The organism is Nocardioides gansuensis, from assembly GCF_003076135.1.
Classification (GTDB): Bacteria; Actinomycetota; Actinomycetes; order Propionibacteriales; family Nocardioidaceae; genus Nocardioides; species Nocardioides gansuensis.
In genome coordinates this window covers 278658-335256 of sequence record NZ_QDGZ01000004.1, presented here as the reverse complement: position 1 = coordinate 335256, position 56599 = coordinate 278658, and the positions used below count along the sequence as shown (strand labels likewise).

The following is a 56599-nucleotide window of genomic DNA, read 5'->3' as shown; positions in this document are numbered from 1 at the left end:
GGTGCCCTCCAGCTCGCCCGCGTCGGCATCCTGGTGATGGAGGCCGCGCCGGGCATGCCCGTCATCGACGAGATCTCCCCCGACCAGGTCAAGCACTACCTCGTCACCTCGGCGCTGGCGGTGGCGACGCAGGGCGTCTGAGGCTCGGCGTCAGCGGTTGAGGTACCTCGCGCGGGCGAAGCAGAACAACCCGTAGCAGCCGATGCCGACGGCGATCGCGATCAGGGCGACCTGCCCGAAGGGCTGCTCCAGCAGGGTCTGGAGCGCCTTGTCGAGGCCACCCGACTCCTTCGGCCGGTGCCTGACGGCCGCGTAGACGGTGAGCCCACCCACCAGCACGATGGCGGCGCCCTTGGCGAAGTGGCCGGCCTTGCCGAGCAGGACGTACGCCGTGCCGCTGCGGCCGGTGCGCGCCTGCGGCTCGAGGTGCTCGGCGAACTTCTCGGTCCACCCGCGGCGCACCAGGTTGAGGCCGTAGCCGGCGACGACCAGGCCGGCAGCGCCCACCAGCCACTGCCCCGCCGGGAGGTCCATCAGGCGCGCGGTCGTCGACGACCTGCCCCCGCGGGAGCCCTCGCCGACGGCCACCATCACCGCGCTCCAGCCGAGCGCGCCGTACACGACTGCCTTGAGGAGCGAGGCGGCCCGCTTGCGCCAGCGAGTGGTGTCGTCGTGCTCCTCCCGATGGCCGAAGCCGGCCTCCAGCAGCCGCCAGACCACCAGGAGCAGCATGCCGACCGCCACGGCCCAGACCAGGGCGCTGCCGAGCGGCTGCTGAGCGAGCTCGTGCAGGGCGCCCGCGCTGCTCGCGCTGGCGGACCGCTCCCCCAGCGCCAGCTGCAGCGCGAGCCAGCCGACGAGGAGGTGGACGACGCCGTAGGCGACCAGGCCGACACGGGCGCCGCGGTCGACCCAGATCGAGTCGTACGCGTCCTCGCCCGCGTCCTGGACATCCGAGCCGGTGTCTGCCATGCCTGCACTGTAAGGCGCAGGCACACCACTTAGGACAGGGTCGGCAGGTCCCGCTGGATCGCACCGAGCACGCCGTTGACGAACGTCGGCGACTCGTCGGTCGACAGCTGGCGCACCAGCGCCGTCGCCTCGCTCACCGCGACGGCGTCGGGCACGTCCTCCACGTAGAGCAGCTCGAAGGCGCCCAGCCGCAGCACGTTGCGGTCGACGGCCGGCATCCGCTCCAGCGTCCAGCCCTGGGAGTAGGACGCCAGCAGCTCGTCGATCCGCTCCCGGTGCTCGACCACGCCGCGCACCAGCACGCTGGTGTAGTCGTTGGTCGGGCCCTCGCCCTCCGCGATCGCACGGTCGAGCGCGGCCACGGGGTCCTCGGAGCGCATCTCCGAGGCATAGAGGATGTCGAGCGCCCGCTTGCGGGCCTTCCCGCGAGCCGACACCTCAGGCCTTGACGCGGCCGAGGTAGGAGGAGTCGCGGGTGTCGACCTTGACCTTCTCGCCGGAGGTGATGAAGAGCGGGACCTGGATCTGATGACCGGTCTCGAGCGTCGCGGGCTTGGTGCCGCCGGTGGAGCGGTCACCCTGGAGGCCCGGCTCGGTCTCGGCGATCAGCAGCTCGACCGAGGCCGGCAGCTCGACGAAGAGCACCCGCCCCTCGTTGGTGGCCACGATGGCCTCCTGGTTCTCGAGCATGAAGTTCTTGGCCTCGCCGACGACCTCGGGCGAGACCTCGAGCTGGTCGTAGGTCGACGTGTCCATGAAGACGTAGTTGGAGCCGTCGTTGTAGAGGTACTGCATCGTGCGCTTGTCGACGTTGGCGGTCTCGACCTTCGTGCCGGCGTTGAACGTCTTGTCGACGGTCTTGTTGGACTCGACGTTCTTGAGCTTCGTGCGCACGAACGCCGGGCCCTTGCCGGGCTTGACGTGCTGGAACTCGATCACGGTCCACAGCTGGCCCTCGATGTTGAGGACCATGCCGTTCTTGAGGTCGTTGGTGGTTGCCATGGCGCGCAGATAGCCCTTACTCGTTGCGTGGTGGGAGTCGGTGGAGTCTATCGCCGCACGAACGACGGCCGGAATCGCGCCCGAGGCAGCCTCGAGCTGGACCGGGTGATCCCCCGCGTCGGCGTGGGTACCGCCCCGGGCAGCCGATCGAGAGGAGAGCACGATGCCCGAGGCCGCCAAGCCCGACGTCGTACGGCGCGCGGAGTCGATGGTGCGGAAGGACGACAAGGGCGGGTTCCCGCCGCAGGAGCAGGACCCCCCGGGCCTCACGGGCAGGATGGACCCGATCCCCGACCACGGCGAGGAGACGTGGGTCGGTCGCGACCGGCTCACTGGTCTCAAGGCCCTGGTCACCGGCGCCGACTCCGGCATCGGCCGGGCCGTGGCGATCGCCTTCGCGCGCGAGGGTGCCGACGTGGCGATCAGCTACCTGGAGGCCGAGCAGGAGGACGCCGAGGAGACCGCGCGGCTGGTGCGCGAGGCCGGCCGCAACGCCGTGCTCGTGCCGGGCGACCTCGTGGAGCGCGAGACCTGCGAGCAGGTCGTCACCGACGCCGTGGAGGGGCTCGGCGGGCTCGACATCCTGGTCAACAACGCCGGCTTCCACTGGGCCCGCGACGGAGATGCCCTCGACGGGCTGACCCCCGAGACGGTGGAGCGCACGCTGCGCACCAACTTCGACGCGATCCTGTGGCTGTGCAAGGCGGCCGCGCCGCACCTCGGTGACGGCGCGTCGATCATCAACACCAGCTCGGTGCAGGCCTACGACCCGTCCACCCCGCTGCTGGACTACGCCGCGACGAAGGCGGCGGTCAACAACCTCACGGTCAACCTGGCGGCCGCGCTCGGGCCGCGGGGCATCCGCGTGAACGCGGTCGCCCCCGGGCCGGTGTGGACGCCGCTGCAGCCGGCGACCCGGCGGGCCCAGGACGTGGAGAAGTTCGGCGCCGAGACGCCGCTGGGCCGGGCGGCGCAGCCCTCCGAGCTGGCGGGGGCCTATGTGTTCCTGGCCTCGCCGGAGGAGGCCAGCTATGTCTCCGGCACGGTGATCGGGGTGACCGGGGGCCGCCCGGTGTTCTGAGTCGGTCCCCGGCCGCCCATCTCGATAGCGTGGCCGGATGGACACGACGACCCTGGCGGGGCTCTGCGCCGCCGTCGTCGTCGGCGCATGCCTGCACCGGGTGGCCGGCCTCGGGCTGGGCATGGTCGTCGCGCCGGTCCTGACCCTCGTCATGGGGCCGGTCGCCGGCGTGACCGTCAGCAACGGCGCTGCCATCGTGACGTCCCTGCTGGTCCTCGGCGCGATGCACGCGCACGTGGACTGGGGCCGCTTCGCCCGCCTCGTCCCGCTGATCGTGGCCGGGTCGCTCGTGGGCGCGCTCGCCGTGCGCGAGGTCGACCCCGCCTGGCTGGACGTCCTCGTCGGTGGGTCGGTGCTCGTCGCCCTCACGGCGACGCTCACGCTGAGCCGGCTCCGGGCAGGGGTGGACGGCCCCGTGAAGGGAGTGTCGGTGGGACTGGCGGCCGGCTTCATGAACACCACCTGCGGCGTCGGCGGCCCGGCCCTGACCGCCTACGCCCTCGCCACCGGGTGGGACCACCGCCGCTTCGCGGCCACCCTGCAGCCCATCCTGATCACCGCCAACCTCACCTCGCTGGTGACCAAGGCGCTCGTCGGAGCGGCGCCGGCGCCCGGCGTGCTGCCCTGGTGGGTGTGGCCGGTCGCCGCGGCGGGCGTCTGCGTCGGCGTCGGGCTCGGCACGCTGCTGGCGCGGGTGGTGAGCGTCCGGGTGGCCGCCGGGCTCACCGTGGTCGTCGCCTCGACCGGTGCGGCCGCAGCGCTCGTCCGGGGGCTGCTGGCCGTCTGAGCAGCGCCCGCGGACGGCATCCTCAAAGTCCCTGCCGGGCCGGGCACCCAGCACTACCCTCGTGCGGGAGGGCTCGAGGAGGGGGTGGGGCATGTCCGCGGACTCGCCAGAGGTCGCGCCCCAGCCCAGCGACGCCGGGCTGACCGCGACCGCACTGGCCGCGGTCCCCGACGACGCGCTGCTCGAGACGCTGTGCACGCCCCCGCCGATCGCACTCGCCGGGCTGCTCGCGCGCGACTGGGAGCGCATCGCGGCGAGGATCGCCCGGCCGGACGGCACCCACCCCACGGCGTACGCCTGGCGTGCTGCGTTCGCGCTCTACTGGCTGGGACACTCCGACCTCGCCACCGAGGAGCTGGCCCGGGCCCGGGTGGAGCACGGCGACGTACCGTCGGACCTGGCCGAGCTCCAGGCCGTGACCGCCTCCCTGGCCTGGCAGCAGGGGTATCCCGACAAGTGCCGCGCCGCGATCGCCGAGGCGCGCCGCCTGCTGGCCATTCACCCCCACGACCGAGCCCTGGCCGGCGTCTGGCACGCGGAGGCCCTGCTCGCCGCCTCGGACGGGCGGCGCAGCGACAACGCCCGCGCCTACCGCGCTGCCCGGGACTATGCCGAGCGGGCGGGGGACGTGCTGCTGCAGGTGCGCACCGAGAACAACGTCGCCAACAGCGAGGTCGAGGAGGGCCGGTACGCCGAGGCGGTGAGGCGGCTCCAGCACGCGCTCCAGCTCAATGCCGGCACACCCGACGTGAGCGGTCGTGCGCTCCTGAGGGAAACCCTCGCCTGGGCGCTCACCGGTCTGGGCCGGCTCGACGAGGCACTCGTCGAGGCCCAGAAGGCGCGCGACGGCTGGATCGCCGTCGAATCGCCGATGGTGGCCCTCGCGTGGCTGCGCGAGGGACAGATCCAGGCCCAGCGCGGCAACCTCGCCCAGGCGGCGCTGGCGTTCCGTGAGTCGGCAACGGAGGCCGAGCGCTCCAACGACCTCGACACCGTGCTCGGCGCGCGCACCGGGCTCGCCCAGGTCACCCTGGGAGAGGACCCGGCGCGCGCCCGCCGGCTGGTCGAGCGGATCCTGGACGACCGCGCCGTGCTGGGCCACGTGGCCGCGACCTCCATGGCCGGCTGGATCGCGCTCGGCGTGGGAGACGAGGCAGCCGCGAGGAGGTACGCCGCGCGGGCGCTCGCTGAGGCGAGCAGGCGCCACGACCAGGCGGCGATCGCCGACCTCCTCGAGCTAGCGGCGCTGGCCGACGGCGCCCCTGCGCAGGACCCTCGCCTGCAGGAGGCCGCGTCCATCTGGACCAGCACCGGCAACGAGGTCCGCGCGGCGGTCAACGCGGCGGTGGTGGCCAGCCTGGCCGGGCGCCCGCTCGAGGTCGGGCTGGCCCGCGAGCGCCTGCGGACGCTGGGGGTCCACGCGGACGCCTGGACCGCCGCGGGACCGCTGCGCTCGGTCGGTGCCGGGCCGCGTCACCCCGTGCAGATCCACGCCCTCGGCAGCTTCGTGGTCTACCGCGACGGCGTGCCCGTGACCTCGGCGGACTGGCCGTCCCGCAAGGCACGGGCCCTGCTCAAGCTGCTGGTGGGGGCCGGACCGGCGGGGCTGACCCGCGACCACCTCTGCGAGCTGCTGTGGCCGGGCGACCCCGCGGGCGGGAGCAAGCTGTCCGTCGCACTCTCGCAGCTGCGGTCGGTGCTCGACCCCGAGCGGAGCATCGACCCGGACGCGTTCGTCCGGGCCGACCGCCAGGCGGTCCGGCTCGACCTCGACCTCGTCTCCGTCGATGTCGAGGAGTTCCGCGCCGCGGCCGAGCAGGCGCTCGCCGCGGCGGCGGCCGGGTTGGACCGGGCCGCGGACCTGCTCACCGCGGCCGCCGCCCTCCACAGTGGGGCGTTCCTGGCCCAGGACCTCTACGAGGACTGGGCCGCCGAGCCCCGCGAGGCGATCGAGCGGCTCGGCGCGGAGGTCGTGCGCGCCCTGGTCACGCTGCTCGCCGCGGGCGAGGCCCCGGCGGCCGCGCTGCCCTGGGTCGTCCGCCTGCTCGGGCAGGACCCCTACGACGAGCCGATGCACGTCCTCCACGTGCAGCTGCTGCACCGCGCCCGGCGCCACGGCGAGGCACGGCGCGCCTACGCGTCGTACGCCGCGAGGATGGCGGAGATCGACACGCCGGTCGAGCCGTGGGAGGGCGTCGTCGCGCCCTGAGCCGAAGCCCACGCAGCGCGGGCCGCAAGGTTCCTTCAAGGGTTGCTCAGTCCCCTCCGGGCACGCTGGCGTGCGCCGGGTGGACGGGGCAGTCCCCTCTCGGGCCTGGCGACCTACGGAGGGAACGCATGAGCATCACCGCCCGCATCGGCCCGGCCCACCTGGACCCGGCGCGAGCGACCCTGCGTGCCTGGCGGGCCGCCCTCGGCCGCACGCTGCGGGCCGCCGGCTCCCTGCTCGTCCTCGCCGCGGCGGCGGTGGCGAGCGTGGCCGCGGTCCTCTTCGCGGGGACGGCAGTCGCCAGGCTCGACGGAGCCGTCGTCTGGCTGCTGATCTCGGCCGCGACCGTCGTGGCCTCGGCCCTCGGGCACCGGTGGCGCTCCCAGGACGCCGGCCCGGAGCAGTACGTCGTGCGCTGAGCGCCGCGCCTCACTCCTCCTCGACGAAGACCTCCTCGCGCTTGCGGCGCACGGCCGGCAGCGCCACCACGATCAGGGCGAGCGCCGCCAGCGCCAGCAGGCTGGCGGAGACGGGCCGGGTCAGGAAGGTCATCGGGTCGCCGTGCGAGAGCAGCAGCGCCCGGCGCAGGTGCTGCTCCAGCAGCGGGCCGAGGACGAAGCCGAGCAGCAGCGGCGCCGGCTCGCAGCCGCACCGGACGAGCACGAAGCCCACGAGGCCGAAGAACGCGATGGCGAGGACGTGGAACGGGTTCTGGTCCAGGGCGTAGGTGCCGATGCTGGCGAAGACCACGATCGAGGGGAACAGCACGGCGTAGGGCACGGTCAGCATCCGCACCCAGAGCCCGATGAGGGGCAGGTTGAGGAGCACCAGCAGCAGGTTGCCGACCCACATCGAGGCGATCAGGCCCCAGACGAGCTCCGGCTCGCGCTCCATCACCGCCGGGCCTGGGACGATGCCCTGGATGATGAACGCGCCGATCATCAGCGCCATCACCGGGTGCGCCGGGATGCCCAGGGTGAGCAGCGGGATGAACGACGTCTGCGCGGCCGCGTTGTTGGCCGACTCCGGCCCCGCGACGCCCTCGATGGCGCCGCGCCCGAAGGACCGCGGGTTGTTCGAGACCTTCTTCTCGACGGCGTAGGAGGCGTACGACGCGAGCACGTGGCCGCCACCGGGCAGCACGCCCAGGACCGACCCCACGCCGGTGCCGCGCGCGATCGGCCCGGCGATCCGCCGGAAGTCCTCCCGGCTGGGCCAGAGGTTCGTCACCTTCTCGACGATCTTCTCGCGTCGCTCGGGGTCGTGGAGGTTGCGCAGGATCTCGGCCACGCCGAACACGCCGACCGCGACCGACACGAAGTTGAGCCCGTCGTAGAGCTCGCGCTCGCCGAAGGTGAACCGCGGGGTGCCGGTGAACTGGTCCTGGCCGACGGTCGCCAGCAGGACGCCGAGCACGATCATCGCCACCGCCTTGAGCGGCGACCCGGCGGCCAGCGTGATCGACATGATCAGGCCGAGCACGACCAGGGAGAAGAACTCCGCAGACCCGAAGCCGAGCGCGACGTTGGCCAGCGCGGGCGCGGCCACCGCGAGCACGAGGGTCGCGAACGTGCCGGCGATGAACGAGCCGATGGCCGCCGCAGCGAGGGCGGGACCGGCCCGCCCGGCCCGCGCCATCTCGTGGCCGTCGATGGCCGTGACTGCCGACGACGACTCCCCCGGCAGGTTGATCAGGATCGCAGTCGTGGACCCGCCGTACTGCGCGCCGTAGTAGATGCCGGCCAGCATGATCAGCGCGGCGGTGGGGTCGTCGAAGCTGAACGTGATCGGCAGCAGCATCGCCACCGTCGCGGTGGGGCCGATGCCGGGGAGCACGCCGACCGCGGTCCCCAGCGCCACGCCGATGAGGCAGAACAGCACGTTCTGCCACTGGAGGGCCGTCGACAGGCCGAGGCCGAGGTTGCTGAGCAGGTCCATCGCTCAGCCTCCCAGCCACTCGCCGAGCAGCGCGAGGCGCAGCTGCAGGAGCACCACGAAGATGACCAGGCTCACCACGGTGAGGCCCACGGCGATGACGAGCGCACGCGCGACGGTCATCTCCTTGGCGGCGAACGGCACGATCAGTGCGGTGCCGAAGGTCGCCAGCACCAGGCCTAGCCCGTCCACAGTGAAGGCGAAGAAGACGAGCGCCGCCGTGGTCGCGACGATCGGCCGCCAGAGGACGGCGGCGAAGGCCAGGCCCTCGTCGCGACTCTCGCCGTCACTGCGTGCGGGCGTGTCGTGGTGCGACAGGTCCGGCGCGACGTAGGCCTTCACGACGATCGCGACGCCCAGGGCCACCAGGATTCCGGCCACGACGAGCGGGAAGTAGCCGGGACCCATGTTCAGCAGCGACCCGCGGTCGTAGCCCAGCGCGGCCACCGCGAAGGCGAGACCGAAGGCGGCGAGGACGAGACCGGCGATCAGGTCGGCACTCGACCGGGGGCGCAGGCCCCCGGTCGAGCGATCTGCCTCACTCGGCCTGGATCCCACTGAGGACCTCGCTCCACTTGTCGATCTCCGCCGACAGCAGCTCGGAATGCGCGTCCGGAGTGGCCTGGTCCTGCGCCACCGGCGCCGTGCCGAGGTCGGCCATCTGGTCGATCACGCCCTGGTCCTGCAGCGCCGTCTGGAGCGCAGACGTGAGCTTCTCGACGATCTCGTCGGGCGTCTCGGCGGGGACGTAGAGCCCGTGCCACACGGTGACCTCGAGGTCCGGGAGCCCGGCCTCGGCCGCCGTCGGCAGGTCGGGCAGGCTCTCGACCGGCTCGGGCGTGGTGACGGCGTAGGCCTTCACCGTGCCCTCGCTGATCTGCTGGCTGGTGTTGGTGGTCTGGTCGCACAGGAAGTCGACCTGCCCGCCCACGAGGTCCTCCATGGCGGGGCCGGTGCCGTCGTAGGGCACCTCCTGGACCTCCACCCCCATCGCCTGCTGCATCAGGACGCCGCACAGGTGCGAGGCCGAGCCGATGCCCGCGTTGGCCAGGGTGACCGTGTCGGCGTTCTCCTCGACGTAGGCGGCGAGCTCCTCGAGGGTGGTCGGCTCGAAGTCCTTGCGGGCGATCACCGTCATCGGCACCTCTGTGACCAGCCCGACCGTCTTGAAGTCCTCCTCGGGGGCGAAGTCCAGGTCCGGGTAGAGCGTCGGTGCCGTCGACATGCCGATGTGGTGCATCAGCACGGTGTAGCCGTCGGCCTCGGCCTCGGCGACCTGCCCGGCCGCGACCGTGCCACCGGCGCCCTCGACGTTCTGGACGACGAGCTCGACGCCGAGCTCCTCGGCCATCGGCTCGGTGATCAGCCGGGTGACGGTGTCGGTCGGGCCGCCGGCCGCGAACGGCACGATGATCTCGATGTTGTCCTCGGGGTAGTCGGCGGGGTCCCCTCCCCCTCCGCCACAGGCCGCGAGCAGGCTGAGCGGGGCCAGGGCCGCACCGAAGCGCAGCAGGCCGGCCCGGCGTCCGGATGTCGCCATGGGGTTCTCCGATCTGGACGATGCCGTGGGAACAGGTGTGACCTGACTCACAAGGTAGCGTCGCGCCGGACTCCCGTCATTCCCCCCGCGGCGTGTTGCGCGTACGAAGAGCGGGCGGATCCGTTCGGTGACCGGTCGGGCTAGCCGCGGGCGAGGAGCTCCAGCGCCTGCCGGTAGCCGTCGATCCCCTGCCCCGCGATCGTGGCCACGGCGTGCGGCTCGACGACCGAGGCGTGGCGGAACTCCTCGGGCCGCTGCTTCGGCTCGGAGATGTGCACCTCCACCAGGGGCGCGGTGAGCTGGGCGCAGGCGTCGAAGAGCGCGTAGGAGTAGTGCGTCCAGGCGGCCGCGTTGAGGACCACGGGGATGTTGTCGTCGGCGGCCGCGTTGAGCCAGTCCAGCAGCTCCCCCTCGTGGTTGGTCTGGCGGACCTCGACCTCCAGGCCGAGCTTCTTCCCCCAGTCCACGCAGAGGTGCGCCAGCTCGGCGTGGGTGGTGCGGCCGTAGACCTCGGGCTGCCGCCTGCCGAGGCGGCCGAGGTTGGGGCCGTTGAGCACGAGCACCTTCGTCACCGCGCGTCCCCCCGGATCGCGTCGTACGCCGCGCGGAGGTCGTCCTCCGACGGGCCGGCCAGCACCCGGGGCCGGGCGAGGTCGTCGAGCACGACGAAGCGCAGCTGCGACCCGCGCGACTTCTTGTCGACCTTCATCGCGGCGTGCAGCTCGTCGAAGCCGGCGGCGTCGTAGGTGGTCGGCAGGCCGACGCGCGCGAACGCGGCACGGTGCCGCGCGACCAGGGCGGAATCGAGGCTGCCGGCCCGCGCCGCCAGCTCCGCGACGTACACGCACCCGATCGCGACGGCCTCGCCGTGGCGGACGGTGTAGCCGCTGGACCGCTCGATCGCGTGGGCGAGAGTGTGGCCGTAGTTGAGGACCTCGCGGCCGGGATGGCCGTCACGGCCCCCGGTCTCCTTGAGGTCCTCGACGACCACGTCGATCTTGACCTGGATCGCCCGCTCCACCAGCTCGCGCAGCACCGGCGAGGTGGCGTCGAGCGTGGCGGGGTCGGTCTCCTCGACGAGGCGCAGGATCTCGGGATCGGCGATGAAGCCGCACTTGACGACCTCGCCGAGGCCGGAGACCAGCTCCTCCCGCGGCAGGGTCTCGAGCAGGGCCAGGTCGCAGAGCACCCCGGCGGGCTCGTGGAAGGAGCCCACGAGGTTCTTGCCGGCACCGGTGTTGATGCCGGTCTTGCCGCCCACCGCGGCGTCCACCATCGCGAGGACCGTCGTCGGGACGTGCACGACCCGGACCCCGCGCAGCCAGGTGGCGGCGACGAAGCCGCCGAGGTCGGTGGTGGCGCCGCCTCCGAAGGTCACGACGGCGTCCGAGCGGGTGAACCCGGACTCACCGAGCGCCTCCCAGCAGTCCGCCGCGACAGGCGCGGTCTTGGCGGCCTCCCCGTCGGGAAGGCCGAGCGCCAGCACGTCGTAGTGCTCGACGAGCGAGTCCACCACCGGCTGGACAAGCTCGCCGAGGTCGCCGGCGTAGAGCACCGCGACCCGCTGGACCGACTCCCCGAGGATGCCGGGCAGGCGGTCGGCCAGGTGGTGCCCCACCACCACGTCGTACGGCGAGGCGCCGCCGACGTGGAGGACGGTCTCGGTCGGGCGGGACTCGGTCATGCCAGGGCCTCCAGGATCTCGGCCGCCACCTCGTCGGGGCTGCGGCCGTCGGTGTCGACGACCAGGGTCGCGACCGACTCGTAGACGGGGGTGCGCTCGTCGAGGAGCACCTTGACGCGCGACCGGACGTTGCCGAGCAGCAGCGGCCGGCCGACGCCGAGGCCGACCCGCTTCACCGCGTCGGTGAGCCCGACCCGGAGGAACACGACCTCGTGTCCGGCCAGGCGGGCCCGGGTCTCCTCGGCCAGCACCGCTCCGCCCCCCAGGGCGAGGACGCCCGGGTGCGTGGCCAGGGCCTCGGCGACGGCCTCGCGCTCGAGGGCGCGGAAGTGGTCCTCGCCGTCCTCGACGAAGATGTCGGAGACCGACCGGCCGGTCCGCGCCTCGATGTCGGCGTCGGTGTCGCGCACGGGCAGCCCCCACGCATCGCCGAGCAGCCCGGCGACCGTGGTCTTGCCGGCCCCCATCGGACCGACGAGGACGACCCTCGGGCCGGTCATCGCAGGCGTCCGGTCATCGGAAGCGGAGCGTGTCGAGGTAGGACTCGGCGTTGCGACGGGTCTCGCGCACCGAGTCGCCGCCGAACTTCTCCAGCACCGCGTCGGCGAGCACCAGCGCGACCATCGCCTCGGCGACGATGCCGGCGGCCGGGACGGCGCACACGTCGGAGCGCTGGTGGTGGGCGACCGCCTCCTCGCCCGTGGCGACGTCGACCGTGCGTAGGGCCCGCGGGACGGTCGCGATCGGCTTCATCGCGGCACGCACGCGCAGGACCTCGCCCGTGGTCATGCCGCCCTCGGTGCCGCCCGCGCGACCCGACGTACGGCGCAGGCCGTCCGGCGTCGGCACGATCTCGTCGTGCGCCAGCGAGCCGGGGGTGGCCGCAAGCGCGAAGCCGTCGCCGACCTCGACGCCCTTGATGGCCTGGATGCCCATCAGCGCACCGGCGAGACGCGCGTCGAGGCGGCGGTCCCAGTGCACGTGCGACCCCAGGCCCGGGGGAAGGCCGTGCACGACGACCTCGACGACGCCACCCAGGGTGTCGCCGTCCTTGTGGGCCTGGTCGATGCGCTCGACCATCGCCTTGCTCGCGTCGGGGTCGAGGCAGCGCACCGGGTCGTCGTCGAGGCGGGCCACGTCGCCCGGCTCGGGCACGGACCCGTCGGGGGCGCGGACGCCGCCGAGCTCGACCACGTGGGAGACGACCTCGGCCCCGCAGGACTGGTGGAGGAAGTGGGACGCGACCCGGCCGAGGGCCACGCGCGCAGCGGTTTCGCGGGCGGAGGCGCGCTCGAGGATCGGGCGGGCCTCGTCGAAGTCGTACTTCTGCATGCCGACGAGGTCGGCGTGTCCCGGGCGGGGCCGGGTCAGTGCGGCGTTGCGGGCCAGGACGTCGAGCTCGGCAGGGTCGACGGGGTCGGCCGACATCACCTTCTCCCACTTGGGCCACTCGGTGTTGCCGACCTGGATGGCGACCGGGCCGCCCTGCGTCTCGCCGTGGCGGACCCCGCCGATGATCGTGACCTCGTCCTGCTCGAACTTCATCCGTGCGCCGCGGCCGTAGCCGAGGCGGCGACGCGCGAGGGCGTCGGAGATGTCGCCGGAGGTGACGCGGACGTGGGCGGGCAGGCCCTCGAGGATCGCGACCAGCGAAGGGCCGTGGGACTCGCCCGCAGTGAGCCAACGAAGCATGGCCGCAGTCTTTCACGCGGGCTCTGACGGCCCGACAGCGTCAGCCGTACGTGGACGCCCAGACCTGGGCACCGAGAGCGACGCCGGCGAGGGCGCCGACCAGCATCCACGGCCCGAAGGGAGGGTTGTAGCCCGGGCCCCTGCGCCGGAGGCGCTTGACGAGGAGCCCCCCGACGCCGCCGAGCAGGAAGCCGGCCCAGAGCCCGACGGCCAGCTGCCCCCAGCCGAGGTAGCCCAGCACGAGCCCGAGCACCCCGCTCAGGCGGACGTCGCCATAGCCCATGCCCCGCGGGTGGAGGAACCACAGCAGGAAGAAGAAGCCGCCGGCCAGCAGCCAGCCGATGCCGGCCCGCCAGATGGCAGCCGTGTCGCCCGAGAGCAGGCCGGCCGCGACGACGGCGGCGACCACCACGCCGTACGTCGGGGCGATCAGCCGCGTGGGCAGGAGATGGGTGCGCCAGTCGATCACCGCGAGCGCGACGCCGACGGGCACGACCGGGAGGGCCACGAGCAGGGGCCAGTCGAGGCCGACGACAGCGCCGACCAGGGCGCCCGCCACGGCCGCGGCGAGGGCTGTCTTCCAGGCGAGCCCGGGCAGGCGGGCGATGTCGGCGTAGGGCTCCTTGGGCCCGTACGGGTCATCTGGGGCGTCCGCCTCGATCGCGGCGGCGCCTGCGTCGAGCGACGCGTCGGGCTCGGAGTCCGGCTCAGGGAGCCGACCGACCAGGGTCGGGACCCACGCTCCGCCGAGCCCGCAGACGGCGGCCGCTGCGAGCGCCGCGACGAGCTCCTGGGTCATGGCGAGCACCCTACTCAGTGCGCACGGGCCTCGAGGGCCGCTTCGCCTGCCTCGCGCATCGCCTGGAGCGGCGCCGGCCGGCCGGTGAAGAGCTCGAACTGGAAGGCCGCCTGGTGGACCAGCAGGTCGAGGCCGCCCACCAGCGGCCGGCCTCCGGCCGAGGCGGCCAGCGGCGTCGGCCACGGGTGGTAGAGCACCTCGAAGAGCACCGGCACTGCCCCGCAGCGCGCCACCAGCTCCTCGGTCTGGGCCTCCACCGGCACGGTGCTGACCACGATGTCGGCCTGGAAGGGATGCGGCTCCCCCAGCAGGCTGACGGCGACCTCGGGGGCGGCGGGATGGCTGCGGAGCGCCGCCACCGTCTCCGCGGCCCGCTCGGGCACCCGGACGACCAGCTCGACGCGGCGTGCGCCGAGGTCGGCCAGGGCCAGCCCCGTCGAGGTGGCAGTGGCGCCGCCGCCGAGCACCACGGCCTGCTCCACGGGCACGTCCGTGCGCTCGCGGATCGCGGCGGCGGCACCCGGAATGTCGGTGTTGTCACCCTCTCGGCCCGCGTCATTCAGCACCACGGTGTTGGCGGCACCCGCCAGCCGCGCCCGCTCGGTGAGCGAGTCGACCAGGGGCACGGCCTCCCGCTTGAGCGGCATGGTCAGCGACAGGCCACGCCACGCGTCCGACAGGCCGTCGAGGAAGGCGCTCAGGCCACCTGCCGGCACCCGGTGCGCGTCGTACTGCCAGTCCAGGCCGAGCGCGGCGTAGCCCGCCCGGTGCAGCACCGGGGACAGCGAGTGGGCGATCGGGTCGCCGAGCACCGCGCACTGGCGACGGGCCGCGGTGTCCGTCATCAGCAGGCGTCGGAGGTCGTGCAGTACTCGGCGTACTCGTCCTTGTACTGGAGGAACTCGTCGTAGGTCTCGGCGAACTTGGTCTCACCGGTGGCCAGGTTGACGGTCACGTAGTAGTACCAGGGGCCCTCGGCCGGGTTGGCCGCGGCCTCGATGGCCGCGTCACCCGGCGCCTCGATCGGGGTCGGCGGCAGACCCGGGCGGGTGTAGGTGTTGTAGGGCGTGTCCTGCTGCAGCTGCTCGGTCGTCAGCGCGACGCCGAGCTCCTGGTCGAGGCCGTAGTTGACGCTGGCGTCGATCTGGAGCAAGCCGTTGGTGCCGCCCTTGTCGCCGGGCCCGTCGAGCCGGTTGTAGATGACGCGCGCGATCTTGGGCATGTCGTCGCCGCGGCCCTCGGCCTCGACGAGCGAGGCGATGACCATGAGCTCGGCGGGGGTCTTCCCCAGCTCCGCCGCCCGCTCCTCCAGGCCGGCCTCGTCGGCGGCCTGGCGCCACCGGTCGACCATCGCACTGAGGATGTCGGCCGGCTTGTCCTTGGGCCCGATCTCGTACGTCGCCGGGAAGAGGTAGCCCTCCGGGTTGCCCTCCGCGTAGTCCGGCAGGCCAAGCGCCTCCGTGTCCTCCAGCGCGGCCTCCCAGCGACCTGCGGGCCACGTCGTCTCCTCCGCCAGCAGCTCGACGACGTCCTCGACCCGCATGCCCTCGGGCACCGTGACGGTGGACTTGATCTGGTTGGCGGGGTCGAGCAGCACCTCGAGCGCGTCGGCCGCGGGCATCTCCTTCTGCAGCTCGTAGAAGCCGACCTGGATCTTGGCCGAGTCGGGCTCCGCGGCCGCGGCGTCGAGGAAGGCCTGCACCGAGGCAACGACACCCTCGGCCTTGAGGTTGCGGCCCATCTCGGCGGCGGTGTCGCCTTCCTCGACCTCGAAGGTCACCCGGCCGGTGCCGGGGCCGGGATAGTCCTCGGCGCTCTGGAAGCGGTCGGCGACCAGCTCGACGCCCTTGGTGAGCACGAAGTAGAAGCCGCCGAACAGGACGGCGAGCGCGACCACCACGGCCAGGCACCCCGACGGCGACCGGCGCTTCTTGCGCCGGCGACCGCTCTCGACCCGCGGCTCGTAGTCCAGCTCACTCATCCTCGACCTCGACGATCTCTCCGGGGGCGACTCCGGTCGCCCGCTCCGTGTCCAGCGCGTGCTGCAGGATCAGCACCGCTGCAGCCTGGTCCACCACCGCGCGTCTGCTGGCTCCCTTCCGACCCCGGTCGCGCAGCATCGACTCGGCCGAGACGGTGGTCAGGCGTTCATCACACAGCCTGACAGGCACCGGTTCAACCAGGCGCGCCAGCCGAGCGGCGAACTCGCGCACCTTCACGGCCGCCGGCCCCTCGCCGCCCGACAGCGACCGGGGCAGGCCGACCACGACCTCCACGGCCTCCAGCTCGGCGACCAGCTGGCAGAGGCGGCGTACGTCGCCCTTGCCGCGCCGCAGCGTCTCGACCGGGGTCGCCAGGAAGCCCGAGGGGTCGCTGCGCGCGACGCCGATCCGGGCGTCGCCCGGGTCGATCCCGAGCCGGACTCCCCAGCGCACGGCTAGGCCCGCCCCACCGTCACGCGCTCGCCATCCGGGCGACCTCGGCCTGGACCACGGCCAGTGCCTCGTCGAGGCGGGAGGCGTCGGTGCCGCCGCCCTGGGCGATGTCGTCCTTGCCGCCGCCCTTGCCGCCGACGATCGGACCGACTGCGCGGACCAGCTCGTTGGCGCTGATCCCGCGCGCACGGCCCTCGTCGTTGACCGCGGCGACAACACTGACCTTGCCGTCCGCGGCACCGATCACGACGACCGCGCCGGCCTGCCCCTGCGGCAGCCGGCCACGGACGTCGAGGGCGAGGGTGCGCACGTCACCGCCACCCGCGCCGTCGACGCGGTGGGCGACGAGCTTGACCCCGGCCACGTCCGTCGCCCCGGCGGCGAGCTCGCCGCCGGCAGCCAGCAGCTGGCCGACGCGGACCTTCTCGATCTCCTTCTCGGCGGTCCGCAGCTTCTCGACCAGGTCGTGGACCCGCTCGGGCAGCTGCTCGGGGCGCACCTTGAGCGCCTCGGAGAGCTGGGCGACCAGCACGTGCTCCCGGGCCAGGAACCGGTAGGCGTCGGCACCCACGAGCGCCTCCACCCGGCGTACGCCGGAGCCGATGGACGACTCCCCCAGCAGCTTGACCACGCCGAGGTGGCTCGACCGCGGGGTGTGCGTGCCGCCGCAGAGCTCGCGGGCCCAGTCGCCGACGGAGATCACCCGGACCTGGTCGCCGTACTTCTCGCCGAAGAGCGCCATCGCGCCGGACCTCACCGCCTCGGCCTGGGACATGTACTCCGCCTCGACCGCGAGGTCGGCCAGCACCAGGTCGTTGACCCGCGCCTCGACGTCGGCCATCACCGACTGGGGAACGGCGCCGGTGGCGGAGAAGTCGAAGCGGAAGCGGCCGGGCGCGTTCTCCGAGCCCGCCTGGGTCGCGGTCTCGCCAAGCGCCTCGCGGAAGGCCTTGTGCACCATGTGCGTGGCCGTGTGTGCGCGGGAGATCGAGAGCCGGCGCTCGGTGTCGACGCGGCCCTGTGCGTGGGTGCCGACGCTCACCTCGCCCTCGAGCACCCTGACCTTGTGCACGATGAGGCCGACGATGGGCGACTGCACGTCGTAGACCTCGACGACGGCGCCGGTGTCGAGCTGGATCACGCCCTGGTCGGCGAGCTGGCCGCCACCCTCGGCGTAGAACGGCGTGCGGTCGAGGACCAGCTCGACCTCCTCGCCGGCAGACGCGGTCGGTACGACGGCGCCGCCGACCACGATGCCGCGGACCGCGCCCTCGGAGACGACCTCGGTGTAGCCGGTGAACTCCACCTTCTGGCCCATCGAGTCGGCCACCTCGCGGTAGGCCCGCGCGTCCTGGTGGGTGCCCTTCTTCGCCTTGGCGTCGGCCTTCGCCCGCTCGCGCTGCTCGGCCATCAGCCGCCGGAAGCCGACCTCGTCGACGCTGAGGCCCTGCTCGGCCGCCATCTCGAGGGTGAGGTCGATCGGGAAGCCGTAGGTGTCGTGCAGGGCGAACGCCCGGTCACCCGAGAGCTGGGTGCCGCCGGACTTCTTCACCTCGCTGGTGGCGAGGTCGAAGATCTGCGTGCCCGCCTTGAGCGTCTGGCGGAACGCGTCCTCCTCGGCGTAGGCCACCGTGGAGATGCGCTCCCAGTTGGCCAGCAGGTCGGTGTAGGTCTCGGCCATCCGGTCGCGCGAGACCGGCATCAGCTCGGGGAGCGCACGGTCCTCGAAGCCGAGCAGGCGCATCGAGCGGACCGCCCGGCGGAGCAGCCGGCGCAGCACGTAGCCGCGCGCCTCGTTGCCGGGGGTGACGCCGTCGTTGATGAGCATCATCGAGCTGCGCACGTGGTCGGCGACGACACGGAGGCGCACGTCGTCGTCGTGCTGCGCGCCGTACTTCTTGCCGGTCAGCTCCTCGGCCCGCTGGATCACCGGGAACATCACGTCGATCTCGTACATGTTCGCCTTGCCCTGGAGCAGGTAGGCGACCCGCTCGAGGCCCATGCCGGTGTCGATGTTCTTCTTCGGGAGCGAGCCCGCGATGTCGAAGTCCTCCTTCGACCGCACAGCGGAGAGCTCGTCCTGCATGAAGACGAGGTTCCAGATCTCGAGGTAGCGGTCCTCGAGCTCGGTGGGCATCGCGATCCGGTCGGTGGTGGTGAACTCACCGTCGGGACCGAACTCGGGGCCACGGTCGTAGAGGATCTCCGAGCACGGACCGCCCGGGCCGGGCACGCCCATGGACCAGTAGTTCTCCTTGGGGCCGAGCTTGACGATCCGCTCGGAGGGCAGGCCGGTGACCTTCATCCAGAGGGCGAGCGCCTCGTCGTCTCCGTGCAGGATGCTCGGCCACAGCCGGGACTCCTCCAGGCCGAACCCGCCGTCCGCGACGGGCTTGGTGACCAGGTCCCAGGCCAGCTCGATGGCGCCTTCCTTGAAGTAGTCGCCGAAGGAGAAGTTGCCGCACATCTCGAAGAACGTGCCGTGGCGGGTGGTCTTGCCGACGTCCTCGATGTCGGGGGTGCGGATGCACTTCTGCACGCTGGTGGCGCGCGCGTAGGGCGGGGTCTCCTGGCCGAGGAAGTAGGGCTTGAAGGGCACCATCCCGGCGTTGACGAACAGCAGGTTGGGGTCGTCGAGCAGCAGGGGGGCGGAGGGCACGACAGTGTGGCCGGCCGCCTCGAAGTGGGCGGTGAAGCGGCGGCGTACGTCCGCGGTGTCCATCAGGGGGTGCCTTCCTTGCGTGCGGGTCGAGCGGTGAGCTGTCGGTGTCCAGTGGGCGGGAGGCCGAGCCGCTCGCGCAACTCGGTTTCCTTCTCCGCCTGCCCGGCGGCCACCTCGTCAGTGAACAGCCGCGCGCCGAGCGCGAGGGCGCGGGCGCGGTCGCGCAGGCCGTCGGCGGTGAGCGCCTCGGCAGCGCGGCGGCCCCGGACCACGGTGTAGATGCCCGCCCCGGCCCCGGCGACGAACCAGAAGCCGCGCCTCATGCTGCGCTGTCCTCCCCGCCCGGGCAGTCGGCGGGCTCGTCAGCGAGGGCGGCCCGCTGGCGGGCCTCCCACTCGCGGATCGCCTGGCGCTGGTCGGCCTTGCGCTGCTTGCGGGAGCGCTTGACCTCCTGCTTCATCTCGAAGCGGATGCGGTTGCGCTGCTCGGGCGACAGCGCACGCCGCAGGCCGTGGGCGAGGCCGGCCGCCTTGATCACGGACTCGCGGGCGACGATGTCGGCGAACAGCCGGCCGTCGATGCGTCCGGCGACGGCAGTCGCGGTCTCCTCCTCCGGCTCGCCGAGGTGGGTGATCACGAAGCTGGGCTCCGGCGCGGGGCTCGGCGACTGCGCCATATCAGGCTGCGCCGTATGGGGCTGCACGGGCGCGGGCGCCTCCGCGGCCGGCGTACGACGCACGTGGGCGGCCTCGAGGTCGGCGAGCCTGGCCTCGGCGACCCTCGTCGCGGCCTGCGCGGACTCGCTCTCCCGCCGCGCCCCGGCGGCGATGCGGGTGGCCACGAGGGCGAGCAGGAACGACACCAGCGCAATCGCGCCGACGACGGCCATCAGGACCTGCTCACTGCTCACCCGGGAGACCCTATAACCCGCACCTGAGGGCGCACCCGCCGCTCTCACTTCCCACGGATGATCCGGCGGACCCGCTCCCAGCGCTCCTTCACGGCGGCCTCGGCGCCGATCTCCTTGGGCCGGTAGTAGGCGGCGTCGGCGAGGACGTCGGGGAGGTACTGCTGCTCGGCGATGCCGAACGGCTCGTCGTGGCTGTAGGTGTAGGTCGCGCCGTGGCCGATCTTCTTCGCTCCCGCGTAGTGGGCGTCGCGCAGGTGCGCCGGCACGGAGCCGATCTTGCCGGCGCGCACGTCGGCGATGGCGGCCCCGATGGCGATGGTCACCGCGTTGGACTTGGGGGCGACGGCGAGCGCGAGGGTGGCGTGGGCGAGGGTGAGCTGGGCCTCGGGCATGCCGATCAGCTGCACCGTCTGGGCCGCGGCGACGGCGGTCGGGAGGGCGGTGGGGTCGGCCAGGCCGATGTCCTCGCTGGCCAGGATCATCAGCCGCCGGGCGATGAACCGGGGATCCTCCCCCGCCTCGATCATCCGTGCCAGGTAGTGCAGTGCGGCATCGGCGTCGGAGCCCCTGATCGACTTGATGAAGGCGCTGACCACGTCGTAGTGCTGGTCGCCCTGCCGGTCGTAGCGGACCGCCGCCCGGTCGACGGCCGTCTCGGTGGTCTCGAGGTCGATCGTGTCGAGTCCCTTGCTGGCCGCGGCGCCGGCGGCCGCCTCCAGGTAGGTGAGCGCGCGCCGCGCGTCACCCCCGGCGAGCCGGACGATGTGCTCGCGGGCCGCGTCGTCGAGGGCCACCGAGCCGGCCAGGCCACGCTCGTCGACGAGGGCCTGGTCGACGACCGCGGAGATGTCGTCGTCGGTGAGGGCCTCCAGCCGGAGCAGCAGGGACCGGGACAGCAGCGGGGAGATGACGGAGAAGAACGGGTTCTCGGTCGTCGCGGCCACCAGGGTCACCCAGCGGTTCTCCACGCCCGGCAGCAGGGCGTCCTGCTGCGCCTTGCTGAACCGGTGCACCTCGTCGACGAAGAGCACCGTCTCCTGGCCCCCGCGGGCGAGCTCGCTGCGCGCGGCGTCGATGGCCGCGCGCACCTCCTTCACGCCGGCCGACACCGCCGAGACCTCGACGAACCGCCGCTCCGTCTGCTGGCTGACGATCGAGGCGATCGTTGTCTTGCCGGTGCCGGGCGGTCCCCACAGGAGCAGAGACATGGGCTGGTCGCCCTCGATCAGCCGCCGGAGCGGCGATCCGGGCGCACGCAGCTGCTGCTGCCCCACGAGCTCGTCGAGGGTGCGAGGGCGCATGCGTACGGCGAGGGGTGCGGCCGCGTGGGACGCCGTGTCCAGCGTCCCACGACTGCCCGACTCCCCGGCGTACTCGAACAACCCTTCGGTCACCGCGTCACTCTAGTAGGTCACCCAGGCGCAACCCAGTCACGGCCTTCAGGGCTCGACGGAGCTGCGGCCCTTGATGTCGAACCAGGTGTCCGCGAAGCCAGGCTGTGTGAAGAGCTCGGTGGGCGGACCTGCCCCGGGGTCGGGGTTGCCCTGGTCATCGACACCGAGCAGCCGCGCGGTCACCGGCTTGAACGGATGTTGGCCGAGCTCGCCGGCGAAGTGGCAGGCGACCTTGTGCCGTGGGCCGATCTGGAGGAGCGGCGGCTCTTGCCTCGCGCAGATCTCCTGGGCCAGGGGGCAGCGGGTCCGGAACCGGCATCCCGAGGGTGGGTTGATCGGGCTCGGCACATCGCCCTCGAGACGGATCCGCTCCCGACGTCCCCCGATCGCTGCCTGCTTCACGTCAGGCACGGCCGACAGGAGGGCTTGCGTGTAGGGGTGATTCGCGTGCCGATAGATCCGATCCCGCTCGCCGATCTCGACGATCTTGCCGAGATACATCACCGCAATCTCGGGACAGAAGTGGCGAACCACGGCGAGGTCGTGGGCGATGAAGAGGAACGCCACGCCGAACTCGCGCTGGATGTCCTGGAGGAGGTTGACCACCTGGGCCTGGATCGACACGTCCAGTGCCGAGACTGGCTCGTCTGCCACCAGCAGCTTCGGCTGCAGGGTGAGGGCGCGAGCGATCCCGATTCGCTGCCGCTGACCGCCCGAGAACTCGTGGGGATAGCGGTTGTAGTGCTCCGGGTTCAGGCCGACGACCTCGAGGAGCTCCTGTACGCGCGACAGAATCTGCTTCTTCGGCACCAGGTTGTGGATCGCCAGTGGTGCGCCGATGATCGAGCCAACCGTATGCCGAGGATTGAGCGACGTGTAAGGATCCTGGAAAATCATCTGGATGTCGCGGCGGAAGGGCTTCAGCGCCCGCGGCTTGAGGTTGCCGATGTCCCGGCCGTCGAAGCGGATCGCACCTCCCGTGGGCTTGTAGAGGCGCGTGATCACCCGGCCGGTCGTGGACTTGCCGCACCCGGATTCGCCGACGAGGCCTAGTGCTCCTCCGACGGGCACCTGGAAGGACACGCCGTCGACGGCCTGGACGTGGCCCACAGTCCGCCGGATGAGGCCCCCGGACTTGATCGGAAAGTACATCCGCAGGTTGTCCACCTCGAGTATCGGCTCGCCAGCGGGCGTCGCAACGGTGGACGAAGTGTCTGCGCCCATCGTAGGGATGGTCTGGTCTGTCATGACGACTCCTCCACCAGCTCGGGAGCGAGATTCGGCAGGATCTCGGTGCGGAAGACCGTATCGGGGTCGGCGAGGTGGCAGCGCTTGGTGTGATCCTCGCGGTGATGGCCCGGCAGCAACTCTGGCAGCGTGGTCCTGCACAGGTCGCCGGGCACCTTGTCCCGGTGGGTGCACCGCGGGTGGAAGGGACATCCAGACGGGGGATTCAGCAGGCTCGGGGGTGTGCCGGGGATCGGCAACAATCGCCCGCTCGTCGATGCAGTGAGGTCCGGGGCGCTCGACAACAGGCCCCACGTGTAGGGCATCTCGGGGTGCGTGAGGATCTCCTTGCAGGGTCCGTACTCGACAGCACGACCCGCATACATGACCAGGACATCATCTGCCATCTCGGCCACCACGCCCAGGTCGTGAGTGATGAGGATGATTGCGGTGTTGAAGTCTCGCTGGAGGTCCTGGAGGAGGTCGAGGATCTGCGCCTGCACCGTCACGTCCAGCGCTGTCGTCGGCTCGTCGGCAATGACCAGACTCGGGTCGTTGATCAGCGCCATCGCGATCATCGCGCGCTGGCGCATGCCGCCGGAGAACTGGTGTGGATAGTCGTTGAGGCGGCGGTCGGCCTGCGGGATGCCCACGCGGTCCAGCATCTCGACGACCCGGGTGCGCGCCGCTGACTTGCTGACCTTGTGGTGGACCAGGTAGGCCTCGGCGATCTGGTTACCGATGGTGAAGTAGGGGTGCAACGACGACAGCGGGTCCTGGAAGATCATCGCGACCTCCTTGCCCCGCCGCATGCGCATCTCCTCGTCCGAGAGCGCGAGCAGGTTGTTGCCGTCGAGGCGGATCTCTCCACTGACCACGGCATTGGTGCCGCGGTGCAGTCCGAGAATCGCCGAGCTCGACACGGACTTGCCCGAGCCGGACTCGCCCACGATGCCCAACGTCTTGCCCCGCGCGAGTCCGAAGGAGAGCCCGTCGGTGGCCTTGACCACGCCGTCGACCGTGGGGAAGTGGACCTTCAGGTCGTCGACAGTAAGAAACGCTTCCATGGTGCTCCTTCCCTCAGCCCAGCCGGACCCGGGGGTCGATGAAGGCGTACGAAATGTCGACGATGATGTTGGCGAGGATGACGAAGGAGCCGGCCAGGATGACGACGCCGATGATGGTCGGGAGGTCGTAGGCCGCGCTCGCCTGCACCGTGAGCAGGCCCAGCCCCGGATAGGCGAACACCGACTCGGTGATGATCGCGCCAGCTAGGAGGGCGGCGAAGTCGAGGCCGACCATGGTGACCAGAGGGGTCAACGCCGCGCGCAGGCCGTGCTTGAACAGCACCTTGCGCCCCTGGAGTCCCTTGGCCCGGGCGGTCCTGATGTAGTCCTCGGTCATCGACTCGAGCACGAAGGCGCGGGTCATCCGGACATAGCCGGCCATGAACACCAGCGCCAGGGTGAACGAGGGCATTAGCAGGTTGAGCATCCAAGCGGCGATGCCCCCCTCCTCGATGCTGGTGTAGGCGGGATACGGCATCACCTGCCACTTCACGGCGAGGTACTTGAGGAAGAAGACCGCGATGAAGAAGGTGGGGAACGCGTAGGCCACGAGGGTGAGGCCCACGATGCCTCGGTCCATGAACGAGCCCTTGGTGACCGCGGCCAGGATGCCGAACAGAACCCCGCCGATCAGCCACATCACGAGGGCGACGACGGCCAACGAGATCGACACCGGCGCCGCGTCCTTGACGAGCTCGTTGACGGTCCTGGCGTTGAGGTGGGAGTAGCCCAGACAGGGCGCCTCGCAGTGGGTGACCACCTCTGGGGCGGCCGCGCGTAGCTCCGGGTCCGCCGGGAAGTCGCGGCCGACGACGACACCCTTGACGAAGTTGCCCCACTGCTCGTAGACCGGCTTGTCGTAGCCCAGCGCCTTGCGCGCCTGGTCGCGCTGCTGCTCGGAGCAGTTCTTGCCGCAGGCGAACCGCGCCGGGTCAACCGGCGAGGCAAAGAACAGAGCGAACGTGACCAGGGTCAGCGCGAGCAGGAGCGCCAGGCCAACGGCGCAGCGGCGGACAATGTATGCCCACATGGATCGATCACCCTCGCAGTCTCGTGGACAGCGCGCTCGGACGCGCTGGAAGAAAGATGTGGCCGGCTGGGTCTGCCGGCACCGGGTGGCTGGGCGGGCACTGGTGGTGCCCACCCAGCCGGGGTGTTGTGGTGGTGCTGGTCGGTCAGGCTGATGTCACTCGGTGACGCCGATCAGACCGATCTCCGGGTAGGACGACGACGCGGCGGTCGTGGTGAAACCGGTGATCTTCGAGCCCCACAGCCAGTTGAACTTGGAGGTGTCGAGCGGGATGTACGCAACCTCCTCACCCAGCACAACGTCGGCCTCCTGGAGGAAGCTGGTCTGCTCCTCGACCGTGGCGGAGTTGGCCGCCTGGTCGACCAGGCTCTCGAACTCGTCGCTCTCGTAGCAGCCGTAGTCCTGGCCACAGGTGGTCGGCGAGAAGTTCGGGCGGCTGTCGAAGAGCGGCGGCAGGACCGTCATCATCGACGGCCAGTCAGCGCCCCAGCCAGCCCAACTGACGTCGAAGTCGTCGTCAGGCCGCGAGATCACGTCGTAGTAGGTGTCACCCTGGCCCTCGAGCGTAACGTCGAAGCCGGCGGCGTCCCAGCCCTCCTTGATGACGGCCATCGCCTTGTCGGCGGTGGGCGACGCGGGGTAGGCGAGCTTGATCGGATACGGCATCTCCACGCCGGCCTCCTCGAGAAGCGCCTTGGCGGCCTCAGGGTCCCCGGAGTTGTCTCCGTCGAACGCGGGGTTCGGCTGGTAGCCACTGACGCTCGGGTTGACGATGCTCTCCGCAGGAGCCGCAGCCTTGTCGCCACCGAGGGCCTTCACGTAGCCGTCGAGGTCGAGCGCGACCGCGAGGGCCTGGCGCACCTTGACGTCCTTGAGCCGGTTGAAGTTGGGCGTGAGGTACTGCGTGTAAGGCGACTCAACGTTGAGGTAGCGGTCGAGCACCGGTCCCTCGAGCTGCGCGAACTGCGACGGGACCACTCGGGCCGTCGTGATCGCGTTCTGCACGTCGGGGGCGTCGGTGATCAGTCGGTCGTTGAACAGCTCGCCGGAGGTCTCTGACGGGTCGATCTGGTAGTCGATCTGGTCCGGCAGCGCCAGACGCAGGGTCTCCGGGTCGTCGGTGGCGGGGTCGTACTCGGGATTGCGAACCAGGGTCGCGCCCTTGTTCTTCTCCCAGACGCCGCCTTCGACCTTGTACGGGCCGTTGGAGAGCACCTTCCACTGGCTCTTGGCGCCCTCGTCGAACGACTCCTTGTAGGGGTCGGTCATCATCATGCCGGCGATGGCCTGCGGGAAGTCTGCCCACGGCTTGTTGAAGCGGAAGGTGATGGTCTTGCCGTCACAGCTCACCGCCTCCTCGAAGGCCTGCTGTTGTGCCGGGGTCGCCTTGTACGGGCCTGGGTAGTCCTCCACGTCGATGTAGCTGAGTGTGTAGTTCGGGCCGCCGGTGATGAGGTCGTTGGCGAAGACGCGCGAAGTGCCGTACTGGACGTCCTCACATGTGATGTCGGTGCCGTCCTCCCACTTGACGCCGTCCTTGAGCGTGAAGGACCAGACCCTTCCCTCCTCGGAGGAGGTGCCGGTGTCGGTGGCGAGGTCAGGGACGGGTGTGGTGGCTTCCTCGGGATCCTCCGACATGGGGAAGGCGAGCAGGCCCCGATAGATGAGTCGGCGATACCACGCCAGCTGCACGCCGTAGTAGATCCGCTGGGGGTCGGATGCCTCGTACGGGAAGTGCTGGAGCACCTTGAGCGTGCCACCCGCGGTGGACGTCTCGCTCTCGGGGCCTTCGTCGGTCGTGCCGTCGCCACCGCAGGCGGCCATGAGGCTGAGCCCCAGGACCGCGGCAGCACTGGCCGCGACCGACCTCCTCAGTTTGATACCCATGTGTTTCCTCCTTGGACGTGCAGCGCGCGGTGCGGCGGCACATTCGACGACGGTGTGTCGACGAAGCTCTGGATTGATTGACCGAGCAGCGGTCACTGGTGACCCTTCGGGTCGAGCGCGTCCCGCACGCCGTCACCGAGCAGGTTGAAGCTGACCACGATGACGGCGATCAGGAACGCCGGCGAGAAGAAGTAGACGAAGTCGTTCTGCGCATAGCTCAACGAGTCGCGCAGGATGTTGCCCAGCGTGGGCGTCGGCGGGTGGATGCTCACACCCAGGTAGGCCAAGGCGGCCTCGGCCGAGACGAAGGCCGGCATGATCAGGGTGAACGTGACCAGGATGGGCGCCCACAGATTGGGAAGGATCTCCCGGAAGTAGAGCCGCATCTTGGATGCGCCGAGCAGCTGGGCGGCGTGCACGAACTCGCGCTCGCGCAACGACAGCACCTGCCCTCGGACGATGCGGGCCACCCCGGTCCAGCCGAACAGCCCGAGCACCACGATCACGTACAACGCACGCGCCGGATCGCCCGCCGGAACGCCCAGGACCTCAGTGATGAAGGCGAGGGCCACGGACGAGAGTGCCAGCAACATCAGGGTCTGCGGGAAAGCGAGGGTGAGGTCGATGATCCGGCCGATGATCGCGTCGATCCAACCGCCGGAGGCGCCCGAGACGATCCCGGCGACGACGCCGATGATGACCGCAAGCAACGTGGCCGACAAGGAGATCGCCAGCGAGAAGGTGATGCCGTACCACACCCGGGACAGCACGTCGCGACCTACGCCAGGCTCCACGCCGAGCGGGTGGTCCCACGAGATCCCGCCGAAGCCCCCGAGGGGAAGGGTGTTCGCGTCCAGCAACTCGTCGTGGGTCGTGAACGGGTTGAGCACACCCGCCTGCACCAGGAACGGGGCCGCGAGCGCCGCGAGGAAGTAGAACACCACGATGACGAAGGAGACCATCGAGAGCTTGTCCTTGCGGAACCGCGCCAGCGCCAGCTGGGTCGGCGACTTGCTGGCGACCTTGCGGTCCTCGGGAGCCTCAGGCCCAAGGTCCGTGGCAATGAAGTGGCTCTCGAGCTCGGTCCCGGTCGTCATGTCCACCTCGTCGTCTGGCAGTCCAGTCTTTGCACGCGTCGGGGATCGCCCGGGCGCCGATTCGCGACTCTATGTGACGGGCACTTCCCGAACGAGCACCACCATGTAACGATCTGGACACGACTGCTTTGGTCGATATCCGGACAGAGGTGGAAATCTCAGGGAGCAGGCGGGAGATCTGCCGCCGGGAGGGCGTCCACACCGGCTTCCTTGCGCTGCTCGGCGGTGATCGGAGCGGGCGCCGCGGTGAGTGGGTCGTAGCCGCCGCCCGACTTCGGGAAGGCGATCACGTCGCGGATCGAGTCGCTGCCGGAGAGCAGCGCGCAGATCCGGTCCCAGCCGAACGCGATGCCGCCGTGCGGGGGCGCGCCGTACTTGAAGGCCTCCAGCAGGAAGCCGAACTTCTCCTCGGCCTCCTCCTCGGAGATGCCCATGAGCGCGAAGACCCGCTTCTGCACGTCCTCGCGGTGGATACGGATCGAGCCGCCGCCGATCTCGTTGCCGTTGCAGACGATGTCGTAGGCCCACGCCACCGCGTTGGCAGGGTCCTTGTCGAAGCCCTCGACGTCCTGCGGCGAGGTGAACGCGTGGTGCACCGCGGTCCACTCGCCGTGGCCGACCGTGACCTCTCCGGCGGCCGTCGCCTCCCCTGCCGGCTCGAGGAGCGGCGCGTCGACGATCCAGAGGAAGCTCCACGCGGACTCGTCGATGAGGCCGCAGCGGCGGCCGATCTCGAGCCGGGCGGCGCCGAGCAGCGCCCGGCTGGGCTTCACCGCGCCCGCGCCGAAGAAGATGCAGTCGCCCGGCCTGGCGCCGACGTGGCCGGCGATCCCGGCCCGCTCCGCGTCGGTGAGGTTCTTCGCGACCGGACCGCCCAGCTCGCCGTCCTCCTGCACCAGGATGTAGGCGAGACCCTTCGCCCCACGCTGCTTGGCCCACTCCTGCCACGCGTCGAGCTGCTTGCGCGGCTGGCTCGCTCCCCCGGGCATCACGACGGCACCGACGTACGGCGCCTGGAATACCCGGAACGTGGTGTCGGCGAAGAACTCGGTGCAGTCCACCAGCTCCAGGCCGACCCGCAGGTCGGGCTTGTCGGAGCCGTAGCGCGCCATCGCCTCGGCGTACGTCATCCGCGGCAGCGGCGTGGGGACCTCGACCCCGATCAGCCCCCACAGGGCCGTCAGGATCTCCTCGGAGAGGGCGATCACGTCGTCCTGCTCGACGAAGCTCATCTCGATGTCGAGCTGGGTGAACTCCGGCTGCCGGTCGGCGCGGAAGTCCTCGTCGCGGTAGCACCGGGCGATCTGGTAGTAGCGCTCCATGCCGGCGACCATCAGCAGCTGCTTGAACAGCTGGGGACTCTGCGGCAGGGCATACCAGCTGCCGGGCCGCAGCCGGGCGGGCACCAGGAAGTCGCGCGCGCCCTCGGGGGTGCTGCGCGTCAGCGTCGGGGTCTCGATCTCGACGAAGTCGTGGCGGTCGAGCACCTCGCGGGCGGCCTTGTTGGCCTTGCTGCGTAGGCGCAGCGCGCTGTTCGGGCCCGTACGCCGGAGGTCGAGGTAGCGGTGCTTGAGTCGCGCCTCCTCGCCGACCTCGACATGCTCGTCGATCGGGAAGGGCAGCGGGGCCGACGGCGACAGGACCTCGACGTGGTTCGCGACGACCTCGATCTCGCCGGTGGCGAGGTTGGGGTTCTCCGCGCCCTCCTTGCGGGCGACGACCTCGCCGGTCACCGCGAGGCAGTATTCGCTGCGCAGGCTGTGGGCGACCTCCTCGTCGCGGACGACCACCTGCACCACGCCGCTCGCCTCGCGGAGGTCGAGGAAGGCCACGCCCCCGTGATCGCGCCGCCGGGCCACCCATCCGGCAAGGGTGACGGTCTGGCCGACGTGCTCGGCGCGCAGGGCGCCGGCGTCGTGGGTGCGGATCACTGGTTCTCCTTCGATTCGGTGCTGGTGATGCCGGGACGCAGGTCCGCGGCCGGGGGCGTCCAGGTGGCCGGGTCTGCGTCGACCTGGTCGCCGGTGCGGATGTCCTTGACCTGGTGCCCCTCGTCCTGGACGAACCAGACGAAGGGGATGCCACGTCGCTCGGCGAAGCGGATCTGCTTGCCGAATCTGGCTGGCGCCGGGGCGACCTCGCAAGGGATCTGTCGCGCCCGCAGGGCGGAGGCGACCGCCTGGCTGGCGGGGCGCGACTCCTCGTCGGCCAGCGCGACCAGCACGGCGCTCGGCACGGACCGCGTCGCCGTCAGGCCGGTCCGGGCAAGGAGCGGCACGACCACGCGGCTGACACCCAGCGAGATGCCGACGCCGGGGTAGGTCGTGCGGCCGTCGCTCGCCAGCGCGTCGTACCGACCCCCGGAGCAGATGGAGCCGAGCGACTCGTAGCCGTCCAGGCGCGTCTCGAAGACGGTGCCGGTGTAGTAGTCGAGTCCGCGGGCGATCGACAGGTCGGCCTCCACCCGGACCCGGTCGCTCACCAGGTCGGCGCACGACCGGACGAGCTCTGCGAGCTCGTCGAGGCCGGTGTCGAGGAGCTCGTGCTCGACCCCCAGGTCGCGGACCGCCTTGACGAACGAGTCGTCCGTCGCACGGATCGTGGCGAGCTGGAGCACCCGGTCGGCGGTGTCGGGCTGGAGCCCCGACTCCTCGACGAGCATCGCCTTCACCGTCTCGACGGGCAGCTTGTCGAGCTTGTCGACGACCCGCATCACCTCGTCGGTGTCGGTGAGCCCGAGGCCCTGGTAGAAGCCCTGGATCAGCTTGCGGTTGTTGACCTGCAGGCTGAAGCCGGGCATGCCGATCGAGCTGGGGTCGGCGAGCCGCGTGAGCGCGTCGACCATGACCCGGGTGACCTCGACGTCGTGGTGGAACGGCAGCTCGTCGCGACCGACGATGTCGATGTCGGCCTGCGTGAACTCGCGGAACCGCCCCTCCTGGGGCCGCTCGCCGCGCCACGCCTTCTGCACCTGGTAGCGGCGGAACGGGAACTCCAGCTTGCCGGCGTTCTCGAGGACGTAGCGCGCGAAGGGCACGGTGAGGTCGAAGTGGAGGCCGAGGCCCGCGTGGCCCTCGGCGGACTCCTCGTGCAGCCGGCGAAGGAGGTAGACCTCCTTGGAGGTGTCGCCCTTGCGGAGCAGCTGGTCGAGCGGCTCCACGGCGCGGGTCTCGATGCCGGCAAAGCCGTGCAGCTCGAACGTGTGCCGCAGGGTGTCGACGACCTGCTGCTCGACGAACCGCTGGGCGGGGAGCAGCTCGGGGAACCCGCTGAGCGGGGTGGGCTTGGCCAATTTCTACAGTCCTCGGATGCTCTGCTTGATCGTGTGACCCGCGGAGCCCTGGTCGGCCAGGTCCAGCAGGTAGGGGTTGGTGGCGCGCTCGCGACCGATCGACGTCTGCTCGCCGTGGCCGGGCAGCACCACGATGTCGTCGGCCAGCGGGAGCACCTTCTCGGTGAGGCTGCGCAGCATGGTCGCGTGGTCGCCGCCGGGGAGGTCGGTGCGGCCGATGGACCCGGCGAAGAGCAGGTCGCCGGAGAACATCACCTCGGAGACCTCCTGTCGCACGGGGGCTCCGTCCCCGGGTGCCCCCAGGTAAGGGGTGCGGAAGGTGACCGAGCCCTCGGTGTGCCCCGGGGTGTGGTCGACGACGAAGGTGAGGCCGGCGAGCTCCAGCGACTGCGCGTCGGAGAGCTCGCGGACGTCGTCGGGCTCCGCCCACTCCGCGTCCGCACCCAGGAGCATCCCGGCGCTCTCGGGGGAGATGCCGGCCAGCGGATCGGTGAGCAGGTGCCGGTCGCGGGGGTGGATCCAGGCGGTGGCGTCGTAGGTGCCGGCCACCGGCGCCACGCACCACACGTGGTCGACGTGGCCGTGGGTCACCAGGACGGACACCGGCTTGAGACGGTGCTCGCGCACCACCTCGGCCACCCCGGCGGCGGCGTCCTTGCCCGGGTCGATGACCACGCACTCGGCGCCTGGGCCGGTGGCGACGACGTAGCAGTTGGTCCCCCAGGGTCCGGCGGGGAATCCGGCGATGAACACGTGATCAGTCCTGGCTGTCGTCGGGCGGGCGGGCTCGGGGAGTCAGCCTACCGAGGCGGTCCGTGGGGGTGACTACGATGGGCGACCATGAGCGCCGATCAGCAGTCCGAGTGGGGCCGAGTGGCCAAGGACGGCACCGTCTACGTGAAGACGACCGACGGGGAACGGGCTGTGGGACAGTACCCCGAGGGCACGCCCGAGGAGGCGCTCAAGTTCTTCACCGACCGCTTCGACGCCCTCGCCTTCGAGGTGCATCTGCTCGAGCAGCGCATCGCCGCGGGCAAGCTCGGTCCCGACGAGGCTGCCGCCTCGGTCAAGGGACTGCGTGAGCAGGTGGTGGGGGCCAACGCGGTCGGCGACCTGCAGTCGCTCGTCGCACGGCTCGACGCCACCGCTCCTCTGATCGCGCTCCAGCGCGAGGCCCGGAAGGCCGAGAAGGCGCAGCGCACGGCGGAGTCGAAGGCCGAGAAGGAGAAGATCGTCGCCGAGGCCGAGCGCCTGGCGGAGAGCAACGACTGGCGCAACGGCGCCAACCGGCTGCGCGACCTGCTGGAGCAGTGGAAGGCACTCCCCCGTCTCGACAAGGCCACCGACGACGCGTTGTGGCGCCGCTTCAGCAGCGCGCGCACGTCGTACACCCGGCGCCGCAAGGCGCACTTCGCCGAGGAGCACCAGCGTCGCGACTCCGCCCGCGTGGTCAAGGAGCGGCTGGCCGCGGAGGCCGAGGCGCTCGCCGACTCGACCGACTGGGGCGCGACCTCGGGTCGCTACCGCGACCTGATGCGCGAGTGGAAGGCAGCCGGGCCCGCGCCCCGCGATGTCGACGACCAGCTCTGGGCTCGGTTCCGTGGCGCCCAGGACCTCTTCTTCGGGGCCCGGGACGCGGCCAACGCGGAGCAGGACCGCGAGTTCGCGGCCAACGCGGAGGTCAAGGAGCAGCTGCTGGCCGAGGCCGAGGCGCTCCTGCCGGTGACCGACGTCGACGCCGCCAAGAGGGCGTTCCGCGACATCGCGGACCGCTGGGACGCCGCCGGCAAGGTGCCCCGTGACCGCATGAAGGACCTCGAGGGCCGGATGCGCAAGGTCGAGCAGGCGATCCGCGCGGTCGAGGACGACCAGTGGCGCCGCTCCGACCCGGAGAAGTCGGCACGCGCCGACGACATGATCGGCAAGCTCGAGGCCGGCATCGCCGAGACCGAGGCCAGGCTCGAGGCCGCCCGCGCCGCCGGCGACGCCAGGAAGACCAAGGAGCTCGAGGAGGCCCTCGCCAGCCGGCAGGCCTTCCTGGAGATGGCCCGCCGGGCCGCGGCAGACTTCAGCTGAACCACACCGTCTCCTGCCTGACCAAGCCGGCAGGTCGAGCGAAGTCGAGACCGTTGTCCACAGGAGACGCGTGCCCGCGTTGTGGCGTGCTCAGGTCCGGTCAACCATGAGCCATGGCCTGGGTCTACATGCTTCCTTGCAGTGATGGTTCGTTCTATGTGGCAGCACGACTGACCTGTCCGCTCGAGTTCATCAGCACAACCTGGGGCTGGGCGCTGAGTACACCCGCCGTCGATTGCCGGTCGAGCTCGTCTGGTCTCACGAGACGGAGAAGATCGATGAAGCCTTCGGGCTCGAGAAGCAGATCCAGAACTGGTCTCGCGCGAAGCGGATCGCGCTGATCGAAGGACGCTTCAAGGATCTGCCAGGACTAGCTCGCGGCCGCACGGGCTGGTCCAAGCGAGGCGTCAACTACTTCGACTGACTCCAGGTCTCGACTCCGCTCGACCACCCGACCCAGGTCTCGACTCCGCTCGACCACCCGACCCAGGTCTCGACTCCGCTCGACCCCCCGGTGGGCCTACGAGGTGACGCGATAGGCGTCGAAGACGCCGGGCACGGAGCGTACGGCGCGCAGCAGGCTGTCCAGGTGGGATGCGTCGGCCATCTCGAAGCTGAAGCGGCTCTTGGAGACGCGGTCGCGGTTGGTCGACAGGGTGGCGCTGAGGATGTTCACGTGCTGGTCGGAGAGCACCATCGTGATGTCGGAGAGCAGGCGGGCCCGGTCGAGCGCCTCGACCTGGATGTTGACCAGGAACGTCGAGGAGGACGTGGGCGCCCACTCGACGTCGAGGATCTTCTCGGGCTGGGACTGGAGGGACGAAGCGTTGGTGCAGTCACGGCGGTGCACCGAGACTCCCCCGCCCTTGGTGACGAAGCCGAGGATCGGGTCTCCCGGCACCGGGGTGCAGCACTTGGCCAGCTTGACCCAGACGTCGGCCGCACCCTTGACGATCACGCCCGAGTCGCCGGTGCCGGTCGGCTTGGCCCGGCCGCGGCGACCGGTGATGGTGACGGCCTCCGCCAGGTCCTCCGCGGCGCCCTCCTGGCCGCCGTGCACCTCGATGACGTGGCGTACGACGGCCTGGGCGCTGAGGTTGCCCTCGCCGACCGCGGCATAGAGGGCCGAGATGTCGGCGTGGTGGAAGTGCGCGGCCGCCTGGCTCAGGGTCTCGTGGGACATCAGGCGCTTGAGGGGCAGACCCTCCTTGCGCATCAGCCGGGCGATCTGGTCCTTGCCCTGCTCGATCGACTCCTCGCGGCGCTCCTTGGTGAACCACTGCCGGATCTTGTTGCGGGCCCGGGGGGACTTGACGAAGGTGAGCCAGTCACGCGACGGCCCGGCACCAGGCGCCTTGGACGTGAAGACCTCGACGACGTCGCCGTTGTCGAGCGCCGACTCCAGGGGCACCAGGCGACCGTTCACCCGGGCTCCGATGGTGTGGTGGCCAACCTCGGTGTGCACGGCGTAGGCGAAGTCGACGGGCGTCGCGCCCACCGGCAGGGCGATCACGTCGCCGCGGGGGGTGAAGACGTAGACCTGCGCCTGGTTCATCTCGAAGCGCAGCGACTCCAGGAACTCCCCCGGATCCTCGACCTCGCTCTGCCAGTCCATCAGCTGGCGCAGCCAGCCCATGTCGTCGAGGTCGCCGCGCTGCTCGGTGTCGAGCCCGTTGCGCCCGTCCTCCTTGTACTTCCAGTGCGCCGCGACGCCGTACTCCGCACGGCGGTGCTGGGCGAAGGTGCGGATCTGCAGCTCCACGGGCTTGCCCTGCGGGCCGATGACCGTCGTGTGCAGCGACTGGTACATGTTGAACTTCGGCATCGCGATGTAGTCCTTGAAGCGCCCGAGCACCGGGTTCCACCGCGAGTGCAGGACGCCGAGGACGGAGTAGCAGTCGCGGTCCTCCTCCACGAGGACACGCACGCCGACCAGGTCGTAGATGTCGGAGAACTCCCGGCCGCCGACGATCATCTTCTGGTAGATCGAGTAGTAGTGCTTCGGGCGGCCGGTGACCTTGGCCTTGATCTTGGCGTCCCTGAGGTCCTGGTCGACCTGGGCGATCACCTCGGCGAGGAACGAGTCGCGCGAGGGCGCGCGCTCGGCGACCATTCGCACGATCTCGTCGTAGATCTTGGGGTGCAGCGTGGCGAAGGCGAGATCCTCGAGCTCCCACTTCAGGGTGTTCATGCCGAGCCGGTGGGCCAGCGGGGCGTAGATGTCGAGGGTCTCGCGGGCCTTGCGCTCCTGCGTGTCGGCCTTCAGATAGCGCAGCGTGCGCATGTTGTGGAGCCGGTCGGCGAGCTTGATGACCAGGACGCGGATGTCCTTGGACATCGCCACGATCATCTTGCGGATGGTCTCGGCCTGCGCGGAGTCGCCGTACTGGACCTTGTCGAGCTTGGTGACGCCGTCGACGAGCTGGGCGACCTCGTCGCCGAAGTCGGCGCGCAGCTGGTCGAGCGTGTACGGCGTGTCCTCGACCGTGTCGTGCAGCAGGGACGCGACGAGGGTCGGCTCGGTCATGCCGATGTCGGCCAGGATGGTCGTGACCGCGAGCGGGTGGGTGATGTAGGGGTCGCCGCTCTTGCGCATCTGCGTCCCGTGCATCTTCTCGGCGACCTCGTAGGCCCGCGCGAGCAGGGCGAGGTCGGCCTTGGGATGGTTGGCGCGGACCGCACGGAAGAGCGGCTCGAGGACCGGGTTGGCGTTCGACGGCCTGGAGCCGATGCGAGCCAGGCGGGCCCGCATGCTGCGCGCGGAGACGGGGACGTCCGCGCGCGGCGGCTGCGGAGTCGTCGTCTCGTCGGTCATCCCGCCAGTCTAGGAGGAGCGGGGACCCCGCCTGCGGGCGCTCGGAGGTTGAGAGGTCAGATCGTCATCAGGGCGTGCAGTGGCAGGTCGCCCACCGTCTCGCGCCCGGGCAGGAACCCGAGCTCCATCAGCACGGCCACCCCGACGACCACACCACCGCACGCCTCGACGAGCTGGCGGGTCGCGGCCACGGTGCCGCCGGTCGCGAGCACGTCGTCGACGAGCAGCACCCGCTCCCCCGGCGCGACGGCGTCGCGGTGCAGCTCCAGGGTGGCCTCGCCGTACTCCAGGGCGTAGGACACCGCGTGCGTCTCGCCCGGCAGCTTGCCGGCCTTGCGCACGGGGACGAAGCCCGCACCCAGTGCCAGCGCCACCGGCGCGGCCAGGATGAAGCCCCGGGCCTCCATGCCGACGACCTTGTCGACGACCCCGGCACCCGACTCGTCACGGCCCATCTCGGCGAGCGCCTCGACGACCTGGCTGAAGGCCTTGTGGTCCGCGAGCAACGGGGTGATGTCCTTGAAGACGATCCCGGGCTCGGGGAAGTCCGGCACGTCGCGGACGAGCCGCTCGAGCGCGGCGCGCACCCCCTCGGCGCTCACTTCTTCTTCCCGCGCTGCGACCTCGGCTTCCGCACGGGCTGCACGCGCCCGGCGGCCCCGCTCTTCTGCAACGGCGCGTGGGCCTTGGGCACGACCCGGCCCTTCCCGACGGCCTCGGGCTTCCGCGGCGGGGCGACCGGAGCCTTGGGCGGCCGCGGGGTCGCGCCGGTGCGCGGATCGGGCGGCGGCGTGGCGTCCGCGCGGGCGCCTCCGACGTGGGCGTAGCGGTCGGCGGCGGCCTCGCGCCGGCGGGCTGCCGCGCGACGCTCGGTGAGCGCGATGTCCGGCTCGTTCTGCTTCATGTGCACCAGCAGCGGGGTCGCGATGAAGATCGAGGAGTAGGCGCCGGCGGCCATGCCGACGAACAGCGCGAGCGCAAGGTCCTTCAAGGATCCGGAGCCCAGCTGCACGGCCCCGACGTAGAGGATCGCCGCCACCGGGATGAGCGCCACCAGCGAGGTGTTGATCGAGCGCACCAGGGTCTGGTTGACCGCCAGGTTGGCGGACTCGGCGTACGTCATCTTGGTCTTGCGCAGCTCCGCGGTGTTCTCGCGCACCTTGTCGAAGACGACGACGGTGTCGTAGAGGGAGAAGCCGAGGATGGTCAGCACCCCGGTGACGGTGGCAGGGGTGACCTCGAAGCCGGAGAGGGCATAGACGCCGACGGTGATGAGTACGTCGTGGGCCAGGGCCACCATCGCGGCGACCGACATCTTCCACTCGCGGAAGTAGGCCCAGATGAAGAGCACCACGAGGACCAGGAAGACCGCGAGGCCGATCAGCGACCGCTCGGCGACCTCGCGGCCCCAGCTCGGTCCGATCTCGGTCTGGGAGATGTCGCCGGCGGAGGCTCCGGTGGTCGCCAGGAGGGCGTCGACGACCTCCTTGCTCTCGTGGTCGTTGAGCGGCTCAGTCTGGACGAGGATCGCCTCTTCGCCGGAGGTCGTGACCACCGGCGACGTGGCGCCCTCGACACCGGTGCCGGCGACGGCCTGGCGCACCTCGTCGGCCGTGTCCTGGTTGACCTGCGACGCGGGCAGGGTGACGCGGTATTCCGCACCACCGGTGAACTCGATGCCCATGTTGAAGCCCTTGGTCGTCATGCCGAGGACGGCCACGGCGACGATCAGGGCGGACGTGGCGTACCAGAGCCAGCGGCGACCGACGAAGTCGATCGAGCGGCGGCCGGTGTAGAGGTCGTTGCCGAGCCTGGAGAAGGCACCCATCAGGCCACACCTCCCGCGGGCAGCTTCTCAGGTGTCGTGTCCCTGACACCGAGCGCGTCCCGGCTGAGCCCGGACAGGGGATGGCCGGAGCTGAACAGGTGGAACCGGGCCAGCCAGGAGACCATCGGCTTGGTGAACCAGAAGAACACGACGAGGTCGATCAGCGTCGAGAGGCCGAGCGCGAAGGCGAAGCCCTTCACGACGCCCACAGCAAAGATGTAGAGCACCAGGGCCGCGAGCAGCGAGACCGCGTCGGCCGCGAGGCAGGTGTTGCGGGCGCGGACCCAGCCGGACTCCACGGCCACCTTCATCGACTTGCCCTCGCGCATCTCGTCGCGGATGCGTTCGAAGAACACGACGAACGAGTCGGCGGTGATGCCCACCGCCACGATCAGGCCGGCGATGCCGGGCAGGGAGAGCGTGAAGCCGGCTCCCTTGCTCAGCAGCACCACGAGCGCGTAGGTCAGCGCGGCGGCCACGAGGAGCGAGGCGATCACGACGAGGCCGAGGCCGCGGTAGTAGAGCAGGCAGTAGAGCATCACGAGCCCGAGGCCGATCGCGCCGGCCGTGATGCCCGCGCTCAGCTGGTTGCCGGCCAGCGACGGCCCGACCAGCTCAACCTGGGGGTCGGGCTGGAAGGAGATGGGCAGTGCACCGAAGTCGAGGCTCGTCGCGAGGCTGTTGGCCTCGGCCTCGGTGAACTCACCGGTGATCTGCGCGCGCCCGTCGGTGATGATGCCGTTCATCGTGGGCGCGGAGATGACCTGGCCGTCGAGCACGATCGCGAACTGCTTGTCGGTGTTGTAGAGCGCCCGGGAGATGCGGGCGAACTCCTTGGTGCCCTCACCGTCGAACTTGAGGTCCACGCCCCACTCGACGCTCTGCTGGTCCGGTGGCCGCGTCGACGCGCTGGACAGCTGGGTGCCCTCGATCATCGACTCCGAGAGCAGGTACTTGAGGCCGTTCTCGTCGCAGGTGACCAGCGGCTTGTCCGGGTCGTCGACCACGTCGGGGGCCTCGCCGGGGGCCGGGCAGGCGAACTTCTGGAAGGCCTGCAGCGACTTCGCATCCGGGTTGTTCATCCACTGGAGCGGGTCTTGGCCGTCCTGGGACGGCGCGTCGCTCGGCGAGGGGCTCGGCGAGGGGCTCGGCGACGGGGTCGGCGACTCCGAGCCCGTCTCGTCGGCCGCCCAGGCCAGCGGGGCGCGCTGCTTCGACGACTTCTGCTTCTTCGTGCCGGGGCTGGGCGACTCGCTGGGGTTGGTCGGCGCCTGCGACTCGGTCACGGTGCCGGGCAGGCTGCCGGTGCCGGGCACCGGGCTGCCCGACTGGCTTCCCGTCGCACCGGCGACGCCGTCGGCGACCTGAGCCACGACCCGGAAGCGCAGCTGCGCCTGCCGCTTCACGGTCTCCACGAGGTCACGACGGCTCTCGCCGGGGATCTCCACCACGACGTACTGGTTGCCCTGGACCGCGACCTCGGCCTCGGCGACGCCGGAGCCGTTGACGCGGCTCTCGATGATCTTGCGGGCCTCCTCGAGCTGGGCGGCGTCCGGCTTGCCCTCGGCGACGAGGGTGATCCTGGTGCCGCCCTGGAGGTCCAGGCCGAGCTTGGGCGTCCACTGTCCGGCGAGCGCCACCAGTCCGTAGGACAGGGCCAGGCCCAGGAAGAAGACGACCAGGGTGCGCCCCGGGGTGTGCGCGCGCGCCACCTCAGTCCCCGGACTCGGCCGTGGGGGGTACGGCGTCTCCGGCGGCCTCGTCGACGGCGCCGATGGCAGCCCGGACGACCTCGACCACGACGCCCGGGGCGAGCTCGACGTGCACGCGGTCGTCACCGATCGTGGTGACCGTGCCGTAGATGCCCGAGGAGAGCATCACCCGCTGTCCGGGGCGCAGCTCGGACTGGACCCGGCGCAGCTCCTTCTGGCGTCGCGACGCGGGGCGCACCACCATCAGCCAGAAGAGCAGCGCGATGGCCACCAGGGGAAGGAACGAGACGAGCTCGGCCACGACGACTACCTCTCGATCACGCAGGACGGGACGCCGGTGGAGTGTACGCGGACACGCCTCACGGCTCGTCGAACAGGGTCGAGTCCCCGCCGGTCACCGCGGGCGGCGTCAGGCCGAGGTGGTGCCAGGCCGCGGGAGTCGCGACCCGGCCGCGTGGGGTGCGGGCCAGGAAGCCGCAGCGGACCAGGAAGGGCTCCGCGACCTCCTCGACCGTCTCGCGCTCCTCCCCCACGGCCACGGCGAGGGTCGCCACGCCCACCGGCCCGCCGCCGAAGCGCCGGCACAGCACGTCGAGCACAGCCCGGTCGAGGCGGTCGAGCCCCGACTCGTCGACCTCGAACATGTCCAGCGCGGACTGGGCGACAGGAAGGGTGACGAGGCCGTCGGCCCGCACCTGGGCGTAGTCGCGCACCCGCCGCAGGAGCCGGTTGGCGATGCGCGGCGTGCCGCGCGAGCGGGAGGCGATCTCGCTCGACCCCTCGTCGGTGAGCGGCACGCCCAGCAGGCCGGCGGACCGGTGCACGATCAGGTCGAGCTCGTGCGGCTCGTAGAACTCCAGGTGGGCGGTGAAGCCGAACCGGTCGCGCAGCGGCCCGGGCAGCAGGCCGGCCCGGGTCGTGGCACCGACCAGCGTGAAGGGCGGGATCTCCAGCGGGATCGCCGTGGCGCCCGGCCCCTTGCCGATGATGACGTCGACCCGGAAGTCCTCCATCGCCATGTAGAGCATCTCCTCGGCGGGCCGGGACATGCGGTGGATCTCGTCCACGAAGAGGACGTCGCCCTCGTTGAGGCCGGAGAGGATGGCCGCGAGGTCACCCGCGTGGGTGATCGCCGGGCCGCTCGTGAGCCGCAGTGGCACCGACATCTCGGCCGCGATGATCATGGCGAGCGTCGTCTTGCCCAGGCCGGGCGGTCCGGAGAGCAGCACGTGGTCGGGGGCCCTGCCCCGCCGGCGGGCAGCCTCGAGCACCAGGCCGAGCTGGTCGCGGACTCGCACCTGCCCGACGACCTCGTCGAGGGTGCGGGGGCGCAGCGCCGCCTCGACGGCGCGCTCCTCGACGTCGGCCTCCGCCGAGGTCAGTCGCTCCAGGTGCGCTGACTCCGCCGCGGCGTACTGCGTCTCGAGGTCATCGTGGGGCATCTCGTCACGCCCTGCTCAGCGTGCGCAGGGCCGAGCGCAGCAGGGCCGCGACGTCGGGGCTCGGGCCGGCCTGGTCGGCGACGGCCTCGACGGCCTTCTCGCCCTCCTTCGCCGACCAGCCGAGGCCGACGAGTCCCTGGAGCACCTGGTCGCGCCAGGGCGCGGCGGCGGGGACGGGCGAGGACGAGGGCGTGGAGCCGGTGGGCGCGCCGATCCGGTCCTTGAGCTCCAGGATGATCCGCTGGGCGCCCTTCTGGCCGATGCCGGGCACCCGGGTGAGCGTCTTGACGTCCTCGGACGCGATCGCGACGCGCAGCGCGTCGGGCGAGAGCACCGCCACCATCGCCTGCGCCAGCTTGGGGCCGACTCCGCTCGCCGTCTGGACGAGCTCGAAGCACGTCTTCTCGTCCTCGTCGGCGAAGCCGAACAGGGTCAGGGAGTCCTCCCGTACGACGAGGCTCGTGGGCAGCCTGACCTCCGCGCCGTCGCGCAGGCTGGCCAGGGTGTCGGGCGTGCAGAGCAGCTCGAGCCCCACCCCACCGACCTCGACGACGGCACTGGTCAGGGAGACGGCGGCGACCGTGCCGCGCACGAAGGCGATCATCGACCAGTCCTCATGGGTGTAGTCCTCGCGGGTCGGGACGCGGCGGCGACGGCGGCATCGAGGCGCGCCTGGGCGCCACCGCGCCAGATGTGGGTGATGGCCAGGGCCACGGCGTCCGAGGCATCGGCCGGGCTCGGTGGCGCGTCGAGGCGCAGGATGCGCGCGACCATCGCGCCCACCTGCGGCTTGGCGGCGCGGCCGCTGCCGGTGACGGCGGCCTTCACCTCGCTCGGCGTGTGCAGCGCGATGGGCAGCCCGCGACGCGCAGCCACCACCAGGGCGATGCCGCTGGCCTGGGCCGTGCCCATGATCGTGCTCGAGTCGGAACGGGCGAAGACCCGCTCGACCGCGACCGCGTCGGGCTCGAACTCGTCGAGCCAGGCGTCGAGGCCCTTCTCGATCGTGACGAGCCGCTGGGCCACCGGCTGGTCGGCGCTGGTGCGCAGCACGTTGACGTCGATCAGGGTGAGGGGGCGGCCGACGCTGCCCTCGACCACGCCGACCCCGCACCGGGTCAGGCCGGGGTCGATCCCGAGCACGCGCATGCCGTGACCTCTCGTCGTACGTCCGAACAGGTGTTCGCCCCACGCTAACCGGATGACCCCCGCGTCCCCCGGACGACACGCCTGCCGCCGTCGCCTCGGACGCCATTCGTACGCCATTCACCACGCCGTCACCGTGCCAACTCCTGTCGCCGCCAGAGTGCGGCCATCGCTTCGACAACACGGAGGACGCATGACCACCACCCCCACCCGCCGGCTGCTGCCGCTGGTCAGCACCGGTCCCCACGGCTCGCGCAGCCACAAGACCTGCCAGTACCGCTGTGGCAACGCCTGCGACCAGCCGGTCCCCAACTCCTCGGGCAACCCCGAGTTCCGCGACATCGCCGCCCAGGCGCTGGCCCGTCGCTCCGTGCTCAAGGCCGGCGCCGGGATCGGCGCGCTCAGCCTGGCCGGCGTGGCGGCGCCGGCCGCCGCCTCCTCCGTGACGGTCGGCTCGCTGGCCGAGGCCGCCGTCGCGGCCAAGGTGGCCCACGGCGCCGGCACCTGGGAGTTCACTCCCGTCGCGCCCAACACCGACGACCAGGTCATCGTCCCCGAGGGCTTCAAGGCCAACGTGGTGATCGCCTGGGGCGACCCGGTGGTCAAGGACGCGCCGACGTTCGACGTGAACAACCAGACGCCTGGCGCGGCCGAGAAGCAGTTCGGCTACAACGCCGACTACGTCGGAGTCCTCCCCCACCCGGACAAGGAGGACCGGGCGCTGCTCGTGACCAACCACGAGTACACCGACGAGCCGCTGATGTTCCCCACTGGCGCATACGACGACATCACCATCAAGCAGGTCGCGATGGCCTCGCACGGCATGTCCGTGGTGGAGATCAAGCGTGGCAGGACCCTCGGCTCGTGGAAGCGCGTCAAGCCGAGGGACACCACGCTCAACCGCCGCATCCACACCGGCACGAAGTTCGAGCTCGACGGCCCGGCTGCCGGGCACGACCGGCTCAAGACCAAGGCCGACAGCACCGGCACGGTCGTCTACGGCACGCTCAACAACTGCGCCGGCGGCCTCACCCCGTGGGGCACCGTCCTGTCGGGCGAGGAGAACTTCAACCAGTACTTCGACACCTCGGCCCCGCTGGACACCCGCTACCTCGACTCCTACAAGCGCTACGGCATCACCGGCACCGGCACAAGGGGCTGGAAGGACGTCGCCTCGCGCTTCGACCTGGCCCGGGAGCCGCACGAGCCGTTCCGCTTCGGGTGGATCGTCGAGATCGACCCCTACGACCCGAGGTCGACCCCGCGCAAGCACACGATGCTCGGCCGGTTCAAGCACGAGGGCGCCAACTGCACCCTCGCCGACAACGGCCAGGTCGTGGTCTACATGGGTGACGACGAGCGCGGCGACTACATCTACAAGTTCGTCTCCGCGGGCACCTTCGACGCCTCCGGCACAGAGCAGGCGCGCCAGAAGAACCTCGAGCTCCTCACCGCCGGCACGCTCTTCGTCGGGAAGTTCACGGGCGACGGCGCCGGGGATGGTGTCCACGACGGCTCGGGCGCCTGGATCCCGCTGACCAGCGACACCACGTCGTACGTCGAGGGGATGAGCGTCGCGGACGTGCTCATCGACACCCGTCTGGCCGCCGACAAGGTCGGCCCCACGCGGATGGACCGCCCCGAGGACGTCGAGGTCAACCCGGTCAACGGGAAGGTCTACGCGGCGCTGACCAACAACTCCGACCGCGGCAGGAAGTGGCCGGCCGACGAGGCCAACCCCGTCACCTCGAGCCTTGTCCGGTCCGAGCCCGGCGGCCCGCTCGTCGCCGCGACGGGCAACCGCAACGGCTACGTGCTCGAGATCAGCCCGACCGGAGGTGACCACCTGGCCGAGACGTTCAGCTGGGACCTGATGCTGGTCTGCGGCGACCCCGCCGACCCGGTCACCTACTTCGCCGGCTACCCCAAGCAGCTCGTCAGCCCGATCAGCTGCCCCGACAACCTCGCCTTCGACGCCGTCGGCAACCTGTGGATCTCCACGGACGGAGCGGTGCTCGGCTCCCACGACGGCCTCTTCCGGGTGCCGGTCGAGGGCCCCAACCGCGGCAAGGTCCAGCAGTTCCTCACCGTGCCGGTCGGCGCCGAGACCTGCGGCCCGTTCATCACCGAGGACCAGAATTCGGTCTTCATCGCCCCGCAGCACCCGGGCGAGACCGACGACGCCACGTTCGAGGCGCCGTCGAGCACCTGGCCGCACACCGACTCCTTCCCGCGACCCGGTGTGGTCGTGGTCTACAAGAAGAAGTAGCCCCGGGCCGGCCACCACCTCCGGCTGTAACGCCGGGTTAGATGCTGTAGACCCCATGGAATTTCATGGGTACTACAAGCGCTAACCCGGCGTTACAGCTCGCGATGAGAGCCGCCGGAGCCCCCTGGATCGGTCGTCAGCTGGCCCAGGGACGCCGCTGCCGGGTCACGATGTACAGCGCGAGGTCGGAGATGTCCGTGCCGAACCGCCGACACGTGTCGGCGTACTCCCGGCCCACTCGCCGGATGGCAGCCTCGCGGCCCGCTCCCATGTCGAACGCGGTGATGCGTGAGACGCCCAGCTTGAATCCGGAGACGAAGTCCTGCCGCTTCTTCTCCTCCCAGAGGACCGCGTCGGGGTCCAGGCCGGAGGGGTTGCCGGGGAGGTACTTGAGGTGACCGTCCGGCTCGAAGATGTGGCGATGGACGCGGATGTCGCACCACACCGTCCGACCGTCGGCGTGCAGGCCGAACTGGGTCTGCGGAGTGCCGATCCCGAGCTCGAGCACGAACTCGCGCGTCTGCGACTCGAGGTAGGTCTGGGCACCATCGTCGGCGTTCTCGATGCACCACCTGATCACTCGGCTCTCGGGCCAGCAGCCCATGCGCTCGAAGCACTCCACCAGAGCAGCCCGGGGGACTCCCGCGCGGAGCGCCGCGTCGCACGCGGCCAGCCCCGCAGCCCGGCCGTGCTCACGGGCCATGTCGAGCGCCGTGCGCGCCATCCCGAGCATCCGCAGGTCGTCCTTCTCGACGACCTCAGCCTCGATGAACGGCGCCCGATGGTGCTTCACGCCGGCCCGGACCGCGTCGCCATGCACTTTCGGCCGGGTCACGTGCACATGGGCGGTCCGAGGGTCCGGCGCCCCCATCTCCTGGGGGATCGCTGCGGAGTCGTGGCTGAACACGTACGCGCTCGACCTGAGGGTGAGGGCCGTGGCCCGGATGCGCAGCATCGGCCGGCCGCGGAACTCGTCCAGCGCGTCCCAGGCTTCCGCATCGGCGTACACACCCCAGCGCACCGGCACGAGTCTCTTCGCCTTCAGCAGGCGCCGCAGATCGCTGTTCGTCAACCCGGCCCTGTGGGCCTGGGCATAGGTGAGCAAGCCGTGCTGGGACGCCAACTGGGCGCGGACCGGTAGGTACATGCGAGATAGCTGCCCGCCCGCGCGGCGGCGTACTCCCGTCTCTTCGCGCCTGTGGACAACGCGGCAAGGCGTGCTGTAACGCCGGGTTAGAGCTTGTAGGGCCCATGAAATTTCATGGGTAGAACAGGCGCTAACCCGGCGTTACAGCGCACGTTCGGGGAGCCAGGGGGCGGTACGGCGCGGGGCCCGGGCGCGGCGGCGACCCGGAGCCGGGGAACCCGGGGGTGGGGCGCCGGAAGCGCTCAGGCGTCGAGCTCGGCGAGCACCTCGTCGGAGACGTCGACGTTGGTGAAGACGTTCTGCACGTCGTCGAGGTCCTCGAGGGCGTCGACGAGACGGAAGACCTTGCCGGCGGCCTCGGCGTCGACGGGGATCTCCAGGCTCGCGACGAACTCGACCTCGGCCGAGTCGTAGTCGATGCCGGCAGCCTGGAGGGCGGTGCGGACCTCGACCACGTCGGTGGCCTCGGACTGCACCTGGAAGAACTCGTCGAGGTCGTTGACCTCCTCCGCGCCCGCGTCGAGCGTGGCCTCGAGGACGTCGTCCTCGGTGACCTCGCGACCCTCCTGCGACTTGGGCACCATCACGACGCCCTTGCGGTTGAACAGCCGCGACACCGAGCCCGGGTCGGCCATCGTGCCGCCGTTGCGGGTGACGGCCGTGCGCACCTCCATGGCGGCGCGGTTCTTGTTGTCGGTGAGGCACTCGACGAGGAACGCCACGCCCTGCGGGCCGTAGACCTCGTACATGATCGTCGTGTAGTCCGACCCGCCGGCCTCGGCGCCCGAGCCGCGCTTGACGGCGCGGTCGATGTTGTCGTTGGGGACCGACGACTTCTTCGCCTTCTGGATGGCGTCGTAGAGCGTGGGGTTGCCCGCCGGGTCACCACCGCCCGTCTTCGCGGCGACCTCGATGTTCTTGATCAGCTTGGCGAACATCTTGCCGCGCTTGGCGTCGATCGCGGCCTTCTTGTGCTTGGTGGTCGCCCACTTGGAGTGGCCAGACATAAGTCCCTCTTCTGTCTTGGTGGTACGGCGTGCCGTCAGGCGCCGCGGACCAGGTCCACGAACAGCCCGTGGACCCGGGCGTCGTCGCCGACCTCGGGGTGGAAGGAGGTCGCCATCAGCGCGCCCTGGCGGACGGCCACGATCCTACCCGCGGCCTCCCCGCCCTCGACCCGAGCCAGCACCTCGACGCCGGGCCCGACCTCCTCGACCCAGGGGGCCCGGATGAAGACGCCGTGCACCGGTCCCTCGATGCCCGTCATGTGCAGGTTGCCCTCGAAGGAGTCGACCTGGCGCCCGAACGCGTTGCGCCGGACGGTGATGTCGAGGCCGCCGAGCGTCTCCTGGCCGACCGCGCCGTCGACGATGCGGTCGGCGAGCATGATCATCCCGGCGCAGGTGCCGAAGGCCGGCATCCCGCCGGCGATCCGCTCCCGGATCGGGTCCATCAGGCCGAAGATCCGCGCGAGCTTGGCCATTGTGGTCGACTCCCCGCCCGGGATCACCAGCGCGTCGCAGGTCGCGAGCTCCTCCGGCCGGCGTACGCCGATCGCCTCGCACCCGAGGCTGCGCAACGTCGCGAGATGCTCGCGGACGTCACCCTGCAGGGCGAAGACTCCGATCCTGGGCTGTCCGGTCGTGGGCACCGGAGGATCGTAGTGCGGCGGACCGGCGAGCCCCGAACGGCCACTCGAAGAGCGCGGCCACCGCCGGGTGCCGCCTGGCCTCGACGAGGGCCCAGCCCACGGCGAGCGGCACCACGACACAGGCGAGGAACACCGGCAGCGCGTCGTCGACGCCCCGCGCGGTGAGCCGGTCGGTCACGAAGATCGCCACCACCAGGTGGCTGACGTAGAAGACGATCGAGCTGCGCCCGACGTACGCCAGGGGGTCGACGCCCCGGGACACGCGCGGTGCCAGACGCCCGAGCACCAGGCGGCCGAGGACGTCGCCGGTCAGGAACCAGCCGAAGAGCCACACCAGGCGCTGCCAGTCCTCCGGGACGAGCACCGCGAGGCCCAGGGCCACCGGGGCAGCCGCGGTGCGGGCAGGGGCGGGCAGGACCATCGCGACGAGGTAGTAGACGAGGAGGAAGGCCAGGAACCACAGGTAGGTCGGCGGGTCGTAGAGGACCCGCGCCACCCACGGCCAGTCGAGGGACTCCCCCGCCTGGACGAGCCGCCACTGCAGCTGGGCGAGGTCGAGGGCCGACCAGACCAGGTAGGGCCAGAGCAGGGTGCGCAGCTTGCCGTCGACGTAGCGGCTCCGCGGCTTCCGCAGCGCAGGAGCCAGCAGCATGCCGGAGAGCAGCACCAGCATCGGCATCCGCACGGGCCCGACGACCCCGTTGACCGCGTGCACCACGGGCAGCTGGTCACCGGTGGCTCCGACCGCCTGCAGCTCTGCGTGGAAGAGGACGACCGCGAGGATGGCGGCGCCACGGAGGCGGTCCATCCAGAGCAGGCGGGGCATCCGGGCAGCCTGCTCGACCCGGTGGTCCGGAGGGCGACGACGACGCGACCGGGAGGCGAACAGGCCGGGGTCAGCGCCGCTGCCAGTGCGCGGCGACCTCGATCCGACCCTCGTCGAAGTGGGCCCGCAGCCCGTGGCGCTCGAAGCACGAGAGCACCGCGGTCAGCAGCGGGTCGCCCGGGGCGGCGTTGGCCGTGTCGCCGTGCCAGAGGTTGACCTCGAGCATGCCCTCGTCGATCGCGTGCCAGACGTCGGGCTGGGTGAACCACACGACGCCGCGCGGCTTGGGGTCGGCCGCGTCGAGGAACCGCTTGGCGACCCAGTGGTCCTCGACGCCCTGGAGCACCGGAACGTCGTGCTCCGTGCACTCGGCGAACACGGCCGCCAGCCGGTCGTGGTCGGTCACCGCCGGCCAGCCGGCGGCCTCGGCGTCGAGCTCCTTGCGGGCCGCCGCCAGCCAGGCGCGGGCGAGCACCGACGCGTCGGTGTGCGGCAGCTCGGCCGCGACGGCGGCCGACACCTCGGCGTACTGCGCCTCCGGCGAGAGCAGTCCGGCTCGCACCTGCAGGCGCGCGAAGTCGCGGAGCTCGCGCTCCGCGCGCTCGACGCGCCCCGGTGCGGGCGGGATCACCAGCCGCGCTCGGCCAGGCGATGCGGCTGGGGAATCTCGTCGACGTTGATGCCCACCATCGCCTCGCCGAGGCCGCGCGAGACCTTGGCGACCACGTCGGGGTCGTCGTAGAACGTCGTCGCCTTGACGATCGCCTCGGCGCGCTGGGCCGGGTTGCCGGACTTGAAGATGCCCGAGCCGACGAAGACGCCCTCGGCGCCCAGCTGCATCATCATCGCGGCGTCGGCCGGGGTGGCGATGCCGCCGGCGGTGAAGAGGACCACGGGCAGCTTGCCGGCCGCGGCGACCTCCTTGACCAGCTCGTAGGGAGCCTGCAGCTCCTTGGCGGCGACGTAGAGCTCGTCCTCAGGCAGGCCGTGGAGGCGGCGGAGCTCGGCACGGATGGTGCGCATATGGGTGACCGCGTTGGAGACGTCGCCGGTGCCGGCCTCGCCCTTGGAGCGGATCATCGCGGCGCCCTCGGTGATGCGGCGCAGCGCCTCACCCAGGTTGGTCGCACCGCACACGAACGGCACGGTGAACTGCCACTTGTCGATGTGGTTGGCGTAGTCGGCCGGGGTCAGCACCTCGGACTCGTCGATGTAGTCGACACCGAGCGACTGCAGGACCTGCGCCTCGGCGAAGTGGCCGATGCGGGCCTTGGCCATCACCGGGATCGAGACGGCCTCGATGATGCCGTCGATCATGTCGGGGTCGCTCATCCGGCTCACGCCACCTTGGGCCCGGATGTCGGCGGGCACGCGCTCGAGCGCCATCACGGCGACCGCGCCGGCGTCCTCGGCGATCTTCGCCTGCTCGGGGGTGACGACGTCCATGATCACGCCGCCCTTGAGCATCTCGGCCATGCCGCGCTTCACGCGCGAGGTGCCGGTGGTGGGGGTCTCAGCGGGGGTGGGTTCAGCCATGGCTCAATCGTACGGCGAGCGCACCCCGCCGCCCGCATCGGGATCAGGCCTCGGACGGCCCGCCTGCGAGGGCCTGGCTGCGCACCAGGAGCACCCGCTGCGCGACGGTGATCGTCGAGGCGATCGCGAGCGCCCAGAGGGTGACTTCGTAGAGGATCGGCAGGTCGAGCAGGTCGCCGAAGAACGTCATCGCCAGGATCGCGACGAGGCGGTCCGCACGCTCCGCGATGCCAGTCTTCGCGACGTATCCCAGGCCCTCGCCGCGCGCCCGCGCGTAGGAGGTCACCGACCCCATCACCAGGCAGACGAGGCTGAGCGCGAGATAGAGCCGGTCCTCGGCCACCCAGGCGAAGTAGAGCGCCAGCCCGCCGAAGATCGCCCCGTCGCCGATCCGGTCGAGGGTGGAGTCGAGGAAGGCGCCGAAGGTGTCCTTGCGGCCGATCTTGCGGGCCATCGCACCGTCGATCAGGTCCCCGAAGACGAACGCCGTGATGACGAGCACGCCCTCCCAGAGCAGCCCGCGCGGGAAGAAGGCGAGGGCGCCGGCGGAGACACCGAGCGTGCCCACCAGCGTCACCGCGTCCGGGCTTATGCCGAGCCGGATGAAGAGGTTGATGATCGGCGCGAGGACGACGCCCTGCCAGAAGCTCTTGAATCGGTCCAGCACGGGCGCAGGCTATCGGCTGAGGAGCGCGGCGCAGGCTTCCTCGACCGCCGTGGGCGCGCCCGCGACATGCCAGTCGACCCCTGCGGCGTGCACGACGCGCGACACTCCCCCGGCGCCGCGGATGATCGCCGCCCCGGGGAGGCGGTCCCAGTCGGGCACGGTGTGCTGGAAGAGCACGTCGCACCGGCCCTGGGCGATCGCCATGCAGTCCATGCTCCCCGAGCCCATCATCCGGAGCGTCGCGACCCCGGAGACCGCCCGCATGAAGGCGGCGCCGACCTCGCCGTCGTAGAACGGCGGGTGGAGGTATGTCGTGGCGCAGGCCCGCGCGAGCGGCACGTCACCGATCTTGGCCAGCGGGGCGCCGTTGCGCGTCGACGGCAGCCCCGGCCCCCCGACGTACGTCGTGCCGCTGCGGGGGTGGTGGACCGCGCCGAGCACGACGTCCTCCTCGTCGGCGAGCGCGAGCGCCGAGCACCACCAGTCGAGCCCGCGGTGGAAGTTGTAGGTGCCGTCAACGGGGTCGATCACCCACTGGCGGCCGCTGGTGCCGGGATGGTCGGTGCCCTCCTCCCCGACGATGGCGTCGTCGGGCCGCTCGGCGCGCAGCCGCTCGACGATGAGTCGCTCGGCGGCCTTGTCGGCGGCGGTGACCACGTCGGAGACGTGGGTCTTGGCCTCCACGTCGAGGCCCTCCGCGAGCATCGCGGCGGCGAGCGAGCCCGCCTCCCGGACCAGGTCGGCGGCCAGCTGCTCGTCTCTCACGCTGCCGAACGCTACCGGGGCCGGCCGGGAGGCTCGGGTGTGGTCAGACCAGCTCGGGCACCCGCAGGTGCGCCAGGCACAGCTCGTACTCGGCCACGTCGAGCACGTCGACGCCGGCGTCGCGCACGCCTTCCTCCCGGATCGCCCAGGCCTCGTCGCGGGCGGCCTCCATCGCCTCCCGGGTGTCGAAGGTGGTGGTGGCGCAGGCGCGCTGCAGCTCGCGGTTGACCATCAGGCTGGCACTGCAGAAGCCGGGCATCGACTCGATCCGCGGCAGGAGCGACATCCGGTAGATGTCGATGCCGCGGTGCATGTCGGTCTGGTTGGCGCGCATCCAGACGACCCGGCAGCAGGAGCCCTCGCTGGACCGGTGGTCCCGGTGCATGACGGCGATCTCCCACTCCTCGACCTGCGGCTGCCCGCCGAGCAGCTCGCCCGCGCGCTCGCGCATCGGCCGGAGGTGCAGGTCGCTGGAGCGCATCGCCTCCTCGGACTGCCAGGACGTGGTGACGATGCACTGACCGGAGTCGCGGTCGACGAGCATCGAGAGGCCGACACAGCCCTCGATGGTGAGCAGCGAGGGCATGACCTCGTCGCGGACGTAGGCGATGCCCGGGTCGATGGCCTCGGGGTTGCCCATGATGGTGGTGGAGCGAGCGAACACGACCGCCTCCGCTGGTCGGGGCAGCGCCCCAGCGGCGCCGCCGGAACTTCCACGTTCCTCCCCGGGGCCGCGGTTGGCAATGACCCTCTTGGGCAGGCGTAGGCTGGCGGGGCGGAGCCACCCCGGCTCCCCAGACGGGATCCCCCATGAGCGACAAGTCGCCGCGTCAGGGCATGACGAAAAAGTCCACCAAGTCGATCAAGGAGAAGCGCGCCGACAAGCGCGCGAAGTCCCACGAGGACACCTTCACCGACAAGATCCACCCGAAGAAGGGCTGAGCCTCACTCCCAGGCACCCGCGAGGAGGTCGCGGGTGTCGTGCAACAGCTGCGGGAGCACCTTGGTGTCGGCGGTGACGGTGATGAAGTTGGCGTCACCGGTCCACCGGGGCACGACGTGCTGGTGCAGGTGGGCGGCCAGCGAGCCGCCCGCCGCCCGCCCGAGGTTGAGCCCGATGTTGAGGGCGTCGGGGTCGCTGACGCGCCGGATGGTGGCCACCGCCTCCTGCGTCATCGTCATCAGCTCGACCGCCTCGCCCCGGGTGAGCTCCTCGAGCCCCGCGACGTGCCGGAACGGCACCACCATCAGGTGGCCCGGGTTGTAGGGGTGCAGGTTGAGCACCGCGTAGCAGAGCGCGCCCCTGGCCACGACGAGCCCGGCGCCGTCCTCGAGCCGGGGGATGCGGCAGAAGGGGCACTCGTCGGACTCGTCGTCCTCGGGCCTGCCCTCGCCGCGGATGTAGGCCATCCGGTGCGGCGTCCACAGCCGCTCGAGCGTGCCCGGCTCCCCGATCCCGTCCTGGTCCACGACGGCGGTCAGACCTGCTCGCGGCTCGCCACGGCGCTCGTGACCCGCTCGATCGCCTCGTCGAGCGGGACGCCGTTGTCCTGGCGGCCGTCGCGGTAGCGGAACGAGACGGCGCCCGCCTCCATGTCCTGATCGCCGACGATCATCATGAACGGCACCTTCTGCAGCTGCGCGTTGCGGATCTTCTTCTGCATCCGCTCGTCGGAGTCGTCCACCTCGACCCGCAGGCCGAGCGCCCGCATGCGCCGCGCCACGTCGTACAGGTAGTCCACGTGGCGCTCGGCGACCGGGATCGCCTGCACCTGGACGGGGGCGAGCCAGGGCGGGAAGGCGCCGGCGTAGTGCTCCACCAGCACGCCGTAGAACCGCTCGAGCGAGCCGAACTTCGCGGAGTGGATCATCACCGGCTGCTGCCGCGTGCCGTCGCTGGCCTGGTAGTGCAGGTCGAAGCCGGCGGGCTGGTTGAAGTCGTACTGGATGGTCGACATCTGCCATGTGCGGCCGATGGCGTCGCGGGCCTGGACCGAGATCTTGGGGCCGTAGAACGCCGCGCCGCCCGGATCCGGGACGAGCTCGAGGCCGGTCTCGGCCGCAGCGTCGGCGAGGACCTTGGTGGCGACCTCCCACTGCTCGTCCGAGCCCATGAACTTGTCCTTCGACTCGTCGCGCGTCGACAGCTCGAGGTAGAAGTCGTCGAGCCCGAAGTCGCGCAGCAGGCCGAGCACGAAGCCGAGCAGGTGCTTGACCTCGGCCGGGGCCTGCTCCGGGGTGCAGTAGGAGTGCGAGTCGTCCTGGGTCAGGCCGCGCACGCGGGTCAAGCCGTGGATCACGCCCGACTTCTCGAAGCGGTAGACGGTGCCGAACTCGAAGAGCCGCAGCGGCAGCTCGCGGTAGGACCGCCCGCGCGACCTGAAGATCAGGTTGTGCATCGGGCAGTTCATGGCCTTGAGGTAGTAGTTCGCGCCCTCCATCTCCATGGGCGGGAACATCGTGTCGGCGAAATAAGGCAGGTGGCCGCTGGTGTGGAAGAGGCCTTCCTTGGTGATGTGGGGGGTCCCGACGTACTGGAAGCCCTCCTCGATGTGGCGCTGGCGGACGTAGTCCTCCATCACCCGCTTCAGCACGCCGCCCTTGGGGTGGAAGACCGCCAGGCCGGAGCCGATCTCGTCGGGAAAGCTGAACAGGTCGAGGTCGCGGCCGAGCTTGCGGTGGTCGCGGCGCTCGGCCTCCTCGATCCGGTGGAGGTGCTCCTCGAGCGCCTCCTTGGACTCCCAGGCGGTCCCGTAGATGCGCTGGAGCTGCTTGTTCTTCTCGTCGCCACGCCAGTACGCGGCGGCGGTGCGCATCAGCTTGAACGCCGGGATGCGCTTGGTGGTCGGCAGGTGGGGGCCGCGGCACAGGTCGCTCCACGCCACGTCGCCGTTGCGGCGGACGTTGTCGTAGATCGTGAGCTCGCCGGCACCGACCTCGACGGAGGCGCCCTCTGCAATCTCCCGGGCCGCACCCTCGGCGCTGCCTGACCCCTTGAGGCCGATCAGCTCGAGCTTGTAGGGCTCGTCCTTGAGCTCGTCGATGGCGTCGGCGTCGGTGGTGACGCGGCGCTCGAAGCGCTGCCCCTCCTTGATGATCTTGCGCATCGCGGTCTCGAGCCTGGCGAGGTCCTCCGGCACGAAGGGGGTCTCGACGTCGAAGTCGTAGTAGAAGCCGTTCTCCACCGGCGGGCCGATGCCCAGCTTGGCCTCGGGGAACAGCTGCTGCACCGCCTGGGCCATCACGTGCGCGGTGGAGTGGCGCAGGATGTCGCGGCCGTCCTGGCTGCTCATCTCCACGCCCTCGACCTCATCGCCGTCGACGAGCTCGTAGGAGAGGTCCTTGAGCTGGCCGCCGACTCGGGCCGCGATGACGTCGGGGTCGTCGGCGAAGAGCTCCCAGGCCTTCGTGCCCGTCGTGGCGGTCCGCTCCTGACGCTCACCGGCGTGGATGCGGACGACCTTGATCTCGGGCACGGGTGCTCCTTCGTGAGCTGGGTGGCAGGACTGTCGGTCGATCGTATCCGTCGCCGTCGGCGACCCACACACGAGATTCACCCCGCCCGGAGCCCTGGTGGGGCGAGCCGTCGCCCGGCTCTCGCCGGCCGTTCAGCCGCGGACTCGTGCGCCTCTTGGAGCACCGCGACCACGTGCACGTCGACGTCGCCGACTGACGCCACCCGATCGGGCCATGCCGCGCTGGCCGACAGGTCAGTCATCGAGCAGTTTCGTCATCACTCCGGCGCCACCGTCGTACCGTGCAGGACAGACCCACGTCATCGGGGGCGAAGGTCGGTCGGAGGGGGAACCATGAGGGACTCAACGCTCTACACGATCGGTACCGCCCTGGGGCGCGCTCGTGACCACGAGGCAGTGGTCCACGTGCTCGTGTCCGGGCAGTGGCTCGAGGGCCTGGTGCGCGCCGTCGACGGACACGGGCTGGTCCTTGCGTCCGACACCCACGAGCACTCGATCGTCCGGATCGAGGACATCTCGGCAGTGCGGGTGCTCCGTGCCGCGCCGCCCGTTGAGTGCCTTCTGGAGGTCGAGGCTCGGCCGATGCCCGCCCCGCGCGTGACCCACGACTTCTAGCAGCGCCCCTAGCCGGTCGGAGCAGCCGGCAGCCGGATCGTGAACTCCGAACCCGGGTCGACCGTCCGGTAGCTCACGCCGCCGCCGTGGGCCTCGGCGAGGATCCTGACGATCCACAGGCCGAGGCCGACCGAGTCGGGGTGCCGATCGCTCAGCCGCAGCCGTTCGAAGAGGAAGGGCTGGTCCTCCACCGGGACCCCGGCGCCGTGGTCGCGCACCGAGATGCGGACGTCACTCCCCTCAGTCGCGGCCGAGATGACGACGGGCGGTTCCCCGTGACGCAGGGCATTGGTCGTGAGGTTCACCAGCATCTGCACGAATCTCATGCGGTCCGCACAGAGCCGCAGCACGGGATCCACGTCCACCCTGACGTCGCCCTTGCCCAGCAGCTCGAGGACATCGTTGCCGGCGTCGGCCAGCGTGAACTCGGCCAGGTCCAGGCGCAGTCTCCCGCTCGCCACCCGGTCTGCGTCCAGCAGGCTGCTCGCCAGCCCCGCGATCCGCGACGTCTGACGCGTGGCCGCGGCCAGCAGGGGGCGGAGCCCGTCGGGCAGATCCTCCTCGTCGCCCACGATCTCGAGCACACTCTGGATCGTCGTCAGCGGCGACCGGACGTCGTGGGCCAGAGTGGCGATCAGCGCCGCACGCCAGCGCTCCTCACGCTCGAGCAGCTGCACCCGGCCGCAGATGATCAGGCCCACCGAGACTGCGATGGGGATCAGCACGACCGTGGTGCTGACCAGCTGTGCCGAGGCCCCCGCCGCGACCAGGGCACCGGCGTACGCAGTCGCCGCGAGCGGGGCGTTGGCGAGGATCACGCCCCGTCGATGGTGCAGGCCCAGCCATGCGAACAGCAGCACGAAGAAGGGACCCGTTCCGGTGGCGAACCCACCGAAGGCCCAGGTGGACAGGCCCAGGACCGCCCATCCGGGCACAGCGAGGGCGGCCGTGCTGTCCGGGCCCCAGCGCTTCCACGGCAGCACGAACGCCAGCACTCCCACCACCACGTCGGCCGCCGCGATCGACCAGAGCACCCACGAGGGGCCGGGTGAGGTCGGGATCCCGACGACGGCCAGCAGGCCGGACATGAGGAACAGCACGCCGGCCTGCCGGCTCGCGCGCTCGGCTCTGGCGCCGGCCTTGCTGCCGTGGTCCGAGATGTCCACGCACCGACTCTAGTGGCGACCGGCCGGGAGCCTGGGGGCGAGCCAGAGCTCCGCGCACGGGATCTCTCCGGGTCAACGGCTGCGCGCTTGTGAGCCCGTTCACGCGTTTGTCAAGATTTTGTTGCATCTTGAGCACCCTGTTGCGTGTGACACAACACACGTTTATGGTGTTGCCATGCCCGGGCACTCGACCCACCCGAAGGGACACATGGCATGACCGCGACACCCGAGACCCCGCGACAACAAGCGCCAACCGGTCTGACAACGCCGACCAACGGCCGGACAACGATGCAGGAGACCGTCGAGGACGCGCTGAAGTCCCCCGCCGGCGACCCCATCCCTCACCCTGCGCTCGACGTCGAGCCCGCGACCCACGGGGCTGACGAGCGCGGCCTCGACAAGGTCGTCTTCGGCATCAGTGCAGCCGTCGCCCTGGTGTTTCTTGCATGGGGCATGATCAGCACCAGCTCGCTGAGCTCCGCATCGGGCGAGGCACTCGGCTGGGTGATGGGCAACGCCGGTTGGTTGTTCGTGCTCACGTCCAGCGCGTTCGTCGTCTTCGTCATCTGGCTGGCTGCCAGCCGATACGGCACGATCCCGCTCGGCCGTGACGACGAGGAGCCGGAGTTCCGCACGGTCTCCTGGATCGCGATGATGTTCAGCGCGGGCATGGGCATCGGGCTCATGTTCTACGGCGTCGCGGAGCCTGTCTCCCACCTGGTCTCCCCTCCTCCGGGCACTGGTGAGGCCGGCAATCCCG

General features: G+C 71.1%; 57 protein-coding genes (2 of these 57 only partly in view). 11 read left to right on the top strand and 46 right to left on the bottom strand.

What is annotated here, in order from left to right:
• Positions 1–141, top strand: partial view of a TetR/AcrR family transcriptional regulator gene (locus DDE18_RS11135; protein WP_116572328.1) — the final stretch only. 558 nt of this gene lie to the left of the window's left edge; only the last 141 of its 699 coding nucleotides appear in the window; its start codon lies off the left edge, out of view; its stop codon occupies positions 139–141.
• Between the two features lie 9 nt (positions 142–150).
• Here the strand turns inward: DDE18_RS11135 and DDE18_RS11130 are convergent, their stop codons facing one another.
• Genes DDE18_RS11130 through efp form a run of 3 tightly spaced genes read right to left on the bottom strand, consistent with a single transcriptional unit; the run spans position 151 to position 1974 of the window.
• Positions 151–972 carry a DUF1206 domain-containing protein gene (locus tag DDE18_RS11130; protein WP_116572327.1) on the bottom strand — a complete coding sequence of 274 codons (822 nt, stop codon included), beginning with the start codon at positions 970–972 and terminating at the stop codon, positions 151–153.
• Between the two features lie 29 nt (positions 973–1001).
• Positions 1002–1409 carry a transcription antitermination factor NusB gene (gene nusB, locus DDE18_RS11125; RefSeq protein WP_116572326.1) on the bottom strand — a complete coding sequence of 136 codons (408 nt, stop codon included), beginning with the start codon at positions 1407–1409 and terminating at the stop codon, positions 1002–1004.
• Position 1410: 1 nt separating this feature from the next.
• Positions 1411–1974 (bottom strand): elongation factor P, encoded by a 564-nt coding sequence (gene efp, locus DDE18_RS11120; RefSeq protein ID WP_116572325.1) that lies wholly within the window; start codon positions 1972–1974, stop codon positions 1411–1413.
• A 163-nt stretch (positions 1975–2137) separates the two neighbouring features.
• Between efp and DDE18_RS11115 the strand changes: the two genes are divergently transcribed.
• The 4 genes from DDE18_RS11115 to DDE18_RS11100 all read left to right on the top strand — a co-directional run bounded on the left by DDE18_RS11115 (position 2138) and on the right by DDE18_RS11100 (position 6470).
• Positions 2138–3055 carry an SDR family oxidoreductase gene (locus DDE18_RS11115; RefSeq protein WP_116572324.1) on the top strand — a complete coding sequence of 306 codons (918 nt, stop codon included), beginning with the start codon at positions 2138–2140 and terminating at the stop codon, positions 3053–3055.
• A 37-nt stretch (positions 3056–3092) separates the two neighbouring features.
• Positions 3093–3842, top strand: coding sequence for a sulfite exporter TauE/SafE family protein (locus DDE18_RS11110; RefSeq protein ID WP_116572323.1), 750 nt, complete (start codon positions 3093–3095; stop codon positions 3840–3842).
• A gap of 91 nt (positions 3843–3933) precedes the next feature.
• Positions 3934–6051 carry a BTAD domain-containing putative transcriptional regulator gene (locus DDE18_RS11105; RefSeq protein ID WP_116572322.1) on the top strand — a complete coding sequence of 706 codons (2118 nt, stop codon included), beginning with the start codon at positions 3934–3936 and terminating at the stop codon, positions 6049–6051.
• Positions 6052–6179: 128 nt separating this feature from the next.
• A complete protein-coding gene (locus DDE18_RS11100; RefSeq protein ID WP_116572321.1) occupies positions 6180–6470 on the top strand; it encodes a hypothetical protein in 291 nt (96 codons plus the stop codon).
• A gap of 10 nt (positions 6471–6480) precedes the next feature.
• On the opposite strand, the gene DDE18_RS11095 is transcribed toward DDE18_RS11100, so the two are convergent.
• The 23 genes from DDE18_RS11095 to DDE18_RS10985 all read right to left on the bottom strand — a co-directional run bounded on the left by DDE18_RS11095 (position 6481) and on the right by DDE18_RS10985 (position 31455).
• Positions 6481–7989 (bottom strand): tripartite tricarboxylate transporter permease, encoded by a 1509-nt coding sequence (locus tag DDE18_RS11095; RefSeq protein ID WP_116572320.1) that lies wholly within the window; start codon positions 7987–7989, stop codon positions 6481–6483.
• 3 nt (positions 7990–7992) lie between these two features.
• Complete coding sequence (locus DDE18_RS11090; protein WP_211754508.1) at positions 7993–8544, bottom strand: tripartite tricarboxylate transporter TctB family protein; 552 nt, start codon at positions 8542–8544, stop codon at positions 7993–7995.
• A complete protein-coding gene (locus DDE18_RS11085) occupies positions 8525–9526 on the bottom strand; it encodes a tripartite tricarboxylate transporter substrate-binding protein (RefSeq protein ID WP_116572319.1) in 1002 nt (333 codons plus the stop codon). The genes DDE18_RS11090 and DDE18_RS11085 overlap by 20 nt, the downstream gene beginning before the upstream one ends.
• Positions 9527–9666: 140 nt before the next feature.
• Positions 9667–10098, bottom strand: a complete 432-nt coding sequence (locus tag DDE18_RS11080; protein ID WP_116572318.1) for a type II 3-dehydroquinate dehydratase — start codon at positions 10096–10098, stop codon at positions 9667–9669.
• A complete protein-coding gene (gene aroB, locus DDE18_RS11075; protein WP_116572317.1) occupies positions 10095–11210 on the bottom strand; it encodes a 3-dehydroquinate synthase in 1116 nt (371 codons plus the stop codon). The genes DDE18_RS11080 and aroB overlap by 4 nt, the downstream gene beginning before the upstream one ends.
• A complete protein-coding gene (locus tag DDE18_RS11070; protein ID WP_116572316.1) occupies positions 11207–11710 on the bottom strand; it encodes a shikimate kinase in 504 nt (167 codons plus the stop codon). Before DDE18_RS11070 ends, aroB begins: the two co-directional genes overlap by 4 nt.
• Before the next feature lie 13 nt (positions 11711–11723).
• A complete protein-coding gene (gene aroC / locus DDE18_RS11065) occupies positions 11724–12902 on the bottom strand; it encodes a chorismate synthase (protein WP_116572315.1) in 1179 nt (392 codons plus the stop codon).
• A gap of 40 nt (positions 12903–12942) precedes the next feature.
• Positions 12943–13701, bottom strand: coding sequence for a prepilin peptidase (locus DDE18_RS11060; protein ID WP_116572314.1), 759 nt, complete (start codon positions 13699–13701; stop codon positions 12943–12945).
• A gap of 14 nt (positions 13702–13715) precedes the next feature.
• Positions 13716–14546, bottom strand: coding sequence for a shikimate dehydrogenase (locus DDE18_RS11055; protein ID WP_116572313.1), 831 nt, complete (start codon positions 14544–14546; stop codon positions 13716–13718).
• On the bottom strand, positions 14546–15682 hold the full coding sequence (mltG, locus tag DDE18_RS11050; protein ID WP_116572312.1) for an endolytic transglycosylase MltG: 1137 nt from the start codon (positions 15680–15682) through the stop codon (positions 14546–14548). The genes DDE18_RS11055 and mltG overlap by 1 nt, the downstream gene beginning before the upstream one ends.
• On the bottom strand, positions 15675–16136 hold the full coding sequence (gene ruvX / locus DDE18_RS11045; RefSeq protein WP_116572311.1) for a Holliday junction resolvase RuvX: 462 nt from the start codon (positions 16134–16136) through the stop codon (positions 15675–15677). Before ruvX ends, mltG begins: the two co-directional genes overlap by 8 nt.
• A gap of 19 nt (positions 16137–16155) precedes the next feature.
• Positions 16156–18858, bottom strand: coding sequence for an alanine--tRNA ligase (gene alaS, locus DDE18_RS11040; protein WP_116572310.1), 2703 nt, complete (start codon positions 18856–18858; stop codon positions 16156–16158).
• Entirely contained in the window at positions 18858–19121 is a 264-nt protein-coding gene (locus DDE18_RS11035; RefSeq protein WP_116572309.1) for a DUF6167 family protein, read from the bottom strand. The genes alaS and DDE18_RS11035 overlap by 1 nt, the downstream gene beginning before the upstream one ends.
• Positions 19118–19708, bottom strand: coding sequence for a hypothetical protein (locus DDE18_RS11030; RefSeq protein WP_116572308.1), 591 nt, complete (start codon positions 19706–19708; stop codon positions 19118–19120). The genes DDE18_RS11035 and DDE18_RS11030 overlap by 4 nt, the downstream gene beginning before the upstream one ends.
• 44 nt (positions 19709–19752) lie before the next feature.
• Positions 19753–21102 carry a replication-associated recombination protein A gene (locus DDE18_RS11025; RefSeq protein ID WP_245916603.1) on the bottom strand — a complete coding sequence of 450 codons (1350 nt, stop codon included), beginning with the start codon at positions 21100–21102 and terminating at the stop codon, positions 19753–19755.
• Positions 21103–21147: 45 nt separating this feature from the next.
• On the bottom strand, positions 21148–22326 hold the full coding sequence (locus DDE18_RS11020) for an ABC transporter ATP-binding protein (RefSeq protein ID WP_116572475.1): 1179 nt from the start codon (positions 22324–22326) through the stop codon (positions 21148–21150).
• Between the two features lie 20 nt (positions 22327–22346).
• The gene (locus DDE18_RS11015) at positions 22347–23396 is read right to left on the bottom strand and encodes an ABC transporter ATP-binding protein (RefSeq protein ID WP_116572307.1); all 1050 of its coding nucleotides are present in this window, start codon (positions 23394–23396) and stop codon (positions 22347–22349) included.
• 13 nt (positions 23397–23409) lie between these two features.
• Positions 23410–24426 (bottom strand): ABC transporter permease, encoded by a 1017-nt coding sequence (locus DDE18_RS11010; protein ID WP_116572306.1) that lies wholly within the window; start codon positions 24424–24426, stop codon positions 23410–23412.
• Positions 24427–24582: 156 nt separating this feature from the next.
• Complete coding sequence (locus DDE18_RS11005) at positions 24583–26313, bottom strand: ABC transporter substrate-binding protein (protein ID WP_116572305.1); 1731 nt, start codon at positions 26311–26313, stop codon at positions 24583–24585.
• A 92-nt stretch (positions 26314–26405) separates the two neighbouring features.
• Positions 26406–27410 (bottom strand): ABC transporter permease, encoded by a 1005-nt coding sequence (locus DDE18_RS11000; RefSeq protein WP_116572304.1) that lies wholly within the window; start codon positions 27408–27410, stop codon positions 26406–26408.
• Positions 27411–27568: 158 nt separating this feature from the next.
• Positions 27569–29341 carry an aspartate--tRNA ligase gene (aspS, locus tag DDE18_RS10995; RefSeq protein WP_116572303.1) on the bottom strand — a complete coding sequence of 591 codons (1773 nt, stop codon included), beginning with the start codon at positions 29339–29341 and terminating at the stop codon, positions 27569–27571.
• Positions 29338–30702: a histidine--tRNA ligase gene (gene hisS, locus DDE18_RS10990; RefSeq protein ID WP_116572302.1), complete on the bottom strand. Its 1365-nt coding sequence runs from the start codon at positions 30700–30702 to the stop codon at positions 29338–29340. Before hisS ends, aspS begins: the two co-directional genes overlap by 4 nt.
• A gap of 3 nt (positions 30703–30705) precedes the next feature.
• Entirely contained in the window at positions 30706–31455 is a 750-nt protein-coding gene (locus DDE18_RS10985) for an MBL fold metallo-hydrolase (RefSeq protein ID WP_116572301.1), read from the bottom strand.
• Between the two features lie 87 nt (positions 31456–31542).
• Between DDE18_RS10985 and DDE18_RS10980 the strand changes: the two genes are divergently transcribed.
• Positions 31543–32778 carry a DUF349 domain-containing protein gene (locus tag DDE18_RS10980; RefSeq protein ID WP_116572300.1) on the top strand — a complete coding sequence of 412 codons (1236 nt, stop codon included), beginning with the start codon at positions 31543–31545 and terminating at the stop codon, positions 32776–32778.
• Between the two features lie 175 nt (positions 32779–32953).
• Positions 32954–33202 carry a GIY-YIG nuclease family protein gene (locus DDE18_RS10975; protein ID WP_342748934.1) on the top strand — a complete coding sequence of 83 codons (249 nt, stop codon included), beginning with the start codon at positions 32954–32956 and terminating at the stop codon, positions 33200–33202.
• A gap of 96 nt (positions 33203–33298) precedes the next feature.
• On the opposite strand, the gene DDE18_RS10970 is transcribed toward DDE18_RS10975, so the two are convergent.
• From DDE18_RS10970 to ruvC, 8 genes are all read right to left on the bottom strand, one after another.
• The gene (locus DDE18_RS10970; protein WP_116572474.1) at positions 33299–35530 is read right to left on the bottom strand and encodes a RelA/SpoT family protein; all 2232 of its coding nucleotides are present in this window, start codon (positions 35528–35530) and stop codon (positions 33299–33301) included.
• A 119-nt stretch (positions 35531–35649) separates the two neighbouring features.
• Complete coding sequence (locus tag DDE18_RS10965) at positions 35650–36195, bottom strand: adenine phosphoribosyltransferase (RefSeq protein ID WP_116572299.1); 546 nt, start codon at positions 36193–36195, stop codon at positions 35650–35652.
• The gene (gene secF, locus DDE18_RS10960) at positions 36192–37421 is read right to left on the bottom strand and encodes a protein translocase subunit SecF (RefSeq protein ID WP_116572298.1); all 1230 of its coding nucleotides are present in this window, start codon (positions 37419–37421) and stop codon (positions 36192–36194) included. The genes DDE18_RS10965 and secF overlap by 4 nt, the downstream gene beginning before the upstream one ends.
• A complete protein-coding gene (gene secD / locus DDE18_RS10955) occupies positions 37421–39133 on the bottom strand; it encodes a protein translocase subunit SecD (protein ID WP_116572297.1) in 1713 nt (570 codons plus the stop codon). The genes secF and secD overlap by 1 nt, the downstream gene beginning before the upstream one ends.
• 1 nt (position 39134) lies before the next feature.
• Positions 39135–39434, bottom strand: coding sequence for a preprotein translocase subunit YajC (yajC, locus tag DDE18_RS10950; protein ID WP_116572296.1), 300 nt, complete (start codon positions 39432–39434; stop codon positions 39135–39137).
• A 58-nt stretch (positions 39435–39492) separates the two neighbouring features.
• The gene (ruvB, locus tag DDE18_RS10945; protein WP_116572295.1) at positions 39493–40575 is read right to left on the bottom strand and encodes a Holliday junction branch migration DNA helicase RuvB; all 1083 of its coding nucleotides are present in this window, start codon (positions 40573–40575) and stop codon (positions 39493–39495) included.
• A gap of 4 nt (positions 40576–40579) precedes the next feature.
• A complete protein-coding gene (ruvA, locus tag DDE18_RS10940; protein WP_116572294.1) occupies positions 40580–41179 on the bottom strand; it encodes a Holliday junction branch migration protein RuvA in 600 nt (199 codons plus the stop codon).
• Entirely contained in the window at positions 41176–41724 is a 549-nt protein-coding gene (ruvC, locus tag DDE18_RS10935; protein WP_116572293.1) for a crossover junction endodeoxyribonuclease RuvC, read from the bottom strand. Before ruvC ends, ruvA begins: the two co-directional genes overlap by 4 nt.
• Before the next feature lie 190 nt (positions 41725–41914).
• Between ruvC and DDE18_RS10930 the strand changes: the two genes are divergently transcribed.
• Positions 41915–43990, top strand: a complete 2076-nt coding sequence (locus tag DDE18_RS10930; RefSeq protein ID WP_116572292.1) for a PhoX family protein — start codon at positions 41915–41917, stop codon at positions 43988–43990.
• 136 nt (positions 43991–44126) lie between these two features.
• Here the strand turns inward: DDE18_RS10930 and DDE18_RS10925 are convergent, their stop codons facing one another.
• The 9 genes from DDE18_RS10925 to DDE18_RS10885 all read right to left on the bottom strand — a co-directional run bounded on the left by DDE18_RS10925 (position 44127) and on the right by DDE18_RS10885 (position 51246).
• Positions 44127–45137: a type IV toxin-antitoxin system AbiEi family antitoxin domain-containing protein gene (locus DDE18_RS10925; protein ID WP_116572291.1), complete on the bottom strand. Its 1011-nt coding sequence runs from the start codon at positions 45135–45137 to the stop codon at positions 44127–44129.
• 242 nt (positions 45138–45379) lie between these two features.
• Complete coding sequence (locus DDE18_RS10920; RefSeq protein WP_116572290.1) at positions 45380–46144, bottom strand: YebC/PmpR family DNA-binding transcriptional regulator; 765 nt, start codon at positions 46142–46144, stop codon at positions 45380–45382.
• A gap of 35 nt (positions 46145–46179) precedes the next feature.
• Positions 46180–46788 (bottom strand): pyridoxal 5'-phosphate synthase glutaminase subunit PdxT, encoded by a 609-nt coding sequence (pdxT, locus tag DDE18_RS10915; RefSeq protein WP_116572289.1) that lies wholly within the window; start codon positions 46786–46788, stop codon positions 46180–46182.
• Complete coding sequence (locus DDE18_RS10910; RefSeq protein WP_116572288.1) at positions 46739–47614, bottom strand: acyltransferase family protein; 876 nt, start codon at positions 47612–47614, stop codon at positions 46739–46741. Before DDE18_RS10910 ends, pdxT begins: the two co-directional genes overlap by 50 nt.
• 70 nt (positions 47615–47684) lie before the next feature.
• Entirely contained in the window at positions 47685–48245 is a 561-nt protein-coding gene (locus DDE18_RS10905) for a DUF6891 domain-containing protein (RefSeq protein WP_116572287.1), read from the bottom strand.
• Positions 48242–49150 carry a pyridoxal 5'-phosphate synthase lyase subunit PdxS gene (gene pdxS, locus DDE18_RS10900; RefSeq protein ID WP_116572286.1) on the bottom strand — a complete coding sequence of 303 codons (909 nt, stop codon included), beginning with the start codon at positions 49148–49150 and terminating at the stop codon, positions 48242–48244. Before pdxS ends, DDE18_RS10905 begins: the two co-directional genes overlap by 4 nt.
• A 43-nt stretch (positions 49151–49193) precedes the next feature.
• Positions 49194–49817, bottom strand: coding sequence for a phosphatidylinositol phosphate synthase (gene pgsA, locus DDE18_RS10895; RefSeq protein ID WP_116572285.1), 624 nt, complete (start codon positions 49815–49817; stop codon positions 49194–49196).
• A gap of 9 nt (positions 49818–49826) precedes the next feature.
• Positions 49827–50582 (bottom strand): inositol monophosphatase family protein, encoded by a 756-nt coding sequence (locus DDE18_RS10890; RefSeq protein ID WP_116572284.1) that lies wholly within the window; start codon positions 50580–50582, stop codon positions 49827–49829.
• A gap of 43 nt (positions 50583–50625) precedes the next feature.
• Positions 50626–51246, bottom strand: a complete 621-nt coding sequence (locus DDE18_RS10885) for a hypothetical protein (protein WP_116572283.1) — start codon at positions 51244–51246, stop codon at positions 50626–50628.
• A 146-nt stretch (positions 51247–51392) separates the two neighbouring features.
• Between DDE18_RS10885 and DDE18_RS24000 the strand changes: the two genes are divergently transcribed.
• Entirely contained in the window at positions 51393–51524 is a 132-nt protein-coding gene (locus DDE18_RS24000; RefSeq protein ID WP_281258368.1) for a hypothetical protein, read from the top strand.
• A 3-nt stretch (positions 51525–51527) separates the two neighbouring features.
• On the opposite strand, the gene DDE18_RS10880 is transcribed toward DDE18_RS24000, so the two are convergent.
• Positions 51528–52052 carry an HIT family protein gene (locus tag DDE18_RS10880; RefSeq protein WP_245916599.1) on the bottom strand — a complete coding sequence of 175 codons (525 nt, stop codon included), beginning with the start codon at positions 52050–52052 and terminating at the stop codon, positions 51528–51530.
• Positions 52053–52060: 8 nt separating this feature from the next.
• A complete protein-coding gene (gene thrS, locus DDE18_RS10875; RefSeq protein ID WP_116572282.1) occupies positions 52061–54058 on the bottom strand; it encodes a threonine--tRNA ligase in 1998 nt (665 codons plus the stop codon).
• A gap of 333 nt (positions 54059–54391) precedes the next feature.
• Between thrS and DDE18_RS10870 the strand changes: the two genes are divergently transcribed.
• Positions 54392–54673 (top strand): hypothetical protein, encoded by a 282-nt coding sequence (locus DDE18_RS10870; protein ID WP_116572281.1) that lies wholly within the window; start codon positions 54392–54394, stop codon positions 54671–54673.
• Between the two features lie 8 nt (positions 54674–54681).
• On the opposite strand, the gene DDE18_RS10865 is transcribed toward DDE18_RS10870, so the two are convergent.
• Entirely contained in the window at positions 54682–55839 is a 1158-nt protein-coding gene (locus tag DDE18_RS10865; protein WP_116572280.1) for a sensor histidine kinase, read from the bottom strand.
• Positions 55840–56127: 288 nt separating this feature from the next.
• Between DDE18_RS10865 and DDE18_RS10860 the strand changes: the two genes are divergently transcribed.
• Positions 56128–56599: the 5' portion of a BCCT family transporter gene (locus DDE18_RS10860; RefSeq protein WP_116572279.1), read on the top strand. It continues 1238 nt past the right edge of the window; the window shows 472 of its 1710 coding nt (coding positions 1–472); it begins with the start codon at positions 56128–56130; the stop codon falls past the right edge of the window.

Coding starts and splice junctions, on each gene's coding strand:
- DDE18_RS11130 (WP_116572327.1), bottom strand. CDS start 972: ATGGCAGACACCGGCTCGGATGTCCAGGACGCGGGCGAGGACGCGTAC.
- efp (WP_116572325.1), bottom strand. CDS start 1,974: ATGGCAACCACCAACGACCTCAAGAACGGCATGGTCCTCAACATCGAG.
- DDE18_RS11115 (WP_116572324.1), top strand. CDS start 2,138: ATGCCCGAGGCCGCCAAGCCCGACGTCGTACGGCGCGCGGAGTCGATG.
- DDE18_RS11110 (WP_116572323.1), top strand. CDS start 3,093: ATGGACACGACGACCCTGGCGGGGCTCTGCGCCGCCGTCGTCGTCGGC.
- DDE18_RS11105 (WP_116572322.1), top strand. CDS start 3,934: ATGTCCGCGGACTCGCCAGAGGTCGCGCCCCAGCCCAGCGACGCCGGG.
- DDE18_RS11100 (WP_116572321.1), top strand. CDS start 6,180: ATGAGCATCACCGCCCGCATCGGCCCGGCCCACCTGGACCCGGCGCGA.
- DDE18_RS11095 (WP_116572320.1), bottom strand. CDS start 7,989: ATGGACCTGCTCAGCAACCTCGGCCTCGGCCTGTCGACGGCCCTCCAG.
- DDE18_RS11085 (WP_116572319.1), bottom strand. CDS start 9,526: ATGGCGACATCCGGACGCCGGGCCGGCCTGCTGCGCTTCGGTGCGGCC.
- aroB (WP_116572317.1), bottom strand. CDS start 11,210: ATGACCGAGTCCCGCCCGACCGAGACCGTCCTCCACGTCGGCGGCGCC.
- DDE18_RS11070 (WP_116572316.1), bottom strand. CDS start 11,710: ATGACCGGCCCGAGGGTCGTCCTCGTCGGTCCGATGGGGGCCGGCAAG.
- aroC (WP_116572315.1), bottom strand. CDS start 12,902: ATGCTTCGTTGGCTCACTGCGGGCGAGTCCCACGGCCCTTCGCTGGTC.
- DDE18_RS11060 (WP_116572314.1), bottom strand. CDS start 13,701: ATGACCCAGGAGCTCGTCGCGGCGCTCGCAGCGGCCGCCGTCTGCGGG.
- DDE18_RS11055 (WP_116572313.1), bottom strand. CDS start 14,546: ATGACGGACACCGCGGCCCGTCGCCAGTGCGCGGTGCTCGGCGACCCG.
- mltG (WP_116572312.1), bottom strand. CDS start 15,682: ATGAGTGAGCTGGACTACGAGCCGCGGGTCGAGAGCGGTCGCCGGCGC.
- alaS (WP_116572310.1), bottom strand. CDS start 18,858: ATGGACACCGCGGACGTACGCCGCCGCTTCACCGCCCACTTCGAGGCG.
- DDE18_RS11035 (WP_116572309.1), bottom strand. CDS start 19,121: ATGAGGCGCGGCTTCTGGTTCGTCGCCGGGGCCGGGGCGGGCATCTAC.
- DDE18_RS11020 (WP_116572475.1), bottom strand. CDS start 22,326: ATGGGCGCAGACACTTCGTCCACCGTTGCGACGCCCGCTGGCGAGCCG.
- DDE18_RS11015 (WP_116572307.1), bottom strand. CDS start 23,396: ATGGAAGCGTTTCTTACTGTCGACGACCTGAAGGTCCACTTCCCCACG.
- DDE18_RS11010 (WP_116572306.1), bottom strand. CDS start 24,426: ATGTGGGCATACATTGTCCGCCGCTGCGCCGTTGGCCTGGCGCTCCTG.
- DDE18_RS11005 (WP_116572305.1), bottom strand. CDS start 26,313: ATGGGTATCAAACTGAGGAGGTCGGTCGCGGCCAGTGCTGCCGCGGTC.
- DDE18_RS11000 (WP_116572304.1), bottom strand. CDS start 27,410: ATGACGACCGGGACCGAGCTCGAGAGCCACTTCATTGCCACGGACCTT.
- DDE18_RS10980 (WP_116572300.1), top strand. CDS start 31,543: ATGAGCGCCGATCAGCAGTCCGAGTGGGGCCGAGTGGCCAAGGACGGC.
- DDE18_RS10970 (WP_116572474.1), bottom strand. CDS start 35,530: ATGCGGGCCCGCCTGGCTCGCATCGGCTCCAGGCCGTCGAACGCCAAC.
- secF (WP_116572298.1), bottom strand. CDS start 37,421: ATGGGTGCCTTCTCCAGGCTCGGCAACGACCTCTACACCGGCCGCCGC.
- ruvB (WP_116572295.1), bottom strand. CDS start 40,575: ATGCCCCACGATGACCTCGAGACGCAGTACGCCGCGGCGGAGTCAGCG.
- ruvA (WP_116572294.1), bottom strand. CDS start 41,179: ATGATCGCCTTCGTGCGCGGCACGGTCGCCGCCGTCTCCCTGACCAGT.
- ruvC (WP_116572293.1), bottom strand. CDS start 41,724: ATGCGCGTGCTCGGGATCGACCCCGGCCTGACCCGGTGCGGGGTCGGC.
- DDE18_RS10930 (WP_116572292.1), top strand. CDS start 41,915: ATGACCACCACCCCCACCCGCCGGCTGCTGCCGCTGGTCAGCACCGGT.
- DDE18_RS10925 (WP_116572291.1), bottom strand. CDS start 45,137: ATGTACCTACCGGTCCGCGCCCAGTTGGCGTCCCAGCACGGCTTGCTC.
- DDE18_RS10920 (WP_116572290.1), bottom strand. CDS start 46,144: ATGTCTGGCCACTCCAAGTGGGCGACCACCAAGCACAAGAAGGCCGCG.
- DDE18_RS10910 (WP_116572288.1), bottom strand. CDS start 47,614: ATGCCCCGCCTGCTCTGGATGGACCGCCTCCGTGGCGCCGCCATCCTC.
- pdxS (WP_116572286.1), bottom strand. CDS start 49,150: ATGGCTGAACCCACCCCCGCTGAGACCCCCACCACCGGCACCTCGCGC.
- DDE18_RS24000 (WP_281258368.1), top strand. CDS start 51,393: ATGAGCGACAAGTCGCCGCGTCAGGGCATGACGAAAAAGTCCACCAAG.
- DDE18_RS10870 (WP_116572281.1), top strand. CDS start 54,392: ATGAGGGACTCAACGCTCTACACGATCGGTACCGCCCTGGGGCGCGCT.